We start from the raw sequence: 53,729 nt of genomic DNA, 5'->3' as shown, positions 1-53,729 counted from the left end.
TGCGGCCTCAACCACGGTGATCTCGCTGCGATATACTCGTTGAATTACGTCTAGTCGTTTCTCGTCTTTCATTGTCAGGGTTGTCATCCTTCCACCCTGACATAATTACGTTGCCGTTAACCCCTGACATAATCACCTTGCTACAACAGATGGCCTACTCAACCATTGACGCCGAAGAATCTCGCTTGATAAAGTGTGCCCAATAGTCGAGGGTGCTATCATTCGACGCAAATAACCGGAGGTGACTTATGGCGATCGGACTTTCCCATGGCGGGACCAACGTATATTCGGCTGACGAGCGCTCCAAGCAGCTGTGGGTCGCCACGAAAGACGGACTGGTGCTGTTCGAGCGCGGCAGCGATGGCTGGCGCGAAACCCAACGCGCGCTGCGCGGGCAACACATCAGCGCGATCGTCTTCGAGAAAACCACCGGCACCATATTCGCCGGCGCCTTCTTCGGCTCGATCCACGCCAGCACCGACGGCGGCAAGACTTGGGAGCGACGCGACAACGGCATGACCATCCACGACGTCTACAGTCTGGCGTCCCATGTCGTCGACGGCAAAGTTCGGGTCTACGCTGGAACGCAACCCGCTCACCTTTTTGTCAGCGAAGACTTGGGAATGCATTGGAGCGAAATCCCCTCGCTGCGTGAAGTGCCGACGACTTCGCAGTGGTCGTTCCCAGCGGCGCCGCATATCGCGCATACGAAATTTATCACCTTCGATCCGCAAGACTCGCACACGCTCTACGCCTGCGTCGAGCAAGGCGCGTTTCTCAAAAGCACCGACCTGGGCAAAAGCTGGCGCGAGCTCAACACGGTGGGCTTGTACAAAGACCAGAACCGGCCGGTGGAACATTTCTACGACGTGCACCGCTGCTTGATCGATCCGCGCGATCCGCAGAGAATCTACGTCACCGGCGGCGCTGGACTTTACGTGACTCACACGGGCGGCGACAGTTGGGAACGCTGGACCGCGGACGATTGGGCGAAAGATGTTTATCCCGACGGCTTCGTCTGGAATCCGAAAAATCCCGACACCATGTTCGTCGCCGCCGCCGAACATAATCCGGTCACCTGGCGCCAAGCCGGCCCGGCGGCCCGCGCCGAGGGAAAAATCTATCGCAGCAAAGACTGCGGGAAAAATTGGCAGAGACTGGCCGGCGGTCTGCCGGCGAGCTTGAAACATGAATTCGGCGCGCTCTGTTTGGAAGAAGCCAACGGCAACTGCGCCATCTTCGGCGGCACGACGGGCGGCGAAGTTTATTGCAGCGAAGACAGCGGCGAGAGCTGGACATTGATCACCGACAAGCTGGCACCGATCTCGAAGAAGGGGCACGAAAGATTATTGGCGGCGGCAAGCTGAAAGAATCAATCTGCACTGACCACTCCGAATCCGATTCCTTCGCCCTTTACGGGGGAAGGTTAGGATAGGGGTGCTCAGTGCACGCATTGAACCGATTCAAAGAATCACCCCCATCTTAATCTTCCCCCGTCGAGGGGGAAGAGACCGGATTAGAAACAGCGATGAATATCTCAACCGACAAACCCGGCGCCGCCCTCGCCGGGCAATTGATCGCGCAAAGCGAAAAAGACGCCGCCGTCACACCGATGGACGCCGTGCTCGACGCCGCGCGCGCCGGCAAATTTACTAGCGATCAATGTTTTCGCTTACTCGCTCGGCTGTGGACGCTCAAGCGCATGATGTACTACGTCTACGGCGGCTGGGCTCAAGGAATTAATCTGAACGAGTATCCGCCCGCGGTCGCTTATCTCTTCGGCAAACAAATCCACGACGACTCGACTCAAGAGATGCAGCTGTGCGACGAAATGCTGCGGCGCGGCTGGGCGCCGACGCAGAAAAAACTTTTCGCCCATCCGTACACACAATTCGGCACCGCGACGCGCACCGGCTCGTACATTTTCTGCCTGCGCGCGCTGGCCAACTATCCGCAGAACATCCGCATCGCTGCGCACAACCTCGGCCCCAAGGCGATCGAACTCGCTTGGACGGAAAAATTCGCCAAACTGTTTCCCGACGAATCGATCCACGCGTTGTTCCACAGTCAACTCGCCGAAACCCGCAGCCATGTCATGATGGGCAAGTTTCAAGTGGAAAAATTTATTTCGAAACCAGTCGACATGGAGCTGGCCAAACGGCTCGCCGCCGAAACCCGGCGCGATTATTTATTCTACCTGGAAGAAACCACCCGCTTCGTCTTGGGCATGGCCGAAGAAAAAGCCGGCGAAGTGACCGTCCAAGCGGACATCGACTGACGGCAGGCAATTTGGAATCTTAAATTTGTAATTTGGAATTGTCTCAATGCCATCGCTTAAAATAGATCACGCGAAGTGTACGGAATGCCGCATGTGCTACGTCGTCTGCCGCGAGATCGAGATCAATGCCGTGGTCGTGGCGCCGACTTCGCAGCATTTTTTCGAGATCGACGAGCGCTGCACCTATCCGGGCTGCACCGTGTGCTTGATGTACTGCCCGGCCGAAGGCTCGATCGTCGAAACCAAAACCGGCCGCTCGGTGGTACCACCGCCGCCGGAAGTCTGGACCGAAAACAAACGCTGGCCGAGGCAACCATAAAACATTGAAGGAATTAACCGGGCGAACTACTTATACATCCGTTCCCCCGAGTAGCGCGGAGCGCGTATCGAGGGGCTGAAGCAATTGCACGGAGTTCAGAATGCATTCAATCCTCAAAGACTTCCTCGACAAATGGGTCTACCCCACCGGCTTCATCGGACCCGGTGTCGATTTTCGAATGCGCCAAACCGAGCGCTGCCTGCCGCTGTGGGACAAGCTCGTGCTGCAAGCGATCAAGGCGGCGGAGAACGACTTGGCGTCCGGCAGCGACGAATACAAAGCCGCGCGCGCGCGTGGCGGTTACGCCGCCGAAGGCCCGTTCATGTCGCTCAAGCAAATGTCGACGCAGATTCTCTCGGTAGAAATTAGCGAACAGCAGAAATATATCGATCTGCAACGCATGCGCGCGCGGCAAATCTGGGACGAAGTGAAGCATGGCCAGCTCCACGCCGATGTCATGTTGCGCGGCGGCTTTATCGAGCGCGAAGAAGAATTGATGGACGATGCGCGGGCGAACACTCAGCCAAAGCTTTCCTATTTCGGCATGACCGCCATGTTCCCGCACATCCATCCGCTGGCCCGCGCCGGCCAACACTACTATAACGAATCGATGGCCTGCCTCGGCATCGCCGCTACGCTCAGCATCATCGATGACGAGCTGATTCGCCACCAACTGCACAGCCAGTCGGCAGAAGAGTTGATGCACTTCATGGAAGGCAAATATCAAATCGACGCCTACGCTCTGACGCCCGAAGATCAAAAACCCATCGAAGAAGTCTTCGATTTTCTCCTGCGCCCCTGGGCGCCGGAACCAAGCCGGGCGCTGGGCGGCAACGCGTAGAGCCAATCGAATTGTGGTCGTTTATGAGAAGAGTCGAAATCACCACGAAGGCACGAAGGACACGAAGGCTTCGAAAAATATTACCCCGAACTTCGCGTTCTTCGTGTCCTTCGTGGTGAAATAACCTTCACAATAAACCTACAAGACCCAGAACTATGAAAGTCAAAATCGTCGAATCCCTCTGCATCGCCTGCGGCCTGTGCCGCGAAGTCTGCCCCGAGCGCGCCGTCCATCCCAAGATGCAGGACATCCATCACATGTACGAAGTGATCGAAAGCGAATGCACCGGCTGCGCCGACTGCTTGCCTTACTGTCCGGAGCCGGGAGCTTTGCAACAATATCAAAGTTCGTAGGATGGGTTGAGCGCAGCGAAACCCATCGTTCTCTCCGAAAGGCACAATTATGATTGAATTCGCCGGCCGACAAATTTCCAACGAATTGAAAGAAGTGGTCGATCCCAAATGCACCGTCCTGCTGGTCTGGGACATGCAGAACGATCAGGCCGGCGGCTCGTTCAACAAAGACGCGCTGATCCGCAATGCGCCGCCGCTCATCGCCGCCGCGGCCAAGGCGGGAATCAAGACGGTCTACACGCGCCAGACGCCGTTTCTCTGGAGCGAAGAAGCGACTACCTGGATTCGCCGGGCGATGAAGAACGAGAAAGTCGATCACCCGAGCAAATTGAAACCGCGCCGCCTGAAGGGCAGCACCAACTGGGAAATCATGGCACCGTTCAAACCGGCGCCGGAAGATATCGTCATCGATAAAAGACGGCCGAGCATGTTCATCGGTAACGAGTTCGAAACCATCATGCACAACATCGGCGCGACGACGACCGTCATGATCGGCTGCACCACCGACGGCGGCGTCGAGATGACCGTACGCGACGGCCACAATCGCGGCCACTCCATGGTCATCGTCCGCGACTGCGTCGGGACTTATACCGAAGAAGGCCACAACGCCGCGCTCAAGCGCATTGAAAAATTCGCCGATGTGGTGGAGTCGAAGGAGCTGATCGAAATCTGGCAGCGTTAACACCAATTAAGAAGCACACTACGATGAATCTGGTTCGCCCCTCGATCCCTTCTCCCCTTGCGGGAGAAGGTTAGGATGAGGGGAATTCAATTGAGCACCCTCACCTCAATCCTCTCCCGTCGAGGGAGAGGAAGCGCTCCACAGATCATCGCCGCGGAGACAAGTATGAACGACAAAATAATTGACAGCCTAAAAGCCTTTCGCGCCGGCGATGACGAGGCCGCGATGACCACGCTGCTCGAAGCGGAGGAAGAACTTGTACCGGCATTGGTTGAAGCCTTTGGCCAAGAAACCGATCCCGAGGTACGCGCCTTTCTAGTCACGGTCGCCTGGGAACGACGCGAAGAGCAATCGCCGGCGTTCATCGTCGAAGCACTCAACGATCCGGAAGAAGAAGTTTGGCAGGCGGCGCTGGACGGCATGGTCGCTTTGGCGTCGACGGAGATTCTCGACGTACTCAAGTCGTCGCGCCTGCAACCGCGCCCCGATGCAGCGAAGACCAAACGCTTTCAGATGTGCGTGGAAGAAGCGATCTTGTATGTGGAAGGGTTGGTACAAGCCAACTTTGTTCCGCCAGCAATCAAGCGATAATCTGCCCAACGTGACGAAATGACGGCAAATCCAAAAAATTATCTAGCAGAGCCATAGGCCCAGACAGAACAAGCAATTCTGTTCCGCGCGCTCTTAATCGTTATTTAGCTTCACATCTTAGCCTTTGAGCGAAAGCTCAAAATGGACGCCTTCGGTTTTCTGCAAGGCGGTAAGGATGCTCGAAAGGTTCGCAGCCGATGGGCTGCCCTCGGGTCCAAGCATGCGCATAAGACTTTTGGCCGGAATGTCGGTGCGCTCTTCAAGCTCCTGAAATCCAAGCGTCGCGTTCACATAGTCGCGCAACACGGCTTTGCCGGTTTCCAGATCGCCGGTCAGTTAGCTTTCGACGGCCTCGCACAATAACGCTTGGCGGAACTTGGCGTCCTTCTAAGCGCGGGCGCGGCTCGTTTCTTTGAAGTCATGGGTAAGGGGCATGTTTCTTTCTCCGTTTGTAATCGGCGCAGCGGTCAAGAATCGAATGGATTTAACCCCTCACTCTAACTCTCTCCCGCAAGGGGCGAGAGGATCGGATGCGCAGCCGATTTATTGGAGCGCTTGAAATATCGCCTGCTTGACTGCCTCGGCGCTTTGCCGGACATCGTGATTCCAAAATCGAATTACTCTATAGCCGTTTTGTTCCAACCAAGCTGTGCGCTCGGAATCATATTCCAATTGAATGTCATCAGCATGGTGACCGGCGTTGAGTTCGATTACAAGGCGCTTTTCTAAACAGACAAAGTCGACAACGTTATGGACCGAGCGGTTGTTGTCGGCGGAATTTATGACCGGAAAGCTGCCGTGATCGTAGGTGGCGCCACAGAACGCGTTCGGCATCCGTCATATTCTTCCGCAGTTGTTTGGCGTGATTCATGAGCAGCCACCGAATTTATGTTGCCTTCAAACCTATCCGATCCCTTCGCCCCTTGCGGGAGAAGGTTAGGATGAGGGGAATCAATTGAGCACCCTCACCTCAATCCTCTCCCCTCAAGGGAGAGGAGGCTCGGAGGCGACATCGACCTGGACATTTTCTACCATCGACAAGTATCATTTTTCTAACGATCAATATCCTCCACCCATTTGCCATCCCCACCCCTGTCGAGTTAATACTAAAGCAATTTTCACTCGGCATTTCGCCGCAAGGAGTCACTATGAGTACAACCAACGGTAAGCAAGCCCTACACGTCGCGACATTTTCCGGCTGGTATCGGTTCGAGCAAAACGGCAAACAGTTTACCCAGACCAAACGCGATCTTTCCTACTGGACGCTCACTTGCATGTCGGTGGACGAAGAAGATCCGAAAACCATCTACGCCGGCACCGAACACTCGGGACTCTTTTACACCAAGGACGCCGGCGCCCACTGGCAGCGCGCCGACCCGCAGGTACCGAAAATGTTTCTCTACTCGGCCCTGGCGTTGAATGGCGGCGTCATGGTCGGCACGATCCCGTCGGCGGTGTATCGCAGCCAGAACGGCGGCTGGGAAGAACTCGAAGGCGTGCGCTTACACAGCGCCGGGGCAAATTTTCCGCCGAGCCCGGAATTGCAATCGCGCACGCGCTATTTAGCTTACGAGCCCGGCAACAATAATCGCCTCTACGCCGGCATCGAAGTCGGCGGCATGGTGTTAAGCGACGACGGCGGACGCGGCTGGGAACCTTGCAATGAAGGGCTCACCGACATGGATATCCATGAAATCCTGGCGTCCAAGCAACACAGCGGCAACGTCTTTCTCGCCTGCGGCGAAGCCTGCTTCCGCAGCCCCGACCGCGCCGGCCATTGGCAAAATATTTCACCGAAGAATCACGGCTACGGCATCTCCGTCGCCGAAGACAAAAACGGCGTGATCTACGTCGGCGCCGCGCGCGGCCGGCCTTATAACTGGATTCGCGAAGAAGGCGCCATGGCGGCGATCCTGCGCAGCAACGACAAAGGCAAGAGCTGGGAAACCGTCATCGACAATCTCAAAGGCGGCGTCATGCACCTCTGCCCAACACCCGACGGCAACGGCATGGTCGCCGGCACGTCGGACGGCACGCTGCTCGTCGTTGACGATAGCGGCGCGCGCGAAGTCGTCAGTGGACTGCCCTTCGTCACGTCGTTGGAATTAGCTGCGTAATGTCGGATGGGCGCAGCCCGCTGCGCCCCTACAACAGGAAACTAAGATGCGCATACCGATCGACCTTCTCTGTCTCTATTTCTGTCTCTGTCTCCCATCTCTCGTCGCAGCCCAGGACGCCAAGCTGCTCACCGAAGCGAAGAAGGAAGGCAAAGTCGTCATTTACGGCTCCATGGAGACCGACATCTTCGACGGCATTCAGCAGGGATTTGAAAAGAAAACCGGCATCAAGGTCGACTACTGGCGCGCCGCCGGTGCGACAGTACTGGAACGGGCGTCGAGTGAAAAGCGCGCCAACAAGGTTGGCTACGATCTGGTGCTCAACAACTCCGGGCCGATGGAAATATTGCTCAGCGAAGGCGCGCTGGCAAAGTACGACTCGCCGATGGCGAAAAACTTCGCCGCCGAGTTTCAGCATCCGCAATTGGGCCCGAGCTACCGCACCTCCATCGTCGGCATCGTTTACAACAAGAGCATTCTCAGCGCCGACAAAGCGCCGAAGTCGTTGGAGGACTTATTGAAGCCGGAGTTTCGCGGCAAGCTCGCCTTTCCCGATCCCTCCCGCGGCGCCGTCGCCGTCATGTGGCCCATGAGTTTATACAAGCTCATGGGCAAAGATCGCGCCGATAAATATCTGCGCGATCTCGGCGCCACCAAACCGGTAATCGTCGAGGGCGTTTTGCCCGCCGCCGAGCGTGTCACCACCGGCGAGACTCCCATCGCCATCACCTATTTGAAATACGTCATCAGCTTCGGCCAAAAGGGCGCGCCGCTCGACTACGTCCGACTAGACAAATTTCTCAGCCACTCCCATGCCATCACGATGAGCAGCCGCGCCGCCCGGCCCAACGCCGCCAAGGCCTTTCTCGATTACTTCTACAGCGACGATAGTCTGCGCGTGATGGCCAAGTTCGGCGAGTTCGTCACCCGAAAAGGCATCCATCCGCCGCTCGCCGACGCCGACAAAATCCAAGTTGTCGAGATGGACGAACCCGACGCCAACCAGATGGCCGAGAGACGCAAGGAATACAGAAAGATTTTTCAATAACACGGGGTGATGGAGTGGTGGAGTGATGGGTTTTCCGACCCAATACTCCATTACTCCAACACTCCATCACTCCACTCCGAGGACACCCATGAAACTCTATACTTTTTTCCGCAGCTCCGCGTCCTATCGCGTGCGCATCGCGCTCAACTTCAAAGGCATCGCCTACGAGTCGGCGCCGATTCACCTGCGGCGCGGCGGCGGCGAGCAACTGATGCCAGCCTACACCGCGATCAATCCGCAAGCGTTGGTGCCGACATTAGACGACAACGGCAAGATTATGACCCAATCGTTGGCGATCATCGAATATCTTGAAGAGACCCATCCTAACCCGCCGCTCTTGCCGAAAGACCCAGCGGACAAAGCGCTGGTGCGCAGCATGGCGCTGGTCGTCGCTTGCGAAGTGCACCCGATACAAAATCTGCGCGTGTTAAACTACGTCAAGGCGACCTACAACCAAACAGACGCGCAGGTGAATCAGTGGGCGCAACATTGGATCGATCTCGGTCTCGCCGCACTCCAAGAGATGATTCATGCGCAGCCCAAGCGCGGCAAGTTCTGTTTCGGCGACAGCCCGACACTGGCCGATGTTTGCCTGATCCCCCAACTCGGCAACGCCCGCCGCTACGGCTGCGATCTGGCGAAATACCCGACGATCTTGGCGATCGAAAACAACTGCAACGCCATTCCTGCCTTCGCCAACGCCGCGTCGGAAAAGCAACCGGACGCGGAGTAATGTGTAGTGGTCAGTTACCAGTTGGCAGATCAAGTCGAACCGCATCCGAAACTGACTACTGACTCCTATCTCCCCCATGTTCCTCCTCAAACAATTCATCAAAGCCCTGCTCCTGCCGCCCATGCCGTGGCTGCTCTTGCTGCTCGCGGTGGTGATTTTTTGGCAGCGGCGCTGGGCGCGGAAACTTTTGCTGTTGATAATTTTTCTAATTCTCGCGCTGCACAGCGGCCCGCTCAACTACGCGCTCCGCTATCCGTTGGAGTCGCGCTACCCGCCGCTGCTCGATCCCAAACGAGCCGGCACTTACGACGCCATCGTCGTGCTCACCAGCGGCAGCATCGCGGCGCGCGGCTTGATTCCCTTTCCGTCGATTGATGAAGCGATGTTTCGTCGTCTCGACGAAGCCTGGCGGCTGTATCGCATCCAACCCAAGCCGATCATCGTCAGCGGCGGCCACGTCGATCCGTTCACGCCGGCCAAAGATGAAAACAAAATCGTCCGGGAGTTCTTGATCCGCTGGGGCGTGCCCAAGAGCGACGTCTTCGGCGAAGAAAAATCCCGTGACACTTTCGAAAACGCGCTAGAAACTCAAAAGCTGCTCAACAAGCATGGCTGGAAGCGCTACCTCTTGGTCACCTCGGCGTTGCACATGCCGCGCAGCATGTTGGTCTTCTCCAGCCGCGTGCCCGAACCGATTCCGGCGCCGGGCGATTTTTCCGTCGGCAAGATCGAGCTTACGCCCTTCGAATTTTCCCCCAACGAAAGCGTCGCGCCGCGAATCTTCGCAGCGCTGCATGAATACATCGGCTGGGTGAACTATTACTTGCGGCTGAAGTACGCCAGCGACTGAGCCGCCATTCAAAAAACCGACAGGCTGTCCGCACATCGAGTTGCAAATCCATAGCGGGATGATAAACCAAGCGATGAAAAATCGTCGCCGTTGCGCTAGCTCTACGAATCATGATCTCGATCAATAATCTAGTAAAAATTTACAAATCCGGTACCGACTCGGTGCGCGCCGTCGACGGCGTCAGCATCGAAATCGCCGAACACGAGTTCTTCGTTCTGCTCGGTCTCAGCGGCTCCGGCAAGACCACCTTGCTGCGCTGCGTCGCCGGTCTAGAGCGGCCCGACGGCGGCGAGATCACCATCAGCAACACGCTGGTCAGTTCCGCCGAACACAATTTCTTTATCAACGCGGAAGGGCGCGGCTTGGGCATGGTTTTTCAATCCTACGCCGTCTGGCCGCACATGACGGTATTTCAAAACGTCGCCTTCCCTCTGCTCAATGGCCCGCATAAATATTCCGCCGAAGCGGTCAAGAAAAAAGTCGCTACTGCTTTAGAGATGGTCCAGCTCGGCGGCCTCGCCGACCGGCCCGCGCCGTTTCTGAGCGGCGGCCAGCAGCAGCGCGTGGCGTTGGCGCGCGCTCTCGCCGTGGAACCGAAAGTGCTGCTGATGGACGAACCGCTGAGCAATCTCGACGCCCGCCTGCGCGAAGAAGTGCGCGATGAGATCAAAAACTTATCGAAGAAATTCGGCATGGCCGTGCTCTACGTCACCCACGACCAAGTCGAAGCTATGGCGCTCGCCGATCGCGTCGCGGTGATGAGCAAAGGCAAAGTCCTGCAATGCGCGCCGCCGCGGGATCTCTACGAAGCGCCGGCGAGCCGCGACGTTTGTGAATTTCTCGGCTCGACCAATTTGATCGACGGCGTAATCAGCAACAGCGGTCAAATCGATAGCGACATCGGCAAGCTCGCCTGCGCGGTTCACGATGGCAATTTAAAAAATGTCAGCGTCGCCATCCGTCCGGAAGAGTTGCTGCTAAGCGAGACAGCCACCGGAAGCGAAAACGAATTCAGCGCGGAAGTTTTGTCGTCGACGTTTCTTGGCGAGCTGACGATTTGCGACTTGCAGGTCAGCGGCCAAAAGCTGCGCTTCAAAACCACCCAAAGAGCCGCGCCGCCCAAACAAGTTTACATCCGCCTGCCGGCTGATAAATTGAAACTTTTCGCTAGATAATTTAGAGAGAAGAAAAGATTCGCCGCAAAGAGCATGTAAGGCGTAAAAAAAATGACTGCGGTGGGCGCGATAAATCGCGCCCTACACACCGATTTTTTACGGCAGGAGAAATTTAAATGGCGCTCACGCCCCAAGAAAATGACGACCTGACCCGCGTCGGCCCCGGCACGCCGTGCGGCATCATGATGCGCCGCTACTGGCATCCCGTCGGTTTCACCGCCGAGCTTAAAGGCAAACCGGTGCGGCGCAAGCTGCTCGGCGAAGATTTAGTTTTGTTCCGCGACGAGAACGGCCAGCTCGGCCTCATCGGCGCCCGCTGTCCGCACCGCGGCACCTCGTTGCACTTGGGCTACATCGAAGACGGCGGCCTTCGCTGCTGCTATCACGGCTGGCTGTTCGATGTGAACGGACGCTGCTTGGAGCAGCCCACCGAGCCGCCGGAAGCCAACTTCAAGGACAAAGTGCGCCAGCCCTCCTACAAAGTCGAAGCGCTGGCCGGCGTGATCTTCGCCTATCTCGGCCCGGAGCCGGCGCCGCTATTGCCGCGCTATGACGTGCTCGTGCGCGAAGATGGAATTCGCTCCCTGCAAGGGCGCATCGCCAGCTGCAATTTTTTACAGATGGTCGAGAACACCGTCGATCAGCATCATTTTAAATGGCTGCACCGCACGCCGAACACCAAGAAGTGGACCGATCCAGTTTTGAATTCAGAATATTTCGATTATGGCATCCGCGACACCTTCGCGCGCAGCGGCGGTGGCGAGCGCTATCAGACGCTTAGCTACTTCATCATGCCGACCATGAACAAAACCGGCTACCACGTGCCAGAAAGCCATCCCTGCGGCATGGCGGCCAATCATCCCGGCTACGAAGCGCTGCGTTGGCGCGTTCCCGCCGACGACACGCATACGATGCATTTCACGGTCTACTTCGCGCCGATCGTCGACGGTAAACCGACCGGCACGATCCCTGCGGATAACGCCGAGAAAGGCGTGGTCGAAACCACGCCCGGCCAATACCGTTACGACGAAGCGACCGGTTATCTCGCGCGCGGCGACCAAGACCGCGCCGCGCAGGAAAGCCAGGGCGTGCTTTGCGACCGCAGCATCGAACATCTCGGCGTATCGGACAAAGGCGTGATCATGCTGCGCAAGCTTTACAAAGATTCCATGGACGCCATCGCCGCCGGCAAAGACCCCATCGGCACGATCCGCGACCCGGTGAAAAACCGCATCGTTGAAATCGCGCCGGGAGAATTTAAAATTGGCTGAGCGACATATTCTATCTCAAAGAGGAACAAGCCATGCTGCCACGCGAAGAAAATGACATGCTAACGCTCGTGAGCCCGGATAGACCGATGGGCCAACTGATGCGCAGCTACTGGATTCCGGCGCTGCTCGCCAGCGAAATTCCCGAACCCGATTGCCCACCGGTGCGCGTGCGCTTGCTCGGTGAGGATCTAGTCGCCTTTCGCGACACGCAAGGCTGCATCGCCTTGCTCGAAGAACATTGCGCCCACCGCGGCACGTCATTATTTTTCGGCAGAAACGAAGAGTGCGGCCTGCGCTGCATTTACCATGGTTGGAAATACGACATCGACGGCAAAGTTCTCGACACTCCGGCGGAGCCCGCTGACAGCACGCTAAAAAATAAAGTCCGCCAGGTCGCCTATCCGTGCAAGGAAGCCGGCGGCATGATCTGGGCCTACATGGGCGCGCCGGACAAGCAGCCGCTCTTGCCCAACTACGAGTGGATGACCCTGGCGCCGGAAAATCTTTACGTCACCCGCTCGATCCAAGACTGTAGTTGGCTGCAAGGTCTCGAAGGCGAATGCGACTCGTCGCATCTGTCGTTCTTGCACCGATCTTTCACCGGCGACCGGCCGCGCGGCGGCGGCGATGGCGATCTCTACGCCGCCGACACCGCGCCGACGTTGGAAGGCATCGAGATGGATTATGGTATCCGCATGTTGTCCTGCCGCAAAGTCGGCCCGGACTCGGTTTACTTGCGCGTGTCGAACATCGTCATGCCCTGCCACGGTTTCATCCCCACCGGCGGCATCAAAGGCAATCCGGAAGGCTACACGATCCACTCGCACGTACCGGTCGATGACACCCACAGCATGCGCTACAACATCCACTTCCGCCGCAACCGTTCCATCGAGCCGGAAGAACGGCAGCACGACGAAGAGATCGGCCCCGACTTTATTAAAATACGCAATTTTCGCAACGACTATCTCATCGACCGCGAAAAACAAAAGCGGGAGAACTTCACCGGCATGGGCCCGATCTTTTTAAACCACGACGCCTGCGCCACCGAAACCATGGGGCCGATTTACGACCGCTCCCAAGAACACTTGGGCGTCAGCGACATGACCGTCATCGCCGTGCGAAAATTTTTGTTGAACGCCGCCCGCGCCGTCGCCGCCGGCAAGGAACCGCCGCACATCATCCGCACCGCCGAACAAACCGACGTGCGCCACGTCGCCTGCATCGCGACGAAGATTCCCCTGAGCAGAGATCCGAAAACCTACGTCGTTGAACAGTTGAAAAAAGACAAATACTGGGAAGCGTAAAGCTAGACTGATATCCCATTGGATTTACCATGGCCACCACGACAAACGAATTCAAAGTTATGACCTCAGGCGCCTTTACCGCCGCCTATCTTGAACTGATTCCGCAGCTGGAACATCTCACCAAGAAAAAAGTCGTCACATTAGCGACATCGATCGGGACGGGAGAGATGTCGATCCCGAATCGCTTAAAAAGTGGTGAATCCGTGGACATTGTCATCGTCGCCGATGCGGTGCTGCGCGAGTTTATCCAAGACGGCTTGGTCTTGGCTGAAACTTATACGCCCGTCGCCCGCTCGGCAATTGGCATGGCGGTGCGGGCTGGCACACCGAAACCGGACATCAGCACAGTCGAAGCGCTGAAGCGCACGCTGCTGGAAGCGAAATCCATCGCGTATTCCGCCAGCGTGAGCGGCCAATATCTCACCGCCGAACTGTATCAACGCTTGGGCATCGCCGATCAAGCGTTAAGTAAAAGCCGCCTCATCGGCGGCGGCGAACGAGTCGGCGCCGTGGTCGCGCGCGGCGAGGCGGAACTCGGCTTCCAACAGATGAGCGAACTGCTTCCGGTGCCGGGAATCGATCATGTAACACCGCTGCCGCCGGAGGTGCAGAAAGTTTCGGTATTCTCCGCCGGCGTCGCTGCAAGCAGTAGCGATTCGGACCTGGCGCACTCGGTGATAAAATTTCTCGCGTCATCAGAAGCCGCGAATGCCATCACAAAGAGCGGGTTGGAAGCCATTGGCGATCGATGAGAGGGGGTCCACCCAAAAGGTAAGTTTAATTTGTCAGCCTAACTCGATATTCGACTCAACTCCGTGATTGAATTACTTCGTGGTTGACCCGATCCTGGAGAAATGCAAACTTACTTGAGGGAGAATAGAAAATGCTCGCTAAAAAAGCGATCAGAAATCAAATCGCGATACCTAGTTCCGCCGTAAATGAAATACTCCGGGCGGACTATTTTGAAGTCCGCCTTCAAGGCGGAAACATTGTCTTGAAGCCTATGCGCTACGGCGCTCCCACAACGAAGCTGGGTAAAGTCCGAGCAAAAATGAGACAACTCGGTTTGACCGAACGTGATGTGACAAAGGCCATTCGCTGGGCACGAAGCCGCTAAATGCGAGTCGTTCTCGATACAAATGTCATAATCTCCGCTCTGCTGTTTTCCGGCCGCACTTCAGAACTTACCGCGCTTTGGCAATCCGGCGAAATCACTCCGCTGCTTTCTAAGGACATTCTCGACGAGTACATCCGAGTGCTCGCCTATCCAAAATTTCACTTGACGGCGGCGGAGATCAAAAGTTTGATCGCAGAAGAAGTGCTTCCCTACGTTCAGATCGTTAGACCGAGACAACGCTTCAGTGTTATCAGGCGCGACCCTTCGGATAACAAGTTCATTGAATGCGCGGTAGCGGGCAAATCCAGAGTCATAGTCTCCGGCGACAAAGATCTTTTATCTTTAGCAACCTTCCGCGATATTACTATTATGACGCCCGTGCGGTTCCTCGAAAGCCTTGGCAAGAACAAAAAACTGCGTTGAACAATCCAACTTCTTCCGCTCGACTTCACCTAAACCCAAACGTCTGCTGGTACTGTTCCAATCGCTTCTTGTACATCGGCGCTAAATTTTCCGCCGGCACGACTAAATATTTTGGATGATCGAGGCGCGCGTATTTCGACTTGACACCTTTGCGCGTCGGGCCGCGGCCGAACTCCTGGGCGATGATCGTTTGCGCTTCTGGGCCGATCAACCAATCGAGAAAGAGAATCGCCGCGTGCGGATGCTGCGCCTGTTTGGCCAGCGCCGACATGCGCGGCTTGCTGATCACCGGATCGATCATCGCGAAGTCGATGGGCGCGCCCTCGACATTCATCTGCGCCACGCGGTAGCCGTAGAGAATCGGCGAAAGGCTATATTCGCCCGCCGCCATCAGCTGCGACGCCAAGGTGTGGCCCGTGCGCATTTCCGGCTGCAGCTGCGCCAACCGTTTCATGAAACCCAGCCCTTTTTCCTCGCCATAATATTCCAACAGCGTGTGAAACCAGTCGGCGTCCTGGGTGTCGAGCACCATTTTGCCCTTCCAGCGCGGATGGAGCAGATCGTCGTAGCTCTTCGGAACTTCATCTTTCTTCACCAGCTTGGTGTTAAACGCCGTCACCACCACGACATGATAACCGCCGGTCCAAAAACCTTCCTTGTCCATCATCTCTTCGCGGACGAAGCGCCGGTTCGGCGAAAGATACTTTTCGATCAAGCCCAAACGCGCCATCTCATAGATACTACCCGGCTCCTGATCGACGACGTCGAACTCGTATCGCCCGCCGCGGGTCTCGGTGAGAATCTTGCTGAGCAGCGCCGTCGACCCGGAGCGATAGTGATTGATCTTGAGAAACGGATAGCGCGCGCGAAACGCCGAGAGCAATCGAGTCGAATGATCCGTCGACATGGTGCCATAAAATGAGAAGGCGCCTTCTTTCTTCGCCTCGTCTTCGAGCAAAGTTTGGCGTTGGGCATCGGGCGTCTTCTGGAGACGACCGACGACTTCAGCAGTGGTCGCCGCGAAAGACGCGTCAACGAAGGCTCCCGCCAGAAGAAAGCCCGCCCCAAGGATCTTTCGACAATACTTTTTCACAATTGATACCTCGTCACTATATTCTGTTAGTTTGAATCGCCGCGCCAACGAATATCACTTCGGCACGATAATCTCATCATAATAATCTCGCGCAGCCATCCGCCGTAGGGGCCGCCCGCGGCCGGCCGGTCCGATCAATCCAACGTCCTCTTCTCCAACAATTAGCCTCTGCCATAGAAAGGTGGATGCATTTTTTCTCCAGGCTTTCTTCCACGAATTGTTTCTCTAAACCAAAACGGTCTTAAGGCTCCTACCAACGCGGCGACTACAAAGCTAATACTCGCGCTGTAATACAGCATACCCGGCACAATTCCTCCGCGCTGCCTAACCAGAAACACGATGAGTACCGTAACAAGGCCTCCAACAAAACCACCCACTAAGAATCTGCCGTTCGCTTGAAGCTGTCCCGCGGATGTAAATGCCATCAACGCCGCACCAACCATTAAACCAATAAACGGCGCCAGTGGGAAAAGAATTATTTCGGCAGTGGGCGAACGATAAAATGCAAAGTCTGCGGGCGCAGACGGTGGATCCAATTCATAAAACCAAGGATTCAAAATCTCGATCAACGCTTGCAACCGTCGTTCAAGCGCAATTTCCCGGTTTTTCGATTCCTGCTCAGAAATGCCGTCAATTCTCTCGGCGGCCCATGTCGTCAAAAACTTTTTTTCTATTTTTGGACTCGGCTCCACTATGACCCAACCCTCTTGCACGGTCATTAGGACAAGGGCTGTCCCAGCCGAACTCCACTGTTCCAATCGATTTGTAGCGAAAAACTGGGAGATCAATTCGCTGATTTGTTCATCCTCGCCACTCGGTATCATCACAATGACGATCGCATAACCGCTTTTTTCATTGAAACGCCTTAACCGTTTTTCAAGGTCTTTCGTGTAATCGGACCGTAGTGCTGACGGGAGATCATTTACCATCGACGAAAGACGTAGCGACTCGCGCGACAGACCTTGGGACGAGATCGCACATGCGGGGATCAAACCGATAAGAACTGCGATGATCTGAATTACCCGCCGCTTGAGCATAAAAAATTAAGCTCCGATTCATAATTGATCAGAACTAGCGACCTGAAACTCGCAACGCAAGGCTACGGAACCATCCCATTCACGCTTTCTCGGTCTCTGTCTTACTACTTGTGCCAAAATTCCGGATTGGACTTGAAAATATTCTTGGGAATCTTGGCGTAAACCAGATTGACGATATCGACCGCTTCGCCGATGCCCAAATCCACAGCCAAACTCGACAGCGCGTAAGCGTCGGCCGCGCTCAGCCCTTTTTCTTCCTGAAGAAAGTCGACGGCTTCTTGCATGGCGATTCGGGTGGCGACGTTCAAATCGACGTCAAGCCCGGTGGTCAAGTAATCCGTCGCGGTTTCCACCCGCGGTTGCTTGATCGTCTTGCCCTTGTGGACGATGAATTGCAGCGTCGGCTTGAGCGAGATTTCTATCGCGCCGCCGTCGACCTCTCCGTCGCCCTGCACGGCGTGGCCGTCGCCGGTGAAAAACTGTCCGCCCTTGTTGAACACCGGAAGAAATAAAGAAGAACCGATGCCGGTGTATTTGAGATCGATGTTGCCGCCCCAGACGCCCGGCGGCGTCGATGAAACCATTCCTAAACTTGTCGGCGGCGACACCGCCATGATGCCCATGAAAGGATTGAGCGGTATCTGAATATCGTCCGAGAACAATACCACGCGCCGTTCCAGATCGATGCGGATCAATTTCGCCGTCGCTTCTTTGAGGAGCTGTGGCAACACGCCTTTGCCAGGACCGGTATTGTTGACGCCGTAGGGCACACGAAACTTGATGTCGCGCACACGCACTTCCAGCGTGTCACCCGGCTCCGCGCCCTCGATGTAAATCGGCCCGGTGAGAATATGCACGGCGGCGCCCTTGGGCCGCTTCACCTCGGCGTAAATATTCTTCGCGTCGGCGAGAACTTCATTGCCGGGAATGCCATAGCCGGCGAAAAATTTTTCCGGATCTTTGTTAGTCGTGAGCCCTTGATGTGACAACGCTTCGATCTCGACAACCTGACCCGACTTGATCGTCAAGGCCGGCGGTAAATTCGCTGCGATGTAACCCCAGAGAACGGTATCGGGTGTCGAGCGTAGCGTAGCGTCCGGCTGGATTGGATCGTTTAGCGCTTGGCTACGCAAATCAATGCGTGAGTCTTCAGAAGCAATGGTCATATAGGGTCCTCGGTGAAAAGGACCCTATATGATGCTGTTGGAATCTGTCAACGTCGGGAAGGAGCCAACTGCAACGGCAAGGTTACCGACCTATCCGCGCAGTCATCAGCGAGTCGCGCCAGCGAAATCGTTGCGATGCTAGAAAGGCGAAACCGGCGAGGATCAACAAAATTGCCGAAGGCTCAGGAATTGCCGCACCTCGAACCGTTGCAGTGCCGCTATTATATTCGCCGAATACGAGGTCAATCATAAGAGTCTGACTGACAAGCAAGGGCGAGCTAAAGGTCACGCGGGCAAGATCATTGTTAAAACTCACCGAGCCTGTTGGCGCAAGACTGGTGGGATAGCCGGCATCCCAGCCGAAGCTGAATCCCAACGAACTCGTGCCGTCGAGATCGACATCGAATATGTACCCGCTCCAAGCTTTGTTCGTGTTGTTAGTGATTTTATATGTCCGCGTGATGAAATGATGCCCGCCGTCGTTGCCATCGAACGGGCAGACCAAGAGTGTTTCAAAACCTAACGTGGTCTGACTGTGGTTGATGGTGTCACTGGGAGCCCCAACGGGACAATCTGCAAGTGTTTTTATAGCCCAAGCTGAATGAAGTGGCAGAACGGTTAACGACAGCACAAAACTAATGTCGCTAGGAGACCTTTTGTGGTTTTGGAGTTCATAAGAGTGTTCCTTTGTTTCACCAAAGATTGCGATTCATTGTCGAAACTAAGCAACAATGACGCCAAAAATCCAACGCTAAAAAATTCAAGCACTTACGAACAATGTGGAACAATCGAGTAGAAAAATTTTGATAACAAAAGTTACACAAAATCTGCGGCCATCGAGAGGCGCCGACCGGTCGGATTTTTTCTTTTCGAAAACAGGGAGTTCGAACTGTTCTTGCGGCGAAATGAGAAGGCAGCGAATTGACAACTAATCTTACAGATATGTAGGCATTTACAGTTTCTTCGGTAACTTTTCACAATCGCGCCGCGCCGTCATTGGCGAGTGACGGCGCGGCGCGATTGTCATTGTCGATGTGAGTTAATTCAATCGCGGATCGCCAGCGCGCCGCCGTCCACCGGTAGATCGATCGCGTAAATAAACTCCGACTCGTCGGAGACCATGAACACCACCGCTTTGGCGATGTCCATCGGCACGCCGCGCCGGCCGGCGAGATTTTTCACGAAGCGATTTTCCGGGACGTCTTGTTGGCCCACCGGCGAACCGATGCGGTTGGGCGAGACCGAATTGACGCGAATCCCCTCCGGCGCCAATTGCACAGCGATGGAACGCGTCAAATTGAGCACACCGGCTTTCGCCGTGGTGTAGGCCGTCGCTTCTTTTCTGCCCCAGTGGCCCGAAGTGGAAGCGATGTTGACGATGCGCCCCTTGCGCTTTTGATCGATCATCACCTTGGCCGCCGCGCGGGTGCAGTACCAAACGCTGCGCATGCACACGTTCATGGTACGGTCCCATTCTTCGTCAGTGATGTCGAAGAGCGTCTTGTGATCGGTCCAGGCCGCGTTGTTGACCAAAATGTCGACACCGCCGAATGTCTTCACCACAGTCTCAACCATGCTATTGACCGACGCCGCGTTGGCGCAATCGCACACGACTGAAATCGCTTTGCCCGGATTTTTCGCGTTGATCTCCGCCGCCACCGTGCTGCCCCGCCCTGGGTCCATATCGACCACGGCAACTTTCGCACCTTCGGCGACAAACAATTTGCTGATATCTTCGCCAATGTTGCGGCCGGCGCCGGTGACGATGGCGATCTGATCTTTAAGTCTCATAGTTTCCTCCGATTAGTTTTCTTTTCTGGTGCATAGCAGAAGGCGGGCGAAAGTTCCACACACAGGCCAGCCGCGCGGCAAAAGTTAGCAACGATGAAAAATCTTGAGACGGGAGCGAACTCGAAAGAAGCCCCGCGGACCGAGACTCGAAACCAAATTCAGCTACAAACTCACCTTCTCGGTGTAGAGGTCCTTGAGAAACTTGCTGTTCTTAAGCTCGTCAAAATAACGCGGCTCGATGATATCGCTGGGCTTCAACTTGGCGGCTTTGGGATCGGCGCTGGCGCTGACATCGACCAGCGCCTGGAGCGCTTCCTTGTTGAGTTCCGGCAGCGGCCGCAGTTGCGCCGAGAACGCGTCATACATGGCGTCGACGCTCAAACCTTGGGTGCCGGGAAAGTATTTTTTCAAGATCGCCACGCTTTCGCCGCGCTTGGTAACGAAGAATTGGATCGCGGCGGCGTAGCCGCGCATGAAGCGGCGCATGGCGTCTTCGTCGCGTTTGATCAGCGAACGGGTGGTCAACAGCAGATCGGTGACCATCGGCACCGATTTCACGTCGAGGACTTTGATGCCGATTTTCTGCGCCTCGGCGACCAGCTCCTGGCCGAAGGGCGCGCCCTGGACGAGATTTTTCGTCAACGCCGCGGCCCGGGCCGGAGCCAACCCCGCCGCCACCAACTCGACATCCTTAGCCGGGTCCAATCCGGCGCGCCGCAAGATCACCCGCGCGATCAAATCCGAGCGCCCACCGAGCGCCGAGACGGCGATCTTTTTGCCTTTCAATTCTTTCACATCGTTGATCGGCGAGACCACGCCCATACCGTATTGATCGAAGCTCACATGAGTGCCGACTAGCGCCAGATCGGCGCCATTGGCGATGGGCTGGAGCACCGCCAGCGGATTGCCGAAACCGATCAGCACATCGACACCCAACAACGACTGTGCGCCGGCGGAAAAAGTGTCGCGGATCGGCAGTTCTTCGATTTCAATGCCGTGCTGTTTGAACAGTCCGCCGTCAACGCCGATATAAGCCACCGCCGTGCCGATCTCCCAACCGGCGTAGGCCAATCTAAGTTTTTTCAAGCTGTCCGCGCCAGACGCGTTGCCGCCGGCGATCGACAATGCGATGAGAGTCAAAGAGCAGAGCGAAACTCGACGGCAAAGGGTCGGAATGAAATTGCGCATGAAGCGAATCATAGCCCACATTGATCGGCCGGCCAAGGGGCGCCACAGGGGGAGCCGGAGACGTGGAATCCATAACACTGTCGGATTCGAATATTTCTCCCGCAAATTATGCCCTGAGCACTGTCGAAGGGGCGCAAAGGCGTCAAGTTAGGAATTCAATTTTTTATTTGCGCCCTTTGCGTTTTTTGCGGCCAAAGCTCCGATTCTCGATTGCAGCCGTGCTGCGCTGACGGTTTCAAGCATCAAATTTGAGCCGCGGAATTTGCAACAATCTAGAATTTCATCTAGAATCATAACGTTTTCACACCCGTTTTAATTCAGTCTAGAGCCTAGGAGGATCGGTTTCATGGCCACGATGATCGCCAACGATTGTATCAACTGCGGCGCCTGCGAGCCCGAGTGCCCGAACAACGCCATCACCCAGGGCGATCCGATCTTTGTCATCGATGCCAAGCTCTGCACCGAATGCGTCGGCTTTCACGACTACGAAGCCTGCGCCGCGGTCTGCCCGGTGGACGTCTGCATCACCGATCCGAACAATATCGAAAGCGAAGAAGCGCTGATCGCCCGCGCCCGGGTGATCCATCCGGAAACCAATTTCGGCGACAGCTTCGAATCGCGCTTCCGCAAAGAGCAAGCCAAAGCCGGCGCCGCCGAAAAACCGGCGGCCACAGCGGGAGCACCGGCCGCCACCAGCGAAGCCAGCGCGCCCGCGACCGGCGGCGCGGCGAGCGACTTTGCCGAAGCCGATGTCAACTACGTCGAGCTGCCGGCCATCGACTCATGGAACATTCCAATGCGCTGCTACAAGTGCGACAAGGTCCATGATCTCAACGTCAAAAATTTCATGATCGGCAACGTGCTCTTTTGCCCGCACTGCCACAAGTCGACCTTCGTGCGCGATAATTTAAATTATCAGATTCGCACCCTGCTCAAAGACGCCTACGAAAAATGGGATAAGGATCAGAGCCACTTCGCCGAGCGGCGCGAACGGGAGCGGGCGGAATTTATCGCCAAGCGCACCGCCGAAGCGGAAGCGTTCGAAGACCGCCAGCGGCGCGATCTGGAAAAAATTCGCCAAGCCTTGGACACCATCGGCGACCAGTACGACGCCGCCGGCAAACCCTACAAGAAGGGTTCGAGCTTTACCTGGGGTTGATCTCTCATCCCCATGCTCTATTCCTGGCTCCACTTGATCGCCCTGATCGTTTATCTCGGCGCGGTCTTCGGCTTTTGGCTGATGCTGCTGCCGTCGGTGGCGATTCTTGAAACTCACGACGAGAAAGTCCGCTTTCTCGCCCGCGGGCTGAAATTTTACAATCCCCTGCAAGTGGGCTCCCTCGGCATCATTCTTTTCACCGGCGCATTTCAGCTCACCGAACTCAAAGCCGCCTATCGGGAAAATTTTATCAAGCAATTAGGCTACAACCTCGGCGTGAAATTGATTTTTGCCTTCCTGCTGGTCAACTTCAGCGTCTACCAAGCGCTCGGCATCGGCCACCGCTTCGTTCGCCGCGTCGAAGGCGGCGACGAGATCAAACCGGAACAGCTGGCATCGATATTAAGCCGGCTCAAAAGCGCCAACTGGTTGATCATCATTTTCGCCGCCATCACCATGTGGCTCGGCATCCGCCTGCGCAGCTAAGCGCGGCGCTGGCAAATTCGTTCCCAGCGATGATATGAAGTAGTCGTCGCCAATTCCCAATTCGATCACAGGAGTTCCCATGGCAAATAAAAAACTGCGCATTATTTACCGCTCCAACTCACACGCACCGTTATGGCTGGTGGCGAATAAATCCGGTTGCTGGAATAAGAACGGTCTCGACGTCGACACTTCGCCCCAGCTGGTGCGGGAAAAAGCCGTCGAGTCGCTCAAGGCCGGCCATGTCGATCTGATTTCCGGCAATCACCACAATCTCTACGTGCGCAACGCCAAGAACGGCGAGGACTTCGTGCACTTGGCGCAACCGACCAATAATTGGACGGAAAATAAATTGATCGTCCGGCCGGAGATTGGCTCGGTGCAAGATTTGAAAGGCAAAAAAGTCGTCGCCGATAAGTTGAGTTCCCACGCCGGCTTGAACATTTGGCTGTATCTGAAGCAAGAAGGGTTGGACGTCGACCGCGGCGATATCCAATTATTCGAACTGCGCGGCTCGTCGGAGGACCGCTGGAAAAAAGTTTTGAGCGGCGAATACGACGGCACCTTCGTGACGATCCCGCACGACAGCCGCGCCGCCAAGGCCGGCGCCAAGGTGATCGAAGCGCGCGCCATACCGATGATCCGCGGCGTCACCCTCACCACCACCACCAGCTGGGTCAACAGCCATCCCCAGGAAGTGCGACAATTGACCAAAGGGCTGGTCGACGCGATGCATTTCTTCGTCACCGAGAAACAGCAGACGCTGGAAATTCTCAAGGAACACGCCACGCCGATCTTGAAGCTGCAATCGGACCAAGAAGTCGAAACCCTCTACGACGAATGGGCGCAGTCGTTGGAACGCAAGCCCTACCCCAATCTCGGAGCGATCGCCAATGTTTTCGCCCTGGCGGTGCGCCGCGATCCGGAAATCGCCGGCTACAATCCGCTAGCGCTGTGGAACACTCACTTCGTGCGCGAGCTCGACGACAGCGGCTACATCGACAAGTTGTACCAATAATTGTCGGGGCGAAAAATCTTTCGCCCCGACCTCAGACTTGTTTTGCATCCTTCACGGATCATCCGATTCCAAATCGATGATTTGCTTGCAAACCAAACCATTCGCGCCACAAAAAAAAGCGGAGACCCCATGGCTCCGCCTTTTCCCGAACAACTCCTCAGTTCAGCGATAAGACTAACGTTGCGAGATGCGATCCTCGGCGCCCTGGCGCTGCGAACTGCGCGGCGCTGCCGGCGCCGCAGCCGCGGCAGGCGTCGACGTAATGCCATCGCGATAGACGAGAATTTCCACCCGGCGATTTTTCGCCCGGCCCTGGATCGTGCTGTTGTTTTCCACCGGTGCGCTTTCGCCGTAGGACACCGACACCACGCGCAACGGATCGACGCTCTTCTTAGTAATCAGATAACGGCTGACGGCATCGGCGCGCTTCTTACCCAATTCATAGTTGAAATCCTCGGCGCCGACGTTGTCGGTATGACCGGCGATCATGAAAACCATGCCATCGGCGCCCGCGGACTCGCCATTGAAGTCGCTCAGAAAACTATCGATCTCGCGCTGCGCTTCCTTGGGCAGATTCGCCGAGTTGAATGCGAAGTTGGCGCCGTCTTTCATATCGATGACGAGCTTGCGCTCCAGGCGCAGGTTACCGATGGCGTTGAGCGCTCGGTCGGCTTTGGCATCCACCTGGCCGAGCCGGCCTTCGAACTGGCCCAAGCGGCCTTCAACGCCGCTGACGCGGCCACCGAGGCTGCCGAGCTGCCCTTCCGCTTGATCGAGCCGGCCTTCGGTTTGGGTTACCCGGCCGGTGAGCGGATCCATACGCTCCTGCACCCATTCCCGGGTCGCCAAACAACCTTGGGTCAACAGCAATGCGCCGGCGAGGCCGGCGCCGATCAGATACTTAACACTTTTTTCGGAAACATTTTTCATACCATCTCCTCCTGCTAAATAGTCAAGTTTCTTCATTGAGGTTCATCCTCCGCGTCGGCGCTTTCGGCCGCCGGTGCGTTCGCTAAGGCAAAATCATTCTCGTCGGCTTCGAGCACCTCAGGCAATCGATTCAACCTTGCAAGCAGCTCGTCGATGCCGGCTTCGATGTTGATGAAAAACCTTTCTTGTTCCCGGCTCAGCGCGGCGCCAAGATTCTGCCGAATCAACCCGGTAGAACTGTTGATCAACTGCAAGGTTTTTTTCACACTGTTCGACAACTCGGCGGTCTCGTGATGATGATTCACTTTGCCTTGCACTTCCCGCGCTGCCCAACTCAATTCGCTGGCGAGAGACTGGAGCGCGAACAGATCCGCCGCCGAATAGCCGCGCCTCTGGCCGTGGCCGAGCATCAAAAAACCGAGCGGCGCGCCCAACGGCGGCACGATCGGCGCCAGCACTAGATTGTGAAACCCGAACTCAGCATTGACTTCATTCCAAGTGACCGGCGCGCGCGAATGGGCGACCAGATCGAGACAGCGGCGGGCGAAGTCGGTGGGCAAGCGATCGAGCCCCGCGAGCGGCACCGCGGCGTCGACCAATTCGCCGGCTTCGGTCAACAGCCCGCCAAAACAAAAATCGACCGAGTAAAAACGGCGCAAGCGGACGAGAAATTGATTGAGCAACGCCTGCGGGTTGGAATATTGTTGGTGCCAGAGAAAAGCCCGGACTAGATTGGCGCGCTCCCAAAGCCCAGGGAAGGCCGCCCACCCATTCGATCCATCGGCAGCATTCGCACTCGGCATGATTCGCCTCAACTCTCCCGCCTTTTGGCCAACCGCTCGATCCTTCGCCGCCATTACCTGCACAGTCATGGCTGGGTACATTCCAATTTCCGTTCCACCGCCGGCCCCGGCCCGTCTTGGTAGTCCTGTATATTCCACGCGAGTTCTTGACCCTGATTGGATCCGGGAGCGAAGGTAATGCCGTACAGTTGTGGAGGACTTTTACGTAGGAGCCGAGAAGCCGCGTGCGACTAACCGGTGATCTGCTCGACCAGATGCTTCCAGCCAAAGGGTTTACGCAAAACCTTGACGCCGAACTGGCGCGCCTCGGCGCTCAGCGCCGGCGCGTACTTATCCGCCGCCGCGCTCATGTAAATCGTCTTGACCACGGGATTGATGGCGCGAATGCAGCGCATCATTTCCAAGCCGTCGAGTTCTCCCATCTCGATGTCGGTGATCACCCAGTCGGTAGGATTGCGAAAATAGCTCGAATAACCATGCACGCCGTTGCCCGCTGTGTGGACGTCGAATCCCGCGCCGCGCAACGCCGCCGCAAACGTGTCGGCTAATCGGGTGTCGTCATCGACGATCAACACACTCGTACGCTTAGTCGTGGCAAAGCTATTGAATCCCGTGTCGACTTAACAGCAAATCACAGTTCACAGAGCCGACCGAAGCGCGTTGGAAATTGGTCGTTGAAATATCAGGCTATTCTTTTTTGTCGCGGGAAGAATCGAAATCGAATGAAGGTGTAAAGCCTTCAGACAGACTGGAAATGACGCCACCGAGTCTTTGAAACCGAAGAAGAACTCACGCTGGCTTGGGTTTTTTAAACTCGTCAGCTTTGAGATCGTGCTTTTTGAGCAGATCGTAAAAATCGGCACGATACTTGCCGGCGAGCTTGGCCGCGTGGCTGACGTTACCTTCGGTCAACGCGAGCACTTGGGCGAGATAGTCGCGCTCGAAGGCATCGCGCGCATCTTTGAGCGACCGCGTGGGCGCTCCAGCCGTGGCGATATTTTTTCGAGAGCCGCCAAGCGCCGTTTCATGAGGCAGCGCCTTGTCTTGCAGAATATATTCTTCGGTGATCATTTCCTGGCGCGTCATCGCCACCGCGAACTCGATGGTGTTCTCCAACTCGCGGACATTGCCCGGCCAATCGTGAAGCATCAGCTTACGCAGGGCCTCGGCGGTCAAACCTTTGACCTCTTTTTTCATTTGCCGGCAACATTTTTTGAGAAAATATTCGACCAACGGCACGATGTCTTCCTTACGCTCGCGCAGCGGCGGCATATGAATCGGGATGACGTGAATCCGATAAAATAGATCGTCGCGGAACGAACCTTTTTTCACCAGATCGACGAGATCCTTGTTGGTGGCGACAAGCACTCGCACGTCCACCGCCACCGGCACATCGCTGCCCACCGGATAGAATTGCCGTTCCTGCAAGACGCGCAGGAATTTCGACTGGGTCGCCAGCGGCATGTCGCCGATCTCGTCGAGAAACAACGTCCCGCCATGGGCCTGGGTGAACATGCCCTTGGTGCTTTTGATGGCGCCGGTAAACGCACCCTTCTGATGGCCGAACAGCTCGCTCTCGAGCAGCGTCTCGGGCAGCGCGGCGCAATTGAGCGCGACGAACGGCCGGTCCTTACGCCCGCTGGCGAGATGTATCGCCTTGGCGATCAACTCCTTGCCCGTGCCGCTTTCGCCGTGCAGGTACACCGTCGAATCGAGCGCCGCGATGCGCGTCACCACGTCCAAAGTCGCGCGCATTTTACCGCTGTGCGAAATGATATTGGCGAAGTCATAGCGCTCGTGCAAAATCTCTTTGAGCCGCTTGATCTCGAAATTGAGGTTGCGGTTTTCCAGCGCCCGGTCGATTTGCAACAACAGATCCACCGGTTCGAAAGGTTTGGTCAAATAACTATAGGCGCCCCGGCGCATCGCCTCCACGGCGCTTTCGATACTGCCATGGGCGGTGAGAATGATCGCCGGCACGTCGGGGCGGATGCTGTGCATCTGCTCCATCAAGGTCAGACCGTCGCCGTTCGCGAGCATCAAATCGAAGATGCACAGATCGAAAATTTCGTCTTTCAGCAAGTTCAGCGCGCCGGCCTCTTCACCGGTGGCGGTCACACTATAATCCGCCGCTTCGAGCCGCATCTTGATCAGCTCGAGCAGATTGGGATTGTCATCGACCACGAGGATGTGGCCCTTCGACATAGTTGTTTCTTTTGGCAGTAAGCCAGCAGGCGCCCAGCTCTTTGGTTCGCGGCGATGGTTTGGCGGTGCCTGACCGCCGACGGTATGGTTTACTTCACCCGGTCGCGCCGTTTCTGTTCGATCTCGATATCCACTTGGCGCGACTTCTCAATGATCTGTTTGGTTCGTTCGATCTCCTGTTTGGATTTTTCCACCGCGAGGCGGCTGCGCTCCGCCTCCTGGCGCGACTTTTCGACCAGCTGCTTCGATCTTTCGATCTCCTGTTTCGACTCTTCCGCTTCGTTCAGCACGCTGATCCAAATCCTCGATTGCTCCGCCCAAGAACTCTCCGGGAAACGCGCCACCACGCGGCCAAATGCGCCCATCGCTTTCAACCGGTCACGTTTCGGATTTTGCGGATGGGCCAGCACCAAACCGATGTGATAGTTCGCCGCATCCGCCGGTGGCCGGTCCTGGGACGATGCCGCCACGGTTTCGAAAACCTTCAACGAGCCGTCAAACTCGCCTTGTTGCAGCAATACCAGCCCATCCTGCATTTGGCGCTGGCGGTCGAGATCGTCGACCACACTGCACGCGCCAAAAAATGTCAGCAGGGCAAGATAAAAATAAACCTGCTGCCTTGGCCTAATTGGCTTTCCGCCCATACTTTTCCACCATGGGATAAAATAATACTCTTCGTGATCGCTAATCCAAGCTCTGTGCCATGCCGAGACTGTCCGTTCAGCTGATTCCCTTGATTAAATTTTTCGAATATCGATTGCAAGTTCTCTTGAGGAATTCCCATGCCGGAATCTTTCACGGCAATCTCCAGCCCCGCGCTTGAGCATTCCGCGCTCACGCTCACGGCGCCGCCATGGGGCGTAAACTTGACCGCGTTGCCCAACAAATTGCGCAGCACCTGAAGTAGCCGCTCGGGATCCAGGCGCACCGTCGGCAGCGCCGCCGCCAAATGGCTTTCGATTTGGATCTGCTTGGCCTCCAGCAGCGGCGCGATCTCGGCGATGGCGCGTTTGATCAACGGCTCCACCGCGCCGACCTCGAACTCGTAGCGCATCATACCGGCTTCCATCTTCGATAAGTCGAGCAACGAATTGACCAGATTGATCAGCCGCTGGCTCTCTTCGGCGAGGATATCGAGCAAGCGGCGCTGTTTATCGCTGATCGGCCCGCCGATGCCCTCTAAGAGGAGCCCCGTGCCTTCCTTGATCGAAGTCAGCGGCGTGCGCAACTCGTGCGACATGGAGGCGAAAAAATCCGCCTTCATGCGGTCCAGCGCCGCCAACTTTTCACTCATGGAATTGAGCGCCTGGGCCAGTTCGCGAATTTCCGGCGGTGAGCGCACTTCAACATTGACGCCAAAATGACCTTCGGCGATTTCCCTGGTCTTATTCTTGAGCAAGCCGATGGGCACGGTGATACTGCGGGTGATCAGCAGTGATAAAAGTAAAATCGCGATCAAGCAGCCGAGCGTAATCGTCATCGATATCTTGCGCGCACGCGCGGCGGCACTAGCGAGATTGGCGACCTTGGCGACCACCGCTCGCTGCCGGTCGGTGCGCAAGTTCTCGAAGCTCGTCAGCATGCCGTCCACCAGCGCATCCTTATCGGCTTTAAGACGCGCCTGAGCGTAGCTCGTTCGAAGCCGCAAATAGCGTGCTTCGCCGTCGACCACTTCGACATAACGGCGATGATCCGCGGCAATCGCGGCGAGACTAGCGGTCGTGCCAGCATCGCCTAAAGCGCTCGCCCGCGCCAGCTGCGCTTGGAACTCATTTTTTAAACGAACGAATTCCAAATACCAAACCTCGTCTTTAGTGATCACATATTTCTGCTCGGCGCGGCTTTGGCCGAGCAACAGATCGGCGAGGGCTTTTTCATGGTCGAGAATCGGGTTGTCGATTTTGACAATCGACTCGGCGAGGCCGCCGAATTGGCGCAGCATCAAGATCGCATAGGAACTCACACCCGCAACCATGAGCAGAATCGACAGATAACCGATCGCGAGGCGGGAAAACAAACTCAAGCGCACGTCATCAGCTCTCCCGGTTGGTCTTTACTAAACGTGCAAGCCGCTATTGCGGCTTGGCGCGCAGAGACGCTTCGAACAATTCTTGGCGCTCGCCCTCGGCGGCCGCCAGCCGCTGGCCGAACTGTTCGAGGCGGCGCTCGGCGCTTTGATAACTCGCTTGGGCATGGCCCAAATGTTTGCCCAATAACGAAAACTCGTCGCGAAACTTGGCAAACTCGCCGTTCAATCGGCCCAAGTACTCGAGGATCTCCTTGGCGCGCTCTTCGACCTTCATGCCCTTGAGACCGAGCACGATCGCCTGCAAATAAGCGTAGAGCGTGTTCGGCGACACCGGTATGACATGTTTGGCCAGCGCGTAGTGCGACAGACTCTTGCCGTCGGGCGAATCGTCTTTGATGATCGTCTCGTAGTAAATATTTTCTGCCGGAATATACATCAACGCGAAATCGTAAGTGCCCTCGTCCGGCAAAATATACTTGGCCGCGATGGCGTCGATATGTTTTTTCACATCCGCGCCAAATTGGCGCTTGGCGCGATTTTTTTCCTCGTCGCCGGTGGCGTCGAGCATGCGTTTGAAGTTCTCCAGCGGAAACTTGGCATCCACCGGAACCAAGGAAGCGCCGAGTTTCACCACCGCGTCAACTTTTTCGCCGCTGCGAAAGCCATGCTGGGTGGCAAAATGCTGCGGCGGCAGAATCTGGCCGAGCAATTCTTCGAGAAAATATTCGCCCAAGCCGCCGCGCAGTTTGGGCGCGCGTAAAATTTCCTGCAGCGAGGCGATATCTTTGCCGACTTCATAAATCTTCCGATTGGCTTCTTCCAAACCGCCGAGACTGCGTTGCACTTGGCCGACCACTTGGGAGGCGTGGTCGAGCCGCTCCCCCAGGCTCTGCTGGGTTTGGCTGAGCACGTCGGCGTTCTCGCGCAAGCGTTGATTGACGTGGCCCAGGAGCTGGCCCAACTGCTGTTGGATCGATTGCGTGCTATTGTCCAAACTTTGGCTGAATTGCAAGCGCAACTGATCGACTTGCTGCTGCATCAATAGGAACGAAGAATCTTCAGGCTTGTTGCGCAACAATGATTCGAGCCGGCGCAAAAAAAACCAGCCGATCGCAATCAAACCGAGAAATAACAGAAGCAGCAGGACCAGGGGGTTGGATGGTTCCACGATCAACCGTGGCGCGATCAGAGAAGACGTAGGGCGGATTCGAGAATTTCGCTGAGCTTGCGAATCTGTATCGCGCGCATGGAACGCTCTTCGCGCGGCGCGCCGAAATAATTATCGATGCTTTTTTTCAGATTCCATTCGAGCAACTCGACACAATTTTCCATGCTGACTTTTTCGGAACGTCGGCGGCGGGCTTGGTGCAGTTCCTGGAGCTGAATGATCTGACCCATACAGCTGGTTAGCATAGGCGCGGCGGCGAAATTGTCAAGGCCGCGAGAAATTTATCGCCGGCTCCTGTTGCGTCACACAGTGAATCGCGCCCAAACCGGCGACCACTTCGTTGCAGCGCAGCCCGATCACTTTGCGATCGGCGAACAGCTCTTGCAGAATTCCCAAGGCGGCTTGGTCCCTGGCATCGCCAAACACCGGCGCCAAAACGATTTCATTGGCGATGTAGAAATTTACGTAGCTCGCCGGCAGCCGCGCGCCGTCATAATAAACCGGCGCCGGACAAGGCAGCGTGACGATTTCGAATTTGCCGCCACGCGCATCGCGTGCGCTTTGCAAGCGCTCATAGTTGTCTTGCAGAAAAGCGTAATTGTCGTCGCGGGAATTCGTTTCGACGATGCACGTAATCGTGGTTGGATTGACGAAGCGGGCGATATCGTCGATATGGCCGTCGGTGTCGTCGCCGACGATTCCCTCGCCGAGCCAGATCACCTGTTCGACGCCGAGAGAGTTTTTTAACAATTGCTCGATCTCGCCTCGGCTCAAATGCGGGTTACGATTGGGGTTGAGCAAACACTGCTCCGTGGTGAGACAAATCCCCGCGCCGTTGACCTCGATGGAACCGCCTTCGAGAATCACCTTATGATCGAAGACCGGAACTTTGAGCAGCTCGGCGATCGCCCGCGCGACCCGTTCGTCTTGCTCGTAGGACGGATACTTGCCGCCCCAACCATTGAAGATCCAATCGTTAAACGCCAGCGGCGCGTCAGCCGAAGCGCGAGTCACGAAGGTCGGCCCGTAGTCGCGCATCCAAACATCGACGGTGGAAATTTTTAGCAGCGTGACGTTGGCGAGATCGCACTTGGCTGCGCGCAAAAGTGCGACAACCCGCTGTTGCGTCGCTTCATCGGCGACCAACAAATAGACGTGCTCATGAAGCGCCAAGGCGCAGATCATGCGCAGCCAAATTTCGCGCACCTGTTCCAAGTAGGTCGGCCAGGTTTCTAAATTAGTCGGCCACGAGAGCCAAGTGGCGCGATGACGCGCCCATTCGGCCGGCATCGCGTAGCCGAGCGACGCGGGTGTCGCCAAATTCGAGTCAGAAGCGTTCATGAGAAGCGGGGCGAATTAACGGTCGAGCATGCGGGTGAGCAGCAAACTGTAAGCATCGATGCGCCGGTCGCGCAGAAACGGCCAACTCTGGCGCGTCTGCTCGATCTTGGCGAGATCGCACTTGGCGATGAGAATTTCTTCGCGCGTATCGCCGGCGCTGGCGACGATTTCGCCAAACGGTCCAGCGACGAAGGAATGCCCCCAGAAGTTTATTTTACCTTCGCGACCGACGCGATTGGCCGCGGCGACGAACACGCCGTTGGCGACCGCGTGGGAACGTTGGATCAGCTCCCAGGCGTTGCGCTGCTCGCGCGCAACGGCGCGCGGCTCGTTGGGAATCCAACCGATGGCGGTGGGATAAAAAATGATCTGCGCTCCCGCCAGCGCCGCCAAGCGCGCCCCTTCGGGAAACCATTGATCCCAACAGACCAATACGGCGATCTTGGCGTAACGTGTCTGAAAACTCGGAAAGCCCAGGTCTCCAGGAGTAAAATAAAATTTTTCGTAATAGAGCGGATCGTCGGGGATATGCATCTTGCGGTACTTGCCGACCAGCGATCCATCGGCATCGATCACCACCGCGGTGTTATGATACAAACCGGCGGTACGCCGCTCGAACAACGAAGCGACGATAACCACCTTCCGTTTACGCGCCACTTGCACCAGCGCGTCGGTACTCGGACCGGGAATCGTTTCGGCCAATTTAAAATTACGCGCATCCTCGCTCTGGCAAAAGTAGCGCGAGCGAAACAGTTCTTGCAGGCAGATAATTTTCGCGCCGCGCTTGGCCGCGGCTTCGATGCGTCCGATCGCTTTAGCGAGATTGGCCGCCGGATCGGCGCCGCAACGCATTTGCACGAGGCCGACCTTGATTTCGTCTGGCTTGTTCTTACGTGGCATGGTGAAAGCTACTGTAACGGAAAATTTTTACAGAAACAAAAAAAGGGAGAGGAAAAGTTTTTTGCTTTTCCTCTCCCTTAAACCCAACCGACAGGCAAACTACTTCAAATGCTGGGCGAAGAAAGACTTGGTTTTTTCCCAAGCGTCCTTGGCACCCTTTTCGTTATAGCTGCCGCGCTCGTCGCAGAAAAAGCCGTGGCCGGCATCGGGATAAATTTTCATCTGGAAGGGAACTTGTTTGGTGGTCAGCTCGGTGTTGATCTGGCCGACTTGATCCATCGGGATCAATTGATCCTTAGCGCCGAAAAAAAGATACATCGGACACTTGATCTCACCGGTGCGCGATAGCGGGCTCGGATTGCCCATGGTGATGCCGCCGCCGTAGTAGGGCACCGCGCATTTGACGTCGTTGGCATGGTGCGCCGCGGTCAGATAGGTCAGCCGGCCGCCCATGCAAAAGCCGACGACGCCGAGAGAGCCGGCCTTGACGTTGCTCTGGGATTTTAGATGGGCGAGCGCCGCGCCGACATCTTCCATCGCCTTGGGATCCTGCACCCGCTGCAAAGTCGCGATCGCTTTGCCCATGTCGGAAAACGGAATCACCCGCTCGGTCTCACGATGATAAATATCCGGACAAATCGCCACGTAGCCTTCCGCTGCGATCCGATCGGAAACCTTCTTCATGTGATCGTTGACGCCGAAAGCTTCTTGCAACACCACCACGCCGGGATAACTGCCGCCATCCTTTGGCTGCGCCACGTAAGCGTCCATCTTGCCGTCAGTGGTATTGAGTTGGACCGTAGAATTAGTAACGTCCATCGGGACCTCCTTAGATTATTGAATGTAGTTTGAAGTGGGTTTTGTCTATCAAATTTTACCGCGACGGTCCACCCCTCAGCGAACCGATTTCACAAAAATTGAATCATGCTTACGGCAAAACTCTAGCACCTGCGCGCAAATCTTCTGCGTCGTTTGCTCCGGCGGCATGACGTTCCAAAAATCCGCCTTGGGCAGAAGTTCGCGTAAATAATGCGCCGCCGAAGTCGCGTGGGACTGATCGTCGCCGGGGATAATCAACGTCGGCGCGCCGGTGCCCAGCACCTCTTCAGCCTCGGCGCCGGTGGCGGTGTCGCGGTCGAACATGGCGCGGCCGGTGGTGAGAATTAGGCCGAGATAACGCTCTAAGTTTTGTTGGGCGAATGCCGCAGCGAATTTTTCATCCTGCGCGAGCAAGCCAGCCCAGGGACCAGTCTCCGGGTCGAGCCAGAAATTTTTCTTATCGCGCGACCGTTCGATGACCGTGCTCAGACCGTTTTGCTTGGTGAAATTGTAGTGGCGCTGGAACCGATCTTGGGCGCCAACTTTCCAACGATGGCCACCCACCGGCCAATGCAGGATCAAGCCGCGTGTGACTTCGGGATAGTGCACGCCGAAGGCCAAGGCCACCGAGCAGCCCATGCAGCCGCCCATGACGAAGGCGGAGTCGATTTTCAAATGATCGAGCAGCGCCTTTCCCTGGGCTGTGTAACTCGCCCAACTCAGCCGTTCGACCCGCCCGCCCGACTGGCCGCACTCGCGCCGGTCGTAGAGAATAACCGTGTGTTCAGCCGCGAGAGTCTTAATCGCGTCGATGCCGGTCCACGCGCTCGCCACGCGCCACTTTTCAATCGTCGCGTCGAAGCCCCCCGGCGCGCACATCAAGATCGGCGTGCCTGAACCGTGGGTTTCATAGTAAGTTTCAATTCCGTCGAGCATCGCCGTCGGCATGGTTTTCTCCTTCGAGTCTGTTATAAATCGATCGACCATGACTTAGCACATCACCGTCGGAGGGAAAAGTCGGAGGCTAAACAGTGAGCGATCGAGACACCGAACAAAAACTTACCGAACTATTGAATGTGATGGCGCAACTTCGCGGCGCCGACGGCTGCCCATGGGACAAAGAGCAAACCCATCTCTCGCTCAAACCTTGCTTGCTCGAAGAAACCTACGAATTGCTCGACGCCATCGACGAAGGCGACGTGACCAAGTTAAAAGAAGAACTGGGTGACGTGCTGCTGCAAGTGGTCTTTCACTCTCAGATCGCCAAAGAAGCCGCCCGCTTCACCATCGCTGACGTCATCGACATACTCACCGACAAACTGGTGCGCCGTCATCCCTACGTCTTCGCCGGCGAGCCGCTGCCGGAAGATCCCGCCGCCGCGCTCAAACAGCGCGCCCAGCTCAAGGCTAAAGAAAAGCCCAACGGCGAAATAAAATCCGCGCTCGGCAACGTGCCGCGGGCCATGCCGGCGCTGGCGCGCGCCCAAGCGATTTCCCGGCGCGCCGCCAGCTTGGGCTTCGAGTGGCCGAACATCGATCAGGTTTGGGCCAAAGTCGACGAAGAGATGCGCGAACTCAAAGACGCGGTGGCCTCCGGCGACAAAACTCATACAGGAGAAGAACTGGGCGATCTGCTTTTCACCATGGTCAATATCGCGCGCTTTCTCGACGTCGAGTCCGAAACCGTCTTGGCGCAAACCATTGACCGCTTCACCCAGCGCTTCCACCATGTCGAAGCGAAATTGCGCCACGCGAATAAAGAATTCACCGATTCTTCCCTCGAAGAGATGGACCGCTTCTGGGACGAAGCAAAAATACTTGAAGCCCAAGGAAAGTTGGCGAAATGAGCGCGCCGAAGATTAGAATCGTCTTTCTCGACGCCGCCACCTACGGCGACATGCCGCTGGAACTTTTTACCAACGCGTGGAATTGCACGGTGCATCAGGTCACCAGTCCCGCCGAAACCATCGAACGAATCGCCGGCCAGACGATTGCCGTCACCAACAAGGCCGTCATTGACAAAGCGATTTTAAACTCCCCTGAAGCGCGCGATCTGAAACTGATCGCCGTCGCCGCCACCGGCACCGACATCATCGACAAAGAGGAAGCAGCGAAGCGCGGCGTCAAAGTCTGCAACGTGCCGGGCTACGCGACGCAATCCGTGGCGCAGTTCACCCTCGCACTGATTTTAGAATTGGCGACCCGCGCCGCAGAATATGGCAACACTGTAATAGCAGGCGAATGGCAGAAAAGTCCCGTCTTCACGCTGCTGACATTTCCGATTCTCGAATTGTCCGGCAAAAAACTCGGCATCATCGGTTACGGCAACATCGGCCGAGCCGTGGCGCAAATGGCGCGCGGCTTCGGCATGGAGATTTTGATCGCGGCGAGACCGGGAACCAATGAGCCCATTGCAACGGATCGAATGGCAGTGAACGAATTGCTGCGCCAAGCCGACATCGTCACACTCCACTGTCCGCTGACGCCGGAGACGAAAAATCTCATCAATGAGCAGTCGCTCGCTCTGATGAAACCGACGGCATTGCTGATCAACACCGCCCGCGGCGCGCTGATCGACGAAGCCGCGCTGATCGACGCACTGCGCAGCAAAAAAATCGCCGCGGCGGCCCTCGATGTAATTTCCAAGGAACCGCCGCCACCGGATCATCCGATCGTTCTCGCCGCCAGCGAATTGCCCAATCTGCTGGTCACACCGCACACCGCCTGGAGCGCGCGGGAAGCGCGCCAACGATTGCTGATCGAAGTCAAAGCCAACGTCGAAGCTTTTCTCCGCGGCGAGCCGCGCAATCTGGTGGCGTGAAACGTTTGGCGGTCAAGTCACCTCGTCGACATCCAAGCCCAACGCCATCCGTCCAGCATAAGTTTTTTGCCCGCCTTCGCGCAGCGGATGAAAGCGCGTCGCCTGAGCATCGCGGAAAAGTCTTTCCAACCCTGCGGAACGATTGAACGTGCCGCCGCCAGCGACCTCCATCGCCAGTTCCACGGTTTGCAGCACACCGCGCGCGACCAGCGTGCGACCGGTCATGATGCGATTGGTGATCACCAACCCCGGATCATTTTTTGCCGCCACGGCGATCATATCTTGGAGCGCCAACCGAGCCATCGTCAACTCGTTATCCATGGCGCCGATCAGATCGATTGAATGGTAATCCGTTTTGCGTTTGCCGGCGTTATCGACGACCAGATCGCGCGCCGCCTCGGCAACGCCGAGATACGCCGAGTAAACCAATGGAAAAGCGATCATCGAAATAATGTGAAACAGCGGATGCCACTTTCCTTGCGGCCGTTTGACGCCGATCGCCGCGTCGGCGACAAAAACATTGTTCAGCTCGATGTCATGCGAACCCGTGCCGCGCATGCCCATGACTTTCCAGGTATTGAGAACCTTCACCCCTTCGGCCTTCATCGGCACGGCGAAATGGAACACTGTCGGTCCGGTTTCGGGATCGTCGTAGACTGCGCTGGTCATCAACAGATCGCCCGCCGGCGCGCCGCTGGAAAATATCTTTCGCGCGTTGATTCGATAACCGCCGTCGATTTTAGTCGCGCTGCCCGCGCCCTTGAGCCAATCCGAACCGCCGCTGCTCAAGAGAATCAAATTTTCCACTGCCACGCGCTTGAGCAAACCATCGACCGGCGCTTTCTGATGACACCAGCGCCACGCGTTGGTCGCCACCTGATGGGTGTGCATGGACAGCGCCAACGCCGTCGAACCGCATGAGTGCGCCAAGGTACGGAGCATCTCGCATAATTCCGCATGGCTCGCGCCGAGACCGCCTAGTTCGACAGGCACACCGGCTGAAACGAAACCCTGCGCCTTGAGGTCAACGTAATTGGCGGCGACGAAGCGATCGTTCTCGTCAGCTTCAGCCGCCCGCGCCGCGAAGCGCGGTGCCAGTTCCGCCATCGCACCGCGCAGATATTCCGCCGGTTGGATTGTCGCGCCCTCGTTGAATTTTACCGCTGTCTGTAACCTGGCTATCCTCCTTTAGATTTGTCGATTTTCCGCCATCGACTATCTGCCCAGACCTATAGCGGGAATTGTGCCAAGCGATCGCGAAAATATTTTTCACAAAAAAACAGAAACTTAGACAAAATTAAGAGAGAAATGACGAAACGAGTTTTCGTAATCCACGAAAACTCGTGAGGACCGAAATTGAGATTTCGTAAATGGATTAGCGCTGGCGGGCGATGCCGAGCGCTTTGATGCGCGAGCTCAGCGTGGTGGGTTTGATACCGAGAAGCTTTGCCGCACCGTTATCACCGGCAACTTTCCAGTCGCAGGCTTCCAGAGCAGCGATCAAGTTCTGCCGCTCTATGTCTTCGATCTCTTTGGCACTGAGCACGCGTTGGTTTGGCGTTGGCGGGTTACTTAACGCGGCGGCGGTGGCACCGACGCTTTCCGGCAAGGCGCGGTCAAGATTGAGTTTGCCGTCATGGGAAGTGATCACCGCGCGCTCGATAATATTTTGCAGCTCGCGCACATTACCGGGCCAATGATAGGCTTCGAGTCGGCGCAAGTTATCCGCGGACAATGTCTCTAGCGACCGGCCCATGGTTTTAGCAATTTTTTGCGCGAAGGCGTTGGCGAGCATGCCGATATCGTCGCGCCGTTCGCGCAGCGCCGGCAGCTCGATCGGAAAAACGTTCAAACGATAGTAAAGATCTTCGCGAAATTTACCCTCGCTGACAGCGAGCGCCAGATCGCGATTGGTCGCCGCCAAAACGAGTACGTCAACTTTGCGCGTCTGCGATCTGCCCACTGGTTCGAACTCGCCTTCTTGCAGCACGCGCAGAAGTTTACTCTGCAAATCAAGCGGTAGTTCCGCTACTTCGTCGAGAAAGATCGTGCCGCCATGGGCCAAGGCGAATCTGCCGTCGCGCTTTTTGGTCGCGCCGGTGAACGCGCCCGCTTCGTGGCCGAAAAATTCGCTCTCGATCAATGTCGCCGGGATCGCCGCACAGTTCACCTTGACCAGCGGCTTGTGCTGCCGCCGGCTGGCGCGCTGGATCGCCCGGGCGATCACTTCTTTACCCGTGCCGGTCTCGCCGAGCAGCAACACCGTGGCATCGGTGCCGGCGACTTCTTGCACGTCGCGTAGAACCTTGCGCAGCGCCTCGCTCTGGCCGATGATTTCATCGCCGCCCGCCAGCGTTTTCAGCTCTTCGCGCAGATATTCGGTTTCCACCGTGAGCGAATGAGTTTTCTGCTCGGCTTCAAGCCGTTCGTTGACGTTGCGCAGGATCAAAGTGTAAAACGGCTCGCGCTCGACATCGAAGCGCGACAAGGTCGCCTCGGCGCGAAACTTGATTCCGTCCGGCGTGCTGACATCGAGGCCGCCGGCGATCCACAGCGAGCGTTGACCGTCGGAGCGGCTGTCGAGATCGGAGATCAAGCGCGCCAATTTGTCGCGCGCCTCGGGCACGAGAAATTGGCTAAACGTTCGTCCGTCCAGTTCTTCCGGACCGCAAGTGAAGACTTTTTCCGCGGTGGGATTGATTTACGTGATTGCCAAATCGCGATCTAGCTCAATGATCGCATCCATGGCGCCACCGATAAGCCGAAACAGCTTCTGTTCGCGCTCACGCATCTGCGCTTCGGCGCGGAGCCGGCGCAGCTCCGCGGCGGCGCGCGCGGCAAATATTTGACACCGCCTGCATCCGCGGTTCGGCCGGCATGGGCCGCAGATCGAGCACCGCCAAATGGCCGAGGACCGGGTCATCGAGGTCGAGCAACGGCACGCCCATGTAGCTAGCCACGCCGGTCGCGCGCGCGGTTGGACTGTCAGGGTAGAGTTCAATTAGATTTTAGGGATATGAACCAGTCGACGATCTTCGACCACGGTCTCGCAAGCCGTGCCCTTCACTGGCATTTCCGCCATATCGATCCAACCCTCGCCCAACCAAAAGGCGAATGGTTTGAGCGCGCGCCGCTCGGAAATATATTCGGTAACCCAGGCGCCATGAGTTTTGAGAGCGCGGGCGAGATTGAGAACTAAAGCTCGAAAAAATTCCGTGCCGGTGTGGGTCGCGGCACCTTCGAGAATCGTCCGCAACGCGGCGTCGACATCGATATTGTCAAGCGGCGGTCGATCCATGTCTTTGACTTAAGCTTGAAATCTGACGGCTGGTAGGAATAACTTCGCGGCGCTACTCGGCTAGAGCAATCAAAACGGAATATCGTCGTCCGCCGGCGCTTGGCCGCCGCCCATACCGCTCGCCATGCTCATATCGTCGGCGTGGCCGGCGTCAGCTGCGGGCGCCGTGCGCGCGCCCCCTCCGCCGCCCAAGAATTGAATGCGCTGGGCGACGATTTCGGTAATGTAGCGTTTTGCGCCGGTGTTTTTGTCGTCGTAGCTGCGCGTGCGAATGCTGCCTTCGACATACACTTCACGGCCCTTCGCCAAATATTGGCCGCAATGCTCGGCCTGTTTGCCCCATACCACGATGTTGTGCCACTCGGTGCGCTCTTGGCGTTTGCCCTCTCGGTCGTTCCAAATCTCCGAGGTAGCAATGGAAAAATTTCCCACCGCGCTACCGGTGTTGGTAAAGCGCACTTCCGGATCTTTGCCCAAACGGCCGACCAAAATCACTTTGTTGACGGACATGAATGCCTCCGAGCGGAAATGACCTACGCGAGAAAAAGTGAAATCAACTTATCCCCGCCATTGCACCGAGTCAATGACGGATCACTTGCCATCGGGAAAATTGGCAACCTTGCGCGCCGCGCCGGTGAGTTCCAAAATATGCATGCCGGTATTGGCGCGGTCGGCAACGTAGATCAATCCGCGATCGTCGACTTCGACGTTGTTACTTTGGATCGCGACCTTGCAGCTCTCGCCGCCGCCCGGATTGGGCACGCAACGCTTATCGGTTTTGTCGGTGATCGCGGGAATGTAGTAACCGACTTCTTTCGGCCGGTACGGGTCGCGGATATCGACGGCGCGCACCCCCGCGTTGAAGTAGGTGACGAAGATCATGCGCTTGTAATAGATCGGCGTGAACGATTCGTTGCTGGCGTGGGCGCCGAAGCGTCCGCCGCGGCCGCAATAATCGCCGCTGGACTCGATGACATCGAAGTTTGAAACTGAAAACGGCCGTTTTTCGTCGCTGATATCGGCGAAAAAAACCGGGTGGCGAAACTCGCGGCATTCGTTCTGCGTTGCTTCGGTGACGATCACCACGAAGTCGGCGCTTTTGCCTTTCTCCATCTTGGCGAACTCCGGCATCGTCATGCCGAGCACCGGAAACGCGGTGTGCGCGCCAGTGTTGGGATAAAGTTCCAAGCGCGAGATTTCCGGATAGCGTAGATTCTCCGGCGTCGGCGCGAAGGGATCTTTCACCGCAGGATTGCCCTTGAGTAATTTTTCCCGGTCGACGATCTGCATGGTCCCGGCGTTGCTCGAGCCGTAGCCGAAATAAACCCGGTTGCCCAACCGGATCGGTCCGTGCAGAGACTGCGGCACGGGTTCGATCTTGGATCCAGGCTCTTGGCCAACCAATCCGAAGTCGCGAATGTAGCGCGGCCGCGCCGGGTCGCTGAGGTCGTAGATTTTCACGCCGCGGCTGCGCCAGCCTTCATCTTTTTTATAGGAAACCAGATAGGCGATGCCGGTATCGCACTCCCACCAGTTTTTATGCGTAGAGGTGAGCCCGGAGATTATTTTCGTCAGCAGCGCCGGCTTGGCTGGGTCGGTGACGTCCAAGACTTCGTGGCCTTCGTTGCCGAAACTGCGCAGCAGATAAGTTTTCTTGGCATCGCCCTTGGGCAAATCCTTGCCATCGCAAGCGCGCAACATTTGCTCCCCGCCAGCTTCGCCCGAACCGGCGGAAGAGCCCGGGAAATGCGCTAAATATTTTGCACTGCGTGGATCGCTGACATCGACGATCGAGGTGCCGTTGGCTTCCACCTTGCCGGTCAGAGGATTTAACGCTGAGCCGCCGTGATGGCCGATGTAGGCGATGAAGCGGTTGCCCTGGCGGTGAATGATCGGTTGGTAGGCCGAGCGATTCTGCAAATCGTTGTAGCCCACCAGCGCCATGTCTTTGGCTTCGGGAACCATACCCGCGCGCTGGCTTAACGTCGAAGCGCAACCGAGTAGGCCGAACGAAAGCAGCCAAGCGATGAGCTTTCCCAAAGTCAATCTCCTTTTTAGAAACCAGATGTCCGGTAATTGGAATGAATCAAGTCCGCTGACAATACGGAGAGTTGAGCGCCAAAGTCAATAAGAGTTTTCGCCTGCCGGCCGAGTTTCCACACATTGCTTTTTGCCAGCCCGTCCTCTAAGATAACCCTGCTAGTTTCAGTGCCGAGTTCCGCTCAAATCCGACTTGAAATTTGATGCTATATTTCTTCCAGCTGACGTTTCTCGCGCTGATCACTGTTTTACTTTCGCTAGCGACGATTTTATTCGGATTATTTGAAGCGCACGGCAAACGCATCTACGGCATCAATCGGCTGTGGACCTGGTTGATCCTGCGCGTCGGTGGGATTTCGTTGAAAGTCGAGGGATTGGACAACATCGATCCGCAGCGCCCATATATTTTCATCGTCAATCACCAGAGCAACATCGACATACCGGTGTTAGTGCAGGCGCTGCGGCCGTTTCAACTGCGCTGGCTGGCTAAGAAAGAATTGCTCCGCGTACCGTTTTTTGGCTGGGCCATGTGGGCGGCCAAGCATGTGACCGTGGACCGCAAAGATCCGCGGGACGCGCTCAAAAGCTTAGCCCGGGCCAAGGAGCGCTTGGCGGCGGGCATTTCTCTGGTTGTTTTCCCTGAAGGCACGCGCAGCCGCACCGGCGCGTTGCAGCGCTTTAAAAAAGGCGGCTTTCTGCTCGCCGTGCAAACCCAGACGCCGGTCGTGCCCATCGCTATCAGCGGCAGCGGCGCGCTGTTGCCCGCGGACAGCTGGCGCCTAGGCTCGGGAATCGTCAAAGTCGTAATCGAGAAGCCTGTGGCAGTCGAAGGGTTTCGTCCAGGGAATCTCCGTTTGTTGTCCAATCAAGTGCGCGATGTGATCGCCGGCCATTTGAATCATTCAATCGAGCTGGCCCGCAGAGATGGCGAATCCATCGAGCCGTCTGAGCCATTGAGGGTGCGCCACCAGGCGATGGAGAAACAGGGTATTTAATATTTTATGGATCCAGTACGAATCATACCGCTGGGCGGCCTCGGCGAGTTCGGCCTCAACATGATGCTGATCGAATACGGCGACGCGGCCATCGCCGTCGACTGTGGCTTGATGTTTCCCGAAGCCAATCTACTCGGCATCGATTTGGTCATTCCCGATGTCAGCTACTTGCTCGAAAACAGCGACAAGCTCAAAGCGATCGTTCTCACTCACGCCCATGAGGATCATGTCGGCGCGCTGCCGTATATTTTGAAACATCTCGACGTGCCGATTTACGGCTCGCGGCTGACCCTCGGTTTGCTGGCAAATAAGTTAACCGAGCACAACCTCGAAGATAGCGCCGAAGTGCATGAGATCGCCGCCGGCCAGCCTTGGGACATCGCGCCGTTTCGCTTGGAAGGTATCCGGGTCACCCATAGTTTGATGGACTGTCTAGCGCTGGCGATCGAAACTCCGGTGGGAACGATCATTCATACCGGCGATTTCAAAATCGACAACACGCCCATGGAAGGCGAGATGTTCGACTTCCAACGCTTCGCCGCCTACGGCGAAAAGGGCGTGCTGCTGTTGCTCTCGGACTCCACCAATGTCGAACGGCCGGGCCATACGCCGTCCGAGCGTACCGTGGCGCCCGAGCTGGAGCGGATCATTCAAAACAGCGCCGGCAAAGTGTTGGTGTCGACTTTTTCATCGAGCATCCCGCGAATCCAGCAGATCATCGACATCTCAGAAATGTGCGACCGGCGCGTCGTGCTCAGCGGCCGCAGCATGATTCGCAATAGCCAGGTCGCCGCCGACTTGGGATATCTCCATCTGCCGCGTAATTTTATGACCGAGAGCGAGCGCTGGCAAGATTTGCCGGCGGACAAATTGACGTTTCTCACCACCGGCAGCCAAGGCGAACCGATGTCGGCGCTGCACCGCATCGCCCTGAACGATCACAAGACGATCAAAGTCGAGGCCGGCGACACCGTGATTCTCTCGTCAAAATTTATCCCCGGCAACGAAAAGACGATTTCGAATTTAATCAATCATCTATACCGGCGCGGCGCGGCGGTGCACTACGAGAAGGTTTCGGAAATCCATGTTTCGGGCCACGCCAGCCAAGAAGAATTGAAAACCATGTTGCAGCTCACTCGGCCGCGCTACTTCGTGCCGATCCACGGCGAGTATCGCCACCTGGTGCGCCACCGCCGCTTGGCCCAGGATGTCGGCCTGCCGGAAGAGAACCTGTTTCTGCTCGAAGACGGTGACGTGCTGGAGCTCACCGCCAAGAGCGCAAAGAAAGTTAAACCGATCCAAGTCGGCCGGGTGTTTGTCGACGGCAAAGGGGTCGGCGATGTCGGCGATGTGGTGATCCGCGACCGGCGCCACCTTTCCGAAGGCGGCATGGTGCTGGCGGTGATGGCTATCCATCAACAGTCGGGCGAATTGGTCGCCGGCCCGGAGCTGATCTCACGCGGCTTCATGCTCGCCGAAGCGAGCGAGGAAGTTATGGAGAGCGCCAAGCGCGAAGTGCTCTTGGCGTTGAACAACATGAACCACGAAACCCGCACCGATCCCACCGAGCTAAAAGAGGAAGTGCGCAAAGTGTTGCGCCGTTTTTTCCGCAAAAAACTCGAACGCCACCCGTTGGTGCTGCCGTATATTATCGAAACCTAGGAACGAATAATGACTCTCGCCAAGGCGCAAAGGCGCTAAGGTTAGGAATTATAATTCCCGAACTTTGCGTCTTGGCGCCTTGGCGAGAGAAACTGCTTTTTTGAAGCTTCTATCGACTAGCGAAATTCGCAGCAAAGGAAACCCGCCATGTCAGTAGTCATCGAAAAAGGCCGGCTCAATCGCGAAATCTGGGGCGTACTGATCGGTCTCACGGCGCTCTTGATCGCCATTAGCCTGATTTCTTTTAGCGTCGGCGATCGCTCCTACAACACGCCTTCAGGCGCCGTGAGCACGCATAACTGGGGCGGCTTTGTCGGCGCCTTTTTGGCCGACCTGCTGCTCCAAGGGCTCGGGCTGTCGTCTTATCTATTGCCGATCTTTCTCTGCATCGCCGCGGCGCAACTGTTTCGCGCGACCTATAGAGGCGTCGTGCTCAGCCGGGCGGCCGGTTATTTGATCTTGTTGATCAGCGTCGGCGTGATCTTGAGCGTGGTCATCGACAGCGAAAGCGCGCGCGACTCCGGCGGCATCGTCGGCGGCTTTTTGAAAGAAAGCGTGCTGGTGCCGCTGTTCGGCCCGTTGAGCGCGACTTTGATCGCGCTGTTCACCTTGTTGTTGTCGATCATGCTATTGACGCAAAACTCGCTGATGGATTTGCTCGGCCACACCAAGAAAAGCTTTTTCGAGTTTAAAAAATCTCTCGTGCCGGCGGTCAACGACCGAATCAAGGAATTCAAAGAGAAACAAGAAAAGCGCAGCGGCGAGAATACCAAAAAAGACAAAAAAGATTACGTGCCGCCGCCGATCATGGTCAAGGACGAGGTCAGGGACGATCTCAATATTATCAAACGGCCGGCGAAAAAACCGGCCATGGCGCCGGAACAGTTTAGGCTTCCTGAGGTCGGCGAAGGCTATAAGCTGCCGCCCTTGGAGCTGCTCGATCCGCCGGAAGGCGAACAGATCAAGATCGACAAGGAAACGCTGCATGCCAACTCACTGATCCTACAAAAAAAGCTTGAAGACTTCGGCGTCGAGGGCGAAGTCGTCGCGGTACGCCCTGGCCCAGTGATTACCATGTACGAGTTCAAGCCCGCCGCTGGCGTCAAAGTCCGGCGCATCGTCATGTTGGCCGACGATCTGGCGATGGCGCTGCGCGCGGTCAGCGTACGCATTCTAGCGCCGATCCCTGGCGAGTCGGTGGTCGGCATCGAGATTCCCAATCCGCGCCGTGAAATGGTTTATCTGCGCGAAGTGATCGAGCACGACTCCTACCGCGATTCCGATTCGAAAATCACCCTCGCCCTCGGCAAAGACATCGGCGGCACGCCGTTCTCCACCGACTTAGCGAAAATGCCCCATCTGTTGGTCGCCGGCGCTACCGGTACCGGCAAGTCGGTGTCGATCAACGCGATGATCTTGAGCATTCTCTTCAAGTCAAGTCCCCAAGACGTAAAATTCATCATGGTCGATCCGAAGATGCTCGAACTCACGGCTTACGAAGACATACCCCACCAGCTCGTGCCGGTGGTTACGGATCCAAAAAAAGCCGCCGCGGCATTGTTCTGGGCGGTGGAAGAGATGGACCGGCGCTATCGTCTAATGCGAGAAAAAGGCGCGCGCAACATCGACAACTATAACCGCACGCTGGAAAAAGAGAGCGGCAACAAAAAAGCCGTCATCGACTTGACCGAAGCCGAATCGTTGGAAGAATTGCCGCCGCTGTCCATCGGCGGCACGCTGCAGCGGAATATGCCGCTGGTTCACGCCAAGATGCCGCGCATCGTCATCATCATCGACGAATTAGCCGATCTGATGATGACCGTCGGCCGCGATGTCGAAGAATACATCACCCGCTTGGCGCAGAAAGCGCGCGCCGCTGGTATCCATTTGATCCTCGCCACGCAACGGCCGTCAGTGGATGTCATCACCGGTTTGATCAAAGCCAACTTTCCCGCGCGTATTTCTTTTCAGGTGACATCGAGAATCGATTCGCGCACGATTCTCGATTCCATGGGTTCGGAGAAACTTTTGGGCAACGGCGATTTGCTGTTTCTGCCGCCGGGCACCGCGCGCTTGACCCGCGTCCACGGCGCCTTCGTGTCGGACCAAGAAGTGCTCAGGGTGATGCAATTCATCAAGGCCCAAGGCCGGCCGGTCTATCGGCCGGAAGTGCTCGAAGCGAAAAAAGAGACCGAAGCGGCCGCGGCCATCGACGAAGAATATGACGAAATGTACGACCAAGCGGTGGCCATCGTCACCGAAACCCAGCAGGCGTCAATCTCTATGGTTCAGCGCCGATTGCGGGTAGGATACAATCGCGCCGCCCGGATGATCGAACAGATGGAGCGCGACCGGGTGGTCGGACCGGCGGACGGCGCTCGCCCCCGTGAAGTTTATGCGCGAAAAATTGACGATGATATCTAAGATTAAATTACTTCTAGCCATCATCTTAGTGGCGGCTTGCGGTGTGAATCTCAGCCTGGCGGCGGAAAGCCGTAGTGCCGAAGCGGTGCTCGATGGCTTACAGAAAAGCTACGACGCGACCAGCGATTTTGTCGCCGACTTTCAGCAACAGACCGAGGTCAAGACGCTTAACCGGACCATGAAAGCGTCGGGTAAACTCTCGTTCAAACGGCCGGGAAAAATGCTCTGGCGCTACGAGGATCCCAAGACTCAATTCGTTTTAACCGACGGTAAGCATCTGTATTTTTACCAGCCCGATCAGAATCAAGTGATCAAAAGCCCGCTCAAAAACGCCTTTCGTGGCGATATCCCGCTGTCGTTTTTGCTCGGTCTGGGAAATTTGAAAAAAGACTTCAACGCGACGCTTAAAGCGAGCGACGACAGCCAAAACGTCTTGCGCTTGGAACCCAAAGGCGAAGCCGGCGGTTATAGCGAAATCCTCGTCGGCGTGAGCAAAGCCGCCTCGGATATCCAGTGGGTCAGCGTGCGCGACGCCGCCGGCAATCTGACCACGCTGCGCTTCTCCGCCATGCGCAAAGGCGTCGGCGTCAATGACGCGCTATTTCAAGTCAAAATTCCCGACGGCGCGGACATAGTCGAGCTCGGGCAATGATGATGCCGGCCAAGCAGAAATTCAGCATCGTCAGCTTGGGCTGCGCGCGAAATCTGGTCGACTCCGAAGTCATGGCTGGGCTGCTCGAAAGAAATCACTACGAGATCGTCCAGGAACCAAGCGACGCCGATGTCGTGTTGGTCAACACCTGCGGCTTCATCGGCGCGGCCAAAGAAGAATCCGTCGACACAATTGTCGAAATGAGCCGGCTCAAAGAAGAAGGTAAGATTAAAAAACTCGTAGTCGCCGGCTGCCTATCCCAGCGCTACCCCGACGAGCTCGCCAGTGAGCTACCCGAAGTCGACCTGTTCATCGGCACCGGTGAAGTGCCGCGCATCGTCGAAATTCTCCGCGATCACGAAGTCGACGCCAAGCTGCGCCAGCATGTCGGTGTGCCCAATTACATTTATGACCATGCGACGCCGCGGCTGCGCACCACGCCTTCCTACACGGCATATTTAAAAGTCTCGGAGGGCTGCGATCACAAGTGCGCCTTTTGCATCATCCCTAAACTACGCGGCCCGCACCGCAGCCGCTCCATTGAGTCGGTGCTCGACGAAGCCAGCTCGCTCGGACGCGCCGGGGTCAAGGAGATAAATCTCATCGCCCAAGACCTAACCGCCTACGGCCGCGACCGCAAAGACGGTACGACGCTCTACGGCTTGATGAAAGCGTTGGACGGCATCGACGAGATCACTTGGATTCGCCTGCTCTATTCGTACCCCAACTTTCTCGACAAGCCGCTGCTCGACCTGATCCGCGACAGCGGCAAGATCTGCAAATATGTCGACATCCCGTTTCAGCATATTAGCCGCTCCCTGCTTCAGCGCATGCGCCGGGGCAAGAGCGGCAGCGCCGTGCGCGAAGCGGTCATGAAATTGCGCGATGCAATCCCCGGACTAACGCTCAGAACCTCTTTGATCGTCGGCTTTCCTGGCGAGACTGAGGCGGATTTTGGCGAACTCCTCGACTTCGTCGAAGAGACTGAATTCGAACGGCTCGGAGTCTTTAAGTACTCCCAGGAGGAAGGCACTGCGGCGGCGAAATTCGACGGCCAAGTCAGCGAAGATGAAAAGGAACAGCGCTGGCAAGAAGTGATGGATTTGCAGGCCTCGGTGTCACGAAAAAAGAATCAGGCCTTGATTGGCACCATGCAGCGCGTTATGATCGACGGCATTGATTCGGACTCAGGCATGCTTTCCGGCCGGACCCAAGCCCACGCCCCGGAAGTTGACGGCGTCGTTCTGATAGCGAACCACGATTTACCGTCGGTAACGGACTTGCCGCCTGAGCCCGGAACCATGATCGACGTCAAGATCATAGAAGCGCATGACTACGATTTAACGGGTGAGATACTCCATGGCTAAAGCGGATCCAGACAAAGAAAAAAAACAACGTCGCGAGTTTCTCAAGCGGGCCGCGGAAATGCTTGAGGAAATGAAACGCGGTCTCAGCAAAGAGATGCAGGGTCGTGTCAAAGGCGAGACCGAAGGCATCAAGGACGAGGGACGCGACACCTACGATTTGGCCAGCGATGAGCGCGACCGGGAAATCAATTTTATCCTCAATGACCGAGAACGGGAGAAAGTCGTCGCCATCGACGAAGCGCTGCAACGGATCAAGGAAAAGAGCTACGAGATTTGTGAAAGCTGCGAGGGGGAAATCCAACTCGGCCGGCTCAAGGTTTTGCCCTTTACCCGCCTGTGCGTGAAATGCCAGGAAGAAAACGAAAAGGAAAGTAAGCGGCAAAAAACACTCGACGAAGAACGCGGCTACCGCAGACTTGTGTTCACCGACTTCGAAGAAGAAGGCTCCTAGCCTTCAGAGACTCGCCGCCCGCGAGTCCTAAATTATTTAACGCGACACTTAATTCTTGCCGCCCTGACGGAGTCAGGGCGGTTTTCGTTTAATTAGCCTAAATCAAAAAACAAAGGGCGCGGTAAAACCGCGCCCTTAAAGTTCTAATCGACCTTCTGTAGCTAAGCTGGTTACTCGCCCTTGGCCGCAACGAATTCCATCTTGGAAAGAAAATTTTTCTCGCCTTTGGTGACGTATTCCACGGTCGCCGAGGACCCCAACCCAACGTCGGCCATCTTAACTTTGGATTCGCGGATCTCAGTCGTCTTGGTCTTGGCGTTGAAATCCAGGGTGATCAACTTGCCTTCCTTGGTCACGACGATCATGTAGTTTTTCTCGGTATCCAATAAGCCGACATCGCCCGCGACCTTCTCGGCCTTAGCCTTCGCTGGCTCGGCAGATTTCGCTTCGGCTTTCTTCTCTTCGGCCTTTTTCTCTTGGGCCTTTTTCTCTTGGGCCTTTTTCTCTTGGGCGATAACCGGCAATGCCAAGGCTCCAGCGAATAACACCGCGATGCCGCCTGCTACTTTCCAATTCGCTCTCATTTCAGTCTCCTCCTGATTGTGTCCGTAACGTAGTTTTCAGCGATGTCCTATTCGCCCTTCGCGGGCAAGTATTCGATACTCGACGCGATGCTCTTTTCGCCTTGCCGGCTGTATACAACAGTGGCAGAAGATCCTAAGCCAATCTCCGCAATTTTGGTCTCGACATAATCTTTTTGGGTCGGCTGAAATTTAGCATCGTAATCGATCGTCACCAACTTGCCTTCCTTGGTCACGATAATCATGTAGTTCTTCTCTGTATCGAGCAGGCCGATATCGCCCGCTAACTTGGTTGCCTTTGCCGCCTCTGTTTTGGCTGCCGGAGCCGGTGCGGGTGCTGGTTTGGGCGCCATTTCTTCTTGAGTCGCACAAGCAGCGAACGCGAACAACGATACGCCAATGAGCGCGCGAGTTAAAAACAAATTTTTCATCTGACCTCCGTACAACGCTAAATTACTCGGAATGCTTCAAGATACTTATCGTGACCCTGATGTCATCTCAATACGCTTTAGGTAGGATTTTTTACGTAATCGGCAAGAATTGAGCGCAAAATAGGACTATAGGCTCAGCCGAAATCCCGGCAGAAAATTAGCTTGCACCTTCAGCCATTTGTTGTATTTTCAATTGACCAATCAGAACGGTGCTGGTGAGTTAATTTGACGAGGTAACAAGATGGCAGCGATTAAAGTTGTAATTGCCGACGACCACGCTCTGCTCCGCGACGGCCTTCGCAAGATCCTTTCGGTAGAAAAAGACATTCTAGTCGTTGGCGAGGCAGCCGACGGTGATGAGATCGCTAAAGTCGTCGATAAAATGAAGCCTGACGTCTTGCTCTTGGACCTAAAGATGCCCAAAGGCGATGTGGTGCAAAATCTTCTTGAAATCGCGGCTCGAAGCCCGACGACGCGGGTGATGATTCTCACCGCGTTTTCAGAGGAAGAACACGTGCTGAATGCGGCCAAGGGCGGCGCCAGAGGTTTCGTTCCCAAAGGTGTCCCGGCAGCCACGCTCGTGCAAGCGATCAGGAGCGTCCACAACGGCGGGGTTTGGATCGACAAAGAGATTCCAGGCTGGCAGGCCTTTGATGAAATCGCCCAGGCTCAACAAGTTCAAGCAACCCAAGCGACGCCGCTGCTCGACGACAGCATTAGCGCGCTCACCAAGCGCGAGATGGAAATCCTCAAACTAGTCGCCAAAGGGCTGACCAATGAAGAAATCGGCAGGAATATTTTCATCAGCGAAAAAACCGTTAAGACACACCTGACCAATATTTTCGACAAGCTCAAAGTGAACAATCGCTTCAAAGCCGCGCTCATTCTGATGGGCCAAGCACACTAGGCGGTTATCAAGGTCGGTATCGAGAAACGAGAGATCCGCTGTATTTCGACGAATTTGTAAATCGACACGCCGGTAGTGAGGAAACCTCGCTGGAGGCCGATTGGATTATCCGGCGGGAGCGAGCCGTAGCCTGGCTTCGTTTGGCTTTCGCGATCCTCGCGATCGTGGTGATCCAACTCAACCCATTGCGTGTCGCGCGCTTTCCGGAGCTTTCTTTTTTTTCTCTCGGATCGTTCTTGCTCTACAGCTTAGCGGCATCCTATTTCACCTGGAAACAGCAGCATGTCCCTGCCGGCCTTGGGGTCGTCACTACATCATTGGACATCGCCTGGATCGCTCTGATCGTTTACGCCACTGGCGGCACGCGAACACCATTTTTTTTCTACTATACTTTTCCGGTCATCACCGCGAGCTTGCGCTGGGGCATGAAAGGCAGCATTCCCGTGGCGTTCGCGGGCGTCGGTGCTTACATCACTATGCGGCTGACTTTAGCTGCCGAGGCCTTAGCGGATCCGCTTGGCATCGACACCATCGTCGTTCGCAGCCTGTATCTGATCGTACTCGGGTGTATTTTCGGCTACGTGAGCGAATTCGAAAAAAAGCAGAATCAAAGATTGCTCGCCCTTTCCAAAACCGCCGCCCAAGCCGCTGTATTGGATGAACGGCGTCGTATTACGTTTGAGCTGCACGACAATATCCTCCAGTCGCTGGCGACGCTGATTCTGCGAATTGAGAGCAGCCGAGGACGGCTTCATGAGTCCGAGCCGGAAATTATCGAAGAACTTAAGGCCGCCGAAGAGTTGAGCCGGTCGACGATGAAAGACATACGAACTTTTCTAGCCGGAAAGCCGATAGCGGCATTGGCGTCGGGAACGCTGATCGAGCGGCTGCGGGATGAACTGAAATTCCTGCGCGACGGCGTCGGCGGCGAGTGCGTGCTGGAGGTTAACTCAGAGAACTTGACCTTGCCACATCGAATCGAGAGCGAAATATACTATGTTCTCCGCGAGGCGTTGACCAACGTTACCCGCCATTCCCACGCCACGCATGTTAACATTAGTTTGCGGTTAGACGGCAACCGTCTCTTCGGTAGCGTCATCGATGACGGCGTTGGCTTTGAGCCAGATCAAAAGTTTGGCAAGTCTGGTTTCGGGCTATCGGGAATGACCGATCGACTCAAACAAATCGGGGGAGTACTCTTGATCGAGTCCTCCCCCGGTGCCGGTACGAAAATATCTTTCGTCGTATCGCTATCTCGCGCAATGCCGTCAGTAAACTAACGCCGCTAAGTGCACTGGCGGGATTTCATCGCCAGAAAATAGCTCTATTCGCCCTTAGCCGCAACGAATTCCATTTTGGAGAGAAAATTTTTCTCGCCTTTGGTGACGTATTCTACGGTGGCCGATGAGCCTAACCCAACATCAGCCATCTTGACTTTCGTTTCACGGATTTCTGTCACCTTGGTCTTGGCGTTGTAGTCCAACGTCACCAACTTGCCGTCTTTGGTCACCACGATCAGATAATTTTTATCGGTATCCAATAGGCCAACGTCACCGGCAACCTTTTCAGCCTTCGCCTTTGCAGGCTCCGCCTTTTTTTCCTCCGCTTTCTTCTCCGCGGCTTTTTTCTCTTAAGCCCCAACCGGGAAGGTTAAAGCTCCCGCAAGCAACATAGCCAACCCACTGAAAATTTTCGATCTCTGTCCCATGTACGTCTCCTCCTAAGGAACCTCTGAACAACTGCCCTGGAAGCAGGGCAGCGGAGGATAGATCGTTTTTTTCGTAATGAGTTACAGTTTTTGCGAAGTTATATCAGATTACATTTTGCTCTCGCGGTTAATAGGGTCCTTAGTTTTGCCTCGATTTGCC

The 53,729-nt window shown here is 56.2% G+C and carries 53 protein-coding genes and 4 pseudogenes; 30 read left to right on the top strand and 27 right to left on the bottom strand.

Annotation, left to right across the window (positions count from 1 at the left end):
* Positions 1–248 precede the first annotated feature (248 nt).
* From EXR70_08110 to EXR70_08080, 7 genes are all read left to right on the top strand, one after another.
* A complete protein-coding gene (locus EXR70_08110; GenBank protein ID MSP38437.1) occupies positions 249–1,367 on the top strand; it encodes a hypothetical protein in 1,119 nt (372 codons plus the stop codon).
* Between the two features lie 161 nt (positions 1,368–1,528).
* Positions 1,529–2,278 (top strand): hypothetical protein, encoded by a 750-nt coding sequence (locus EXR70_08105; GenBank protein MSP38436.1) that lies wholly within the window; start codon positions 1,529–1,531, stop codon positions 2,276–2,278.
* A 46-nt stretch (positions 2,279–2,324) separates the two neighbouring features.
* Positions 2,325–2,597: a hypothetical protein gene (locus EXR70_08100; GenBank protein MSP38435.1), complete on the top strand. Its 273-nt coding sequence runs from the start codon at positions 2,325–2,327 to the stop codon at positions 2,595–2,597.
* A 100-nt stretch (positions 2,598–2,697) separates the two neighbouring features.
* Complete coding sequence (locus tag EXR70_08095; protein MSP38434.1) at positions 2,698–3,438, top strand: hypothetical protein; 741 nt, start codon at positions 2,698–2,700, stop codon at positions 3,436–3,438.
* A 155-nt stretch (positions 3,439–3,593) separates the two neighbouring features.
* Positions 3,594–3,791: a 4Fe-4S dicluster domain-containing protein gene (locus tag EXR70_08090; GenBank protein ID MSP38433.1), complete on the top strand. Its 198-nt coding sequence runs from the start codon at positions 3,594–3,596 to the stop codon at positions 3,789–3,791.
* Between the two features lie 49 nt (positions 3,792–3,840).
* Complete coding sequence (locus tag EXR70_08085; protein ID MSP38432.1) at positions 3,841–4,473, top strand: cysteine hydrolase; 633 nt, start codon at positions 3,841–3,843, stop codon at positions 4,471–4,473.
* Positions 4,474–4,638: 165 nt separating this feature from the next.
* The gene (locus EXR70_08080) at positions 4,639–5,064 is read left to right on the top strand and encodes a HEAT repeat domain-containing protein (protein MSP38431.1); all 426 of its coding nucleotides are present in this window, start codon (positions 4,639–4,641) and stop codon (positions 5,062–5,064) included.
* Between the two features lie 117 nt (positions 5,065–5,181).
* Here the strand turns inward: EXR70_08080 and EXR70_08075 are convergent.
* Positions 5,182–5,499 (bottom strand): annotated as a pseudogene (locus EXR70_08075) (transcriptional regulator).
* A 108-nt stretch (positions 5,500–5,607) separates the two neighbouring features.
* A pseudogene (locus tag EXR70_08070) lies at positions 5,608–5,935 on the bottom strand (endonuclease domain-containing protein).
* Between the two features lie 277 nt (positions 5,936–6,212).
* On the opposite strand from EXR70_08070, the gene EXR70_08065 reads away from it, so the two are divergent.
* From EXR70_08065 to EXR70_08020, 10 genes are all read left to right on the top strand, one after another.
* On the top strand, positions 6,213–7,181 hold the full coding sequence (locus EXR70_08065; protein MSP38430.1) for a hypothetical protein: 969 nt from the start codon (positions 6,213–6,215) through the stop codon (positions 7,179–7,181).
* A 46-nt stretch (positions 7,182–7,227) separates the two neighbouring features.
* The gene (locus EXR70_08060) at positions 7,228–8,229 is read left to right on the top strand and encodes an extracellular solute-binding protein (protein MSP38429.1); all 1,002 of its coding nucleotides are present in this window, start codon (positions 7,228–7,230) and stop codon (positions 8,227–8,229) included.
* 88 nt (positions 8,230–8,317) lie between these two features.
* Entirely contained in the window at positions 8,318–8,962 is a 645-nt protein-coding gene (gene maiA / locus EXR70_08055; protein MSP38428.1) for a maleylacetoacetate isomerase, read from the top strand.
* Positions 8,963–9,038: 76 nt separating this feature from the next.
* Positions 9,039–9,812, top strand: a complete 774-nt coding sequence (locus EXR70_08050) for a YdcF family protein (GenBank protein MSP38427.1) — start codon at positions 9,039–9,041, stop codon at positions 9,810–9,812.
* Positions 9,813–9,922: 110 nt separating this feature from the next.
* Positions 9,923–10,987 carry an ABC transporter ATP-binding protein gene (locus tag EXR70_08045; protein ID MSP38426.1) on the top strand — a complete coding sequence of 355 codons (1,065 nt, stop codon included), beginning with the start codon at positions 9,923–9,925 and terminating at the stop codon, positions 10,985–10,987.
* Positions 10,988–11,103: 116 nt separating this feature from the next.
* Positions 11,104–12,258 carry a hypothetical protein gene (locus EXR70_08040; protein ID MSP38425.1) on the top strand — a complete coding sequence of 385 codons (1,155 nt, stop codon included), beginning with the start codon at positions 11,104–11,106 and terminating at the stop codon, positions 12,256–12,258.
* 32 nt (positions 12,259–12,290) lie between these two features.
* Positions 12,291–13,562: an aromatic ring-hydroxylating dioxygenase subunit alpha gene (locus EXR70_08035; GenBank protein ID MSP38424.1), complete on the top strand. Its 1,272-nt coding sequence runs from the start codon at positions 12,291–12,293 to the stop codon at positions 13,560–13,562.
* Positions 13,563–13,591: 29 nt separating this feature from the next.
* Positions 13,592–14,314, top strand: a complete 723-nt coding sequence (locus EXR70_08030) for an ABC transporter substrate-binding protein (protein ID MSP38423.1) — start codon at positions 13,592–13,594, stop codon at positions 14,312–14,314.
* Positions 14,315–14,445: 131 nt separating this feature from the next.
* Positions 14,446–14,679, top strand: coding sequence for an AbrB/MazE/SpoVT family DNA-binding domain-containing protein (locus EXR70_08025; protein MSP38422.1), 234 nt, complete (start codon positions 14,446–14,448; stop codon positions 14,677–14,679).
* The gene (locus EXR70_08020) at positions 14,680–15,102 is read left to right on the top strand and encodes a putative toxin-antitoxin system toxin component, PIN family (protein MSP38421.1); all 423 of its coding nucleotides are present in this window, start codon (positions 14,680–14,682) and stop codon (positions 15,100–15,102) included.
* A gap of 25 nt (positions 15,103–15,127) precedes the next feature.
* Here EXR70_08020 and EXR70_08015 read toward each other — a convergent pair whose 3' ends face one another.
* From EXR70_08015 to EXR70_07990, 6 genes are all read right to left on the bottom strand, one after another.
* The gene (locus tag EXR70_08015; protein ID MSP38420.1) at positions 15,128–16,195 is read right to left on the bottom strand and encodes an extracellular solute-binding protein; all 1,068 of its coding nucleotides are present in this window, start codon (positions 16,193–16,195) and stop codon (positions 15,128–15,130) included.
* Between the two features lie 161 nt (positions 16,196–16,356).
* Positions 16,357–17,232: a TPM domain-containing protein gene (locus EXR70_08010; protein ID MSP38419.1), complete on the bottom strand. Its 876-nt coding sequence runs from the start codon at positions 17,230–17,232 to the stop codon at positions 16,357–16,359.
* A gap of 104 nt (positions 17,233–17,336) precedes the next feature.
* Positions 17,337–18,398 (bottom strand): acetamidase, encoded by a 1,062-nt coding sequence (locus EXR70_08005; protein ID MSP38418.1) that lies wholly within the window; start codon positions 18,396–18,398, stop codon positions 17,337–17,339.
* An 82-nt stretch (positions 18,399–18,480) separates the two neighbouring features.
* Positions 18,481–19,029, bottom strand: coding sequence for a hypothetical protein (locus EXR70_08000; protein ID MSP38417.1), 549 nt, complete (start codon positions 19,027–19,029; stop codon positions 18,481–18,483).
* A 413-nt stretch (positions 19,030–19,442) separates the two neighbouring features.
* Positions 19,443–20,189, bottom strand: coding sequence for an SDR family oxidoreductase (locus EXR70_07995; GenBank protein ID MSP38416.1), 747 nt, complete (start codon positions 20,187–20,189; stop codon positions 19,443–19,445).
* A gap of 162 nt (positions 20,190–20,351) precedes the next feature.
* Positions 20,352–21,398 (bottom strand): ABC transporter substrate-binding protein, encoded by a 1,047-nt coding sequence (locus EXR70_07990; protein MSP38415.1) that lies wholly within the window; start codon positions 21,396–21,398, stop codon positions 20,352–20,354.
* 325 nt (positions 21,399–21,723) lie between these two features.
* On the opposite strand from EXR70_07990, the gene EXR70_07985 reads away from it, so the two are divergent.
* The 3 genes from EXR70_07985 (at position 21,724) to EXR70_07975 (ending at position 24,037) form a co-directional block, all read left to right on the top strand.
* Entirely contained in the window at positions 21,724–22,536 is an 813-nt protein-coding gene (locus EXR70_07985; GenBank protein MSP38414.1) for a YfhL family 4Fe-4S dicluster ferredoxin, read from the top strand.
* 12 nt (positions 22,537–22,548) lie between these two features.
* Positions 22,549–23,022 carry a hypothetical protein gene (locus tag EXR70_07980; GenBank protein ID MSP38413.1) on the top strand — a complete coding sequence of 158 codons (474 nt, stop codon included), beginning with the start codon at positions 22,549–22,551 and terminating at the stop codon, positions 23,020–23,022.
* 79 nt (positions 23,023–23,101) lie between these two features.
* Positions 23,102–24,037 (top strand): hypothetical protein, encoded by a 936-nt coding sequence (locus tag EXR70_07975; protein MSP38412.1) that lies wholly within the window; start codon positions 23,102–23,104, stop codon positions 24,035–24,037.
* 174 nt (positions 24,038–24,211) lie between these two features.
* Here the strand turns inward: EXR70_07975 and EXR70_07970 are convergent, their stop codons facing one another.
* From EXR70_07970 to EXR70_07915, 12 genes are all read right to left on the bottom strand, one after another.
* The gene (locus tag EXR70_07970) at positions 24,212–25,003 is read right to left on the bottom strand and encodes an OmpA family protein (GenBank protein ID MSP38411.1); all 792 of its coding nucleotides are present in this window, start codon (positions 25,001–25,003) and stop codon (positions 24,212–24,214) included.
* A complete protein-coding gene (locus tag EXR70_07965) occupies positions 25,000–25,770 on the bottom strand; it encodes a GAF domain-containing protein (protein MSP38410.1) in 771 nt (256 codons plus the stop codon). Before EXR70_07965 ends, EXR70_07970 begins: the two co-directional genes overlap by 4 nt.
* A gap of 230 nt (positions 25,771–26,000) precedes the next feature.
* Positions 26,001–26,345, bottom strand: a complete 345-nt coding sequence (locus EXR70_07960; protein MSP38409.1) for a response regulator — start codon at positions 26,343–26,345, stop codon at positions 26,001–26,003.
* A 214-nt stretch (positions 26,346–26,559) separates the two neighbouring features.
* On the bottom strand, positions 26,560–27,975 hold the full coding sequence (locus tag EXR70_07955; protein MSP38408.1) for a sigma-54-dependent Fis family transcriptional regulator: 1,416 nt from the start codon (positions 27,973–27,975) through the stop codon (positions 26,560–26,562).
* An 89-nt stretch (positions 27,976–28,064) separates the two neighbouring features.
* Positions 28,065–28,619 carry a hypothetical protein gene (locus EXR70_07950; GenBank protein MSP38407.1) on the bottom strand — a complete coding sequence of 185 codons (555 nt, stop codon included), beginning with the start codon at positions 28,617–28,619 and terminating at the stop codon, positions 28,065–28,067.
* Positions 28,562–30,004: a HAMP domain-containing histidine kinase gene (locus EXR70_07945; GenBank protein MSP38406.1), complete on the bottom strand. Its 1,443-nt coding sequence runs from the start codon at positions 30,002–30,004 to the stop codon at positions 28,562–28,564. The genes EXR70_07950 and EXR70_07945 overlap by 58 nt, the downstream gene beginning before the upstream one ends.
* A 43-nt stretch (positions 30,005–30,047) precedes the next feature.
* Positions 30,048–31,172, bottom strand: a complete 1,125-nt coding sequence (locus EXR70_07940; protein MSP38405.1) for a DNA recombination protein RmuC — start codon at positions 31,170–31,172, stop codon at positions 30,048–30,050.
* 17 nt (positions 31,173–31,189) lie between these two features.
* A complete protein-coding gene (locus tag EXR70_07935; protein MSP38404.1) occupies positions 31,190–31,417 on the bottom strand; it encodes a hypothetical protein in 228 nt (75 codons plus the stop codon).
* A gap of 19 nt (positions 31,418–31,436) precedes the next feature.
* Positions 31,437–32,462: an agmatine deiminase family protein gene (locus EXR70_07930; GenBank protein ID MSP38403.1), complete on the bottom strand. Its 1,026-nt coding sequence runs from the start codon at positions 32,460–32,462 to the stop codon at positions 31,437–31,439.
* Positions 32,463–32,528: 66 nt separating this feature from the next.
* Positions 32,529–33,413 carry a carbon-nitrogen hydrolase gene (locus tag EXR70_07925; GenBank protein MSP38402.1) on the bottom strand — a complete coding sequence of 295 codons (885 nt, stop codon included), beginning with the start codon at positions 33,411–33,413 and terminating at the stop codon, positions 32,529–32,531.
* Between the two features lie 99 nt (positions 33,414–33,512).
* On the bottom strand, positions 33,513–34,232 hold the full coding sequence (locus tag EXR70_07920) for a dienelactone hydrolase family protein (protein ID MSP38401.1): 720 nt from the start codon (positions 34,230–34,232) through the stop codon (positions 33,513–33,515).
* Positions 34,233–34,307: 75 nt separating this feature from the next.
* On the bottom strand, positions 34,308–35,219 hold the full coding sequence (locus tag EXR70_07915) for an alpha/beta hydrolase (GenBank protein ID MSP38400.1): 912 nt from the start codon (positions 35,217–35,219) through the stop codon (positions 34,308–34,310).
* 92 nt (positions 35,220–35,311) lie between these two features.
* Here EXR70_07915 and EXR70_07910 point away from each other — a divergent pair, with 92 nt between their 5' ends.
* On the top strand, positions 35,312–36,079 hold the full coding sequence (locus tag EXR70_07910) for a nucleoside triphosphate pyrophosphohydrolase (GenBank protein MSP38399.1): 768 nt from the start codon (positions 35,312–35,314) through the stop codon (positions 36,077–36,079).
* Positions 36,076–37,053, top strand: coding sequence for a D-2-hydroxyacid dehydrogenase (locus EXR70_07905; GenBank protein MSP38398.1), 978 nt, complete (start codon positions 36,076–36,078; stop codon positions 37,051–37,053). The genes EXR70_07910 and EXR70_07905 overlap by 4 nt, the downstream gene beginning before the upstream one ends.
* Positions 37,054–37,065: 12 nt before the next feature.
* On the opposite strand, the gene EXR70_07900 is transcribed toward EXR70_07905, so the two are convergent.
* The 4 genes and pseudogenes from EXR70_07900 to EXR70_07885 all read right to left on the bottom strand — a co-directional run bounded on the left by EXR70_07900 (position 37,066) and on the right by EXR70_07885 (position 42,418).
* The gene (locus tag EXR70_07900) at positions 37,066–38,160 is read right to left on the bottom strand and encodes an acyl-CoA dehydrogenase (protein ID MSP38397.1); all 1,095 of its coding nucleotides are present in this window, start codon (positions 38,158–38,160) and stop codon (positions 37,066–37,068) included.
* Positions 38,161–38,428: 268 nt separating this feature from the next.
* Positions 38,429–40,351 (bottom strand): annotated as a pseudogene (locus tag EXR70_07895) (PAS domain S-box protein).
* 69 nt (positions 40,352–40,420) lie between these two features.
* Positions 40,421–40,861 carry a single-stranded DNA-binding protein gene (locus tag EXR70_07890; protein ID MSP38396.1) on the bottom strand — a complete coding sequence of 147 codons (441 nt, stop codon included), beginning with the start codon at positions 40,859–40,861 and terminating at the stop codon, positions 40,421–40,423.
* A gap of 81 nt (positions 40,862–40,942) precedes the next feature.
* Entirely contained in the window at positions 40,943–42,418 is a 1,476-nt protein-coding gene (locus EXR70_07885) for a hypothetical protein (protein ID MSP38395.1), read from the bottom strand.
* Between the two features lie 176 nt (positions 42,419–42,594).
* On the opposite strand from EXR70_07885, the gene EXR70_07880 reads away from it, so the two are divergent.
* The 6 genes from EXR70_07880 (at position 42,595) to EXR70_07855 (ending at position 49,942) form a co-directional block, all read left to right on the top strand.
* Complete coding sequence (locus EXR70_07880) at positions 42,595–43,386, top strand: 1-acyl-sn-glycerol-3-phosphate acyltransferase (protein ID MSP38394.1); 792 nt, start codon at positions 42,595–42,597, stop codon at positions 43,384–43,386.
* A gap of 6 nt (positions 43,387–43,392) precedes the next feature.
* A complete protein-coding gene (locus tag EXR70_07875) occupies positions 43,393–45,048 on the top strand; it encodes a ribonuclease J (GenBank protein ID MSP38393.1) in 1,656 nt (551 codons plus the stop codon).
* A 147-nt stretch (positions 45,049–45,195) separates the two neighbouring features.
* The gene (locus EXR70_07870; GenBank protein MSP38392.1) at positions 45,196–47,472 is read left to right on the top strand and encodes a DNA translocase FtsK; all 2,277 of its coding nucleotides are present in this window, start codon (positions 45,196–45,198) and stop codon (positions 47,470–47,472) included.
* Positions 47,444–48,124: an outer membrane lipoprotein carrier protein LolA gene (locus EXR70_07865; GenBank protein MSP38391.1), complete on the top strand. Its 681-nt coding sequence runs from the start codon at positions 47,444–47,446 to the stop codon at positions 48,122–48,124. The genes EXR70_07870 and EXR70_07865 overlap by 29 nt, the downstream gene beginning before the upstream one ends.
* Positions 48,121–49,491 carry a 30S ribosomal protein S12 methylthiotransferase RimO gene (gene rimO, locus EXR70_07860; protein ID MSP38390.1) on the top strand — a complete coding sequence of 457 codons (1,371 nt, stop codon included), beginning with the start codon at positions 48,121–48,123 and terminating at the stop codon, positions 49,489–49,491. Before EXR70_07865 ends, rimO begins: the two co-directional genes overlap by 4 nt.
* Positions 49,484–49,942: a TraR/DksA family transcriptional regulator gene (locus tag EXR70_07855; protein MSP38389.1), complete on the top strand. Its 459-nt coding sequence runs from the start codon at positions 49,484–49,486 to the stop codon at positions 49,940–49,942. The genes rimO and EXR70_07855 overlap by 8 nt, the downstream gene beginning before the upstream one ends.
* Positions 49,943–50,112: 170 nt before the next feature.
* On the opposite strand, the gene EXR70_07850 is transcribed toward EXR70_07855, so the two are convergent.
* Together EXR70_07850 and EXR70_07845 are read right to left on the bottom strand one after the other, a co-directional pair.
* Positions 50,113–50,526: a hypothetical protein gene (locus tag EXR70_07850; protein ID MSP38388.1), complete on the bottom strand. Its 414-nt coding sequence runs from the start codon at positions 50,524–50,526 to the stop codon at positions 50,113–50,115.
* A gap of 272 nt (positions 50,527–50,798) precedes the next feature.
* Positions 50,799–50,954, bottom strand: a pseudogene (locus EXR70_07845) (BMP family ABC transporter substrate-binding protein).
* A 241-nt stretch (positions 50,955–51,195) separates the two neighbouring features.
* Between EXR70_07845 and EXR70_07840 the strand changes: the two are divergent.
* Both EXR70_07840 and EXR70_07835 read left to right on the top strand, forming a co-directional pair.
* On the top strand, positions 51,196–51,861 hold the full coding sequence (locus tag EXR70_07840; protein ID MSP38387.1) for a response regulator transcription factor: 666 nt from the start codon (positions 51,196–51,198) through the stop codon (positions 51,859–51,861).
* A 140-nt stretch (positions 51,862–52,001) separates the two neighbouring features.
* Entirely contained in the window at positions 52,002–53,141 is a 1,140-nt protein-coding gene (locus EXR70_07835; protein ID MSP38386.1) for a sensor histidine kinase, read from the top strand.
* Positions 53,142–53,185: 44 nt separating this feature from the next.
* Here the strand turns inward: EXR70_07835 and EXR70_07830 are convergent, their stop codons facing one another.
* Positions 53,186–53,401 (bottom strand): hypothetical protein, encoded by a 216-nt coding sequence (locus EXR70_07830; GenBank protein ID MSP38385.1) that lies wholly within the window; start codon positions 53,399–53,401, stop codon positions 53,186–53,188.
* Between the last annotated feature and the right edge of the window lie 328 nt (positions 53,402–53,729).

This window comes from Deltaproteobacteria bacterium, assembly GCA_009692615.1.
Taxonomy (GTDB): Bacteria; Desulfobacterota; Binatia; order UBA9968; family UBA9968; genus DP-20.
The sequence above is the reverse complement of the archived record's forward strand: the minus strand, read 5'-3'. Positions and strand labels throughout refer to the sequence as shown.

Bases quoted from the DNA above. Each gene is read 5' to 3' on its own strand.
- EXR70_08045 (MSP38426.1), top strand. From the start codon at position 9,923: ATGATCTCGATCAATAATCTAGTAAAAATTTACAAATCCGGTACCGAC.
- EXR70_08040 (MSP38425.1), top strand. From the start codon at position 11,104: ATGGCGCTCACGCCCCAAGAAAATGACGACCTGACCCGCGTCGGCCCC.
- EXR70_07930 (MSP38403.1), bottom strand. From the start codon at position 32,462: ATGCCGGCCGAATGGGCGCGTCATCGCGCCACTTGGCTCTCGTGGCCG.
- EXR70_08085 (MSP38432.1), top strand. From the start codon at position 3,841: ATGATTGAATTCGCCGGCCGACAAATTTCCAACGAATTGAAAGAAGTG.
- EXR70_07950 (MSP38407.1), bottom strand. From the start codon at position 28,619: ATGGGCGGAAAGCCAATTAGGCCAAGGCAGCAGGTTTATTTTTATCTT.
- EXR70_08110 (MSP38437.1), top strand. From the start codon at position 249: ATGGCGATCGGACTTTCCCATGGCGGGACCAACGTATATTCGGCTGAC.
- EXR70_08030 (MSP38423.1), top strand. From the start codon at position 13,592: ATGGCCACCACGACAAACGAATTCAAAGTTATGACCTCAGGCGCCTTT.
- EXR70_07840 (MSP38387.1), top strand. From the start codon at position 51,196: ATGGCAGCGATTAAAGTTGTAATTGCCGACGACCACGCTCTGCTCCGC.
- EXR70_07990 (MSP38415.1), bottom strand. From the start codon at position 21,398: ATGTGGGCTATGATTCGCTTCATGCGCAATTTCATTCCGACCCTTTGC.
- EXR70_07955 (MSP38408.1), bottom strand. From the start codon at position 27,975: ATGTCGAAGGGCCACATCCTCGTGGTCGATGACAATCCCAATCTGCTC.
- EXR70_07995 (MSP38416.1), bottom strand. From the start codon at position 20,189: ATGAGACTTAAAGATCAGATCGCCATCGTCACCGGCGCCGGCCGCAAC.
- EXR70_08080 (MSP38431.1), top strand. From the start codon at position 4,639: ATGAACGACAAAATAATTGACAGCCTAAAAGCCTTTCGCGCCGGCGAT.
- EXR70_07865 (MSP38391.1), top strand. From the start codon at position 47,444: ATGCGCGAAAAATTGACGATGATATCTAAGATTAAATTACTTCTAGCC.
- EXR70_07910 (MSP38399.1), top strand. From the start codon at position 35,312: ATGGCGCAACTTCGCGGCGCCGACGGCTGCCCATGGGACAAAGAGCAA.
- EXR70_08105 (MSP38436.1), top strand. From the start codon at position 1,529: ATGAATATCTCAACCGACAAACCCGGCGCCGCCCTCGCCGGGCAATTG.
- EXR70_07980 (MSP38413.1), top strand. From the start codon at position 22,549: ATGCTCTATTCCTGGCTCCACTTGATCGCCCTGATCGTTTATCTCGGC.
- EXR70_08025 (MSP38422.1), top strand. From the start codon at position 14,446: ATGCTCGCTAAAAAAGCGATCAGAAATCAAATCGCGATACCTAGTTCC.
- EXR70_08060 (MSP38429.1), top strand. From the start codon at position 7,228: ATGCGCATACCGATCGACCTTCTCTGTCTCTATTTCTGTCTCTGTCTC.
- EXR70_08095 (MSP38434.1), top strand. From the start codon at position 2,698: ATGCATTCAATCCTCAAAGACTTCCTCGACAAATGGGTCTACCCCACC.
- maiA (MSP38428.1), top strand. From the start codon at position 8,318: ATGAAACTCTATACTTTTTTCCGCAGCTCCGCGTCCTATCGCGTGCGC.
- EXR70_08010 (MSP38419.1), bottom strand. From the start codon at position 17,232: ATGCTCAAGCGGCGGGTAATTCAGATCATCGCAGTTCTTATCGGTTTG.
- EXR70_08050 (MSP38427.1), top strand. From the start codon at position 9,039: ATGTTCCTCCTCAAACAATTCATCAAAGCCCTGCTCCTGCCGCCCATG.
- EXR70_07880 (MSP38394.1), top strand. From the start codon at position 42,595: ATGCTATATTTCTTCCAGCTGACGTTTCTCGCGCTGATCACTGTTTTA.
- EXR70_07970 (MSP38411.1), bottom strand. From the start codon at position 25,003: ATGAAGAAACTTGACTATTTAGCAGGAGGAGATGGTATGAAAAATGTT.
- EXR70_07890 (MSP38396.1), bottom strand. From the start codon at position 40,861: ATGTCCGTCAACAAAGTGATTTTGGTCGGCCGTTTGGGCAAAGATCCG.
- EXR70_08100 (MSP38435.1), top strand. From the start codon at position 2,325: ATGCCATCGCTTAAAATAGATCACGCGAAGTGTACGGAATGCCGCATG.
- EXR70_07870 (MSP38392.1), top strand. From the start codon at position 45,196: ATGTCAGTAGTCATCGAAAAAGGCCGGCTCAATCGCGAAATCTGGGGC.
- EXR70_07905 (MSP38398.1), top strand. From the start codon at position 36,076: ATGAGCGCGCCGAAGATTAGAATCGTCTTTCTCGACGCCGCCACCTAC.
- EXR70_08090 (MSP38433.1), top strand. From the start codon at position 3,594: ATGAAAGTCAAAATCGTCGAATCCCTCTGCATCGCCTGCGGCCTGTGC.
- EXR70_07935 (MSP38404.1), bottom strand. From the start codon at position 31,417: ATGCTAACCAGCTGTATGGGTCAGATCATTCAGCTCCAGGAACTGCAC.
- EXR70_07900 (MSP38397.1), bottom strand. From the start codon at position 38,160: ATGGCGGAACTGGCACCGCGCTTCGCGGCGCGGGCGGCTGAAGCTGAC.
- EXR70_08065 (MSP38430.1), top strand. From the start codon at position 6,213: ATGAGTACAACCAACGGTAAGCAAGCCCTACACGTCGCGACATTTTCC.
- EXR70_07875 (MSP38393.1), top strand. From the start codon at position 43,393: ATGGATCCAGTACGAATCATACCGCTGGGCGGCCTCGGCGAGTTCGGC.
- EXR70_07915 (MSP38400.1), bottom strand. From the start codon at position 35,219: ATGGTCGATCGATTTATAACAGACTCGAAGGAGAAAACCATGCCGACG.
- EXR70_07975 (MSP38412.1), top strand. From the start codon at position 23,102: ATGGCAAATAAAAAACTGCGCATTATTTACCGCTCCAACTCACACGCA.
- EXR70_07920 (MSP38401.1), bottom strand. From the start codon at position 34,232: ATGGACGTTACTAATTCTACGGTCCAACTCAATACCACTGACGGCAAG.
- EXR70_07850 (MSP38388.1), bottom strand. From the start codon at position 50,526: ATGAGAGCGAATTGGAAAGTAGCAGGCGGCATCGCGGTGTTATTCGCT.
- EXR70_08005 (MSP38418.1), bottom strand. From the start codon at position 18,398: ATGACCATTGCTTCTGAAGACTCACGCATTGATTTGCGTAGCCAAGCG.
- EXR70_08035 (MSP38424.1), top strand. From the start codon at position 12,291: ATGCTGCCACGCGAAGAAAATGACATGCTAACGCTCGTGAGCCCGGAT.
- EXR70_07965 (MSP38410.1), bottom strand. From the start codon at position 25,770: ATGCCGAGTGCGAATGCTGCCGATGGATCGAATGGGTGGGCGGCCTTC.
- EXR70_07985 (MSP38414.1), top strand. From the start codon at position 21,724: ATGGCCACGATGATCGCCAACGATTGTATCAACTGCGGCGCCTGCGAG.
- EXR70_08020 (MSP38421.1), top strand. From the start codon at position 14,680: ATGCGAGTCGTTCTCGATACAAATGTCATAATCTCCGCTCTGCTGTTT.
- EXR70_07925 (MSP38402.1), bottom strand. From the start codon at position 33,413: ATGCCACGTAAGAACAAGCCAGACGAAATCAAGGTCGGCCTCGTGCAA.
- EXR70_07855 (MSP38389.1), top strand. From the start codon at position 49,484: ATGGCTAAAGCGGATCCAGACAAAGAAAAAAAACAACGTCGCGAGTTT.
- rimO (MSP38390.1), top strand. From the start codon at position 48,121: ATGATGATGCCGGCCAAGCAGAAATTCAGCATCGTCAGCTTGGGCTGC.